Genomic DNA, 56,590 nt, shown 5'->3' with positions numbered 1-56,590 from the left:
AGAACCAACGTTCACCGGGCCCTCGAAGTCGGATCGAAGGAGGCGGATGGTGCCCTCCAAGCATTCATCGACATAGAGGAACGAACGAGTTTGTAGGCCGTCGCCCCAGATCTGGATCGTATCGCCAGACTTGGCGCTTGCGATCTTCCGGCACATCGCGGCAGGAGCCTTTTCTTTTCCGCCCTGCCAGGTGCCTTCGGGGCCAAAGATATTGTGGTAACGCGCGACGCGGCATTCCATGCCGTAGTTGCGGTTGTAAGCGAGGAAAAGACGCTCCGAGAAGAGCTTCTCCCAGCCATATTCACTATCAGGAGCGGCGGGGTAGGCGCTGCTTTCCACGCAGTTGGGATTGTCGGGATCTTCCTGGTTGTATGCGGGGTACATGCAGGCTGAAGAGGAGTAAAAGACCCGCTTGATCGTGCGTTTGTGGCAAGCATCCGCGACGTTCAGATTGATTGTCGCCGAATTGTGCATGATGTCCGCATCATGCTCGCCAGTGAAGATATAGCCGGCGCCGCCCATGTCGGCCGCCAGTTGATAAACCTCGTCAAACCGTCGGTCGACCACTTGGCGCACGTTAGACGGGTCACGGAGGTCGGCGATTACGAAGTCATCTGCCTCGGTTTCCGCGTGTTCGTGGAACTTCAAGTCAACGCCGCGAACCCAAAAGCCTTCGCGTTTAAGACGCTTAACGAGGTGGCCACCGATAAAGCCGCCTGCCCCAAGGACCAGTGCTGTTTTCATAACCCCTCGCATAGAACATCAACAAAAACACAGGAGGCAGTAGCCTGCCTTATGGGTGAATATCAAGTCTCAATGACATTGATAGGTTGGCCAGAGTTTGGCTGCGTGGTTAGTAGGCTATTCGAAGGTGCGCCACATCTTCAAAGTGCGCAATTCATGAAGCTTTGCGCTTTTTTATGATTAACGGGCCCGGCTTATGTGGGCGCTCGGTTGGATCGACCTTTCCTCTTCGACGCTACTCGTGGGGGCTGCATTCCTTGGTCGCAACACGGGCGCGCGGGCCTCAGTATGCGTTTTTCGCGAGAAGCAGGTGAGGCGCCGTCATCAGCATGATGCGCGCATCGGTGAGAAGTGACCAATTTTCGATATAGGCGATGTCGGCCTGGATGCGCGCGCTCATATCCTCGATGGTTTCCGTCTCGCCACGCAGGCCCTTAATCTGCGCTAATCCCGTGAGGCCTGGACGCGCTTGGAAGCGCTGATTGTAGCTTGGGATCAGTGCGCTGTAATATGCGTCATGCGCCTGCGCGTGTGGCCGAGGTCCTATTAGGGACATGTCGCCTTTCAGGACGTTGAAGAGTTGTGGCAGTTCATCGATGCTTGTTGTGCGAATTATGCGGCCGGTCTTGGTGATCCGATCGTCTCCGCGCCTAGCTTGAACGATGTTGCCGTTCTCTTCGCAGCGCATGGAGCGCAATTTGTAGATCGTGAAAGTACGGCCATTCAGCCCGCCGCGTGTTTGGCGAAACAGTGCGGGGCCGGGGGATTCCAGCTTTATAAGCAGCGCCCATAGCAACAGCATGGGCGCAAAGAATATCAGCAGTCCCAAAGCGACGACGATATCGAACGCGCGCTTGAACGGATCTGAGGCTACTCGGCGGATGTAGCCAGTAGGCGCACGGCATTGGGTCGAATTTGGATCTTCCGACATGCGCGTCGTATAGCCGATGGTCATCCGGAAATTTCCGTCCATTTTGCGTGGGGTGAATTTCATTGATGACTCGGTGGGGCTATGGCGCTTGCCCTTCTGCCGGTCGATATCCAACCTGCTAGCTCACTTCTGGCTCGCAGCACAGCGATATTTGAGCTTTGTCGAGCAAAAATCCGAGCGTGATCAAATCTCCATCGAGCGGAGCGCGCTGCCAAGCCGTTGGTCATGTTATGTGGTGCAGGGACGGTTAGGTAGGTGAACAGGCCTCAAATAAAGTCGAGATTTAAAGGCTCTAGTTTTCTAGATGTTGTCGGCGGCGTTGCTCCAGGCTGCGGCGCAAGTTCCGCAAGCACGTATCAATTAATCGTCGAACGACGACGAATTTATAAAGCGAGGCGCTCAGGCGTTCACAACTCATTCGCCGAGCCATTGGGAGACGGCCCGCCAAGCGTAAAAAAGCGCCCGCGACAAAGGCCGCGAGCGCGTTAGATCGCTTACCCGAACAAAGGCACCGGTCCTCGGCCGCCGCCATTCCACGTCGACCAGTTGGGGAAGACGTAGGGTAGGTCCGAAGCGGCCACGCCGTACCACTGGGCGATGGCGCCGATATATTCCTCGGTGGCGATGCTGGGGATCCAGCGGCCGTCCGTGGCGGCGTCTTCGGGGCCGCCGAAGGACATGTCCGGATAGCGGCCATGCACCTTGCGCGAGGCCAAGGCCGAGCCGAGCACCAGGTGGTTCGAACCCCAGGCGTGGTCGGTGCCGCCCTGGGCGTTGCCTTTGAACACCCGACCGAAGTCCGACATCGTGAACGCCGTGACGTTATTGGCCAGGCCCAGCGCCTTCATGGCGTTGTAGAAGCCCGCCAGCGCCATGGCGAGGTCGGCGTAGTTGGTGTTGTGCGTCGCCAACTGGCCGGTGTGGGTGTCGTATCCGCCTTGGCTGACGAAGAACGTCTGCTTGGCGTGACCCAGGGTGTTGCGGGCCTCGATCATCCGCGCCGCCCGCAGGAGCTGGCGAGAGATGTCGGACGTCAGGGCCGCATTGGTGGTCGGGTTGACGAAATATTTGTCGACCACCGAGGTGGTGGCGCTGACCACGGCGTTGGCCGCGACGGCCTGGGCGTAGGACGAGGACATGCCCTTGCTGGTCAGGTCGGTCATCACCCCGAACGTCGACGCGTCCGAGAAGGTGTCCAGCGCCAGCTGGCGCGCCTTGACCGCCGCGTCGGTGCTGGCGGCGTTGTAGCCGTAGCGGGAGATCGAGCCGGTCGAGGGCAGGACCAGCGGCGAGGTCCGGTCGCCGATCAGGGCCAAGCTCGAGCCGGCGACCGAGATCAGCGGTGGGACGTCGGTCTTGGCGGCCTTGTCGAGGATCCGGCCCATGAAGCCGTTGGTGTTGGTTTCGCGGGTGCGGCCGCCCATCCACTGGTTCTGCTGGTCCTCGTGGGACATCAGGTTCAGCGGGCGCAAGTCGGCGCGGCTCGTGTAGAGGCTCTTGGTCAGCGGCTGATAGAGCGTGCCGGTGTTGAGCACGACGCTGAGCGCGCCGTCGTCCCAGGCCGACTGCAGGGGCGCGAAGGCCGGGTGGAGACCGAACGGCGTGCCGCTGAGCGACATCAACGAACTTTGCTGCAGGGCGACGCCCGAGCCGCGTTGCGACGCATAGGTCGAATAGCGGCTGTCGGTCGGCACGACCATGTTCCAGGCGTCGTTGCCGCCGAACAGGAAGACGCCGACCATGGCGCGGTAGTTGGAGGTGTCGGCCAGGGCCGCCGAAGCGGCGAACTGACCGAGGGCGGCGGCGGCCGAAGCACCGGCGGCGAGCCGGCCGAGATCACGACGAGAAATGGACATGGCGGTTACCGGTCGACTTGGAATTGCGGGGAGGAGGTCACGATGTAGAGCGCGGTCCAGATGCGCTTGCGCGTCTGGATGGTCGGGTCGCTGTTCTTGACGCCGGCCATGGCCGAGGACAGCGCCTGGCGTTGGGCGGACGTCATCGTGCCGTTGAGGAAGATGAGGTTCAGGCTGTCGAGCAGCTTGGTCTCGTCGGCGGCCAAGGCTTCCCAGGCCGACCAGTTGAGCTCGGTGCCGACCGCACCGGGGATCGCTGTCTGCGGCTTGAAGTCGTAGCGGATCGGATCGCTGCCAAGGGTCCAGTCATAGGCCACGTTGTGACGGTTGATCACCGTCGCGGTGGTCATGACCTTGCTGACCGGGCTGACCTGACCGCTGCCCTGCGGCAGTGGGAAGTCGTAGGGATAGAAGTTGAAGACCGACGGCGCGCGGAACGGGCTCTGGCCCAGGTTGCCGTCGCGATAGTAGAAGGCCCAGCCGTCGGTCTTGAAGCCGAAGGCGCGGCCGATGCTGGTCAGGAACAGCACCGGCTCCTTGACCTTGCCCGGCGTCGCGGCGGAACCGCGAGCCTCGCTGTCGGTCAGGATCGCGCGCACCACGGCCTTGAGGTCGCCGCGCACGCCCGATCCGTTGTTGGCGAACACCGCCGAGACACGCCCGACATATTCGGGGGACGGGTTGGCCATCACCAGCTGCTGGATCAGGCGCTTGGAGATGAACGGGCCGGTGTTGGGGTGGTTGAAGACGGCGTCGACCACGGCGTCGACATTCTGCTGCTGGGTTGCCGTGGCAGGCACGGTGACGCCCAGGAAGGTCTTGCTGCCGGTGTCGAACCGGTTGCTGACCTGGATCATCGGCTTGGTGTAGTCCTTCTTGGCCCAGTCCGAGATCGTGCCGCCATCGAGACGGGCATAGGTCCAGCCCGTTAGGGCGCGAGCCACTTCCTTGACGTCGGTGTTGCTGTAGGTGGCGATCGCCGCGCCGTCGGAGCCCAGCTTGGGCGTGCCGTCGGCGTTCAGCATCGCGGTGCCGACCGAGAACAGCTGCATCAGCTCACGAGCGTAGTTCTCGTTGGGTGCGGTCTTGCCGCTGTCGGCCATGTCCAGGAAGTCGCCCATGAACGGGTTCATCGACACGGCCGCCAGGATGTCGCGATAGTTGCCAAAGGCGTTGCTGAGCAGGATCTGGTTGAACGTCGCCAGCCCCGCGGTCGAGTGGACCTCCATGTCCGAGGCCACGACGATCTGCGACAGGGCGAAGGCCACGCGTTGGCGCAACTGGTCGTCCTTGTGCAGCGCGTTGGAGTAGAAACGCATCGACACCGGCTGGACGCTGAAGTTCACGGCCCAGCAGGTGCTGAGTTCCGTGCCGGTCTTGCCGTCGCAATAGGTGGTGATCACCGGGCTGGTGGTCAGGTCGGCATAGGTGCTGCCGCTGGTGGCGAACTGCTCATCGATCCACGCCGCCGGTGTCTTCAGCGCCACGATGTGATCGATCAGCGCCTGGGTCGGGCCGAAGGTGGCCTGCTTGGCCAGGCGCGAGGCTTCGGCCGGCGTGATGTTGGCCACGGCCGGGGGCAGGGTCGGCGCCGTCGTGGTGTCGCCGCCATTGATGGAGGCCGGACTTTTGTCGCCGCTGCCGCTGCTGCCGCCGCCACCGCCGCAGGCCGCTAGGAAGAGCGCGGCGGTAAGGCTCGCCGCTGTCCCGAAATACTTGATACGCATACACAATTCCCCGATCACGCCTCCGCGGGAGGCGCGTTGAAGTTTCGAATGAAGGAGGGTGAAACCGTCGCTAGCGATCGATGAAGACGATCTCCCGGACGGAGCGAACGCCGTTCTGGCGGTGAAGTTGAACGAAGACGTCGAGGACGCCGCGCACGTGGTCGACCACGTCCTGACGTCGCAGATTGGCGCCGGCCTGCAGGGCCATCAGGGCCAGCTGATCGATCGCGCCCGCCGGATTGTCGGCGTGCACGGTCGTCATCGAGCCGGGATGGCCGCTGGAAACGGCCCGCAGGAAGCTGAACGCCTCGGCGCCGCGCAACTCGCCCAGGATGATCCGGTCGGGTCGCAGGCGCAGCGAGGCCTGGAGGAGGTCTTCGGCGGTCACCCGCGCCTCGCCCTGTTCGCCGCGAACGGCGACCAGGCCGACGGCGTTGGCGTGCGACAGGCGGATTTCCGGCGCGTCCTCGATCACGATAAGGCGTTGATCCGGAGGAACTTCCTTGAGAAGCGCATTCAGGAACGTGGTCTTGCCGGTCGAGGTGCCGCCGCTGATGACGATGTTCTTGCCGGCGCGAACCGCGGCGGAGAGGAACTGCTGAATGTCGCCGCGATCGAGCATGGCGCGAAGCGCCGCGTCGGGTCGCTCGCGCGTTATGGTCGCGCCGACGAAGGCGCCGGCCGCGGCGTAGTCCGCCAGGTTGAGGTCGGAGACCACATGCTTGCGGATGGCCATGGCCAAGTCGCCGCGCGTGGCGGGCGGGGCGACGATCTGCACGCGGGCGCCGTCGGGCAGGACGGCCGACAGCAGGGGATGTTCGCGGCTCACACCCTGGTGGGAAAGGCTGGCGATCTGGCGCGCTAGGCGCCAGAGGCTGGTCTCGTCCAGCGCGGGAACGGCGATGCTTTCCAGCCCGCCGCCCAGACGCTCGATCCAGAGTTCGCCGGGTTTGTTGACATAGAGGTCCGTGACGGCCGGCTCGGCCAGCCAAGGGGCCAGCGGAGCCAGATAGGCCTCGAGATAGGCTCCCAGGGAAACGTGCGCGGTCATGACCTGCCGTTCCGCACGCTGGAGAAGTCGAGATCGCGGGCCACGAAGATCGTCACCGGCGCACCCTGGGTGGTCTGGATGGTCGGCGCCGCGCCTTGGTCGGTCTTGACGACCGCGCCCGCCAGGCTCGCGGCCTCGGCGGCCGAGCCGATATAGATCTGTGACGTGCTGCGCGTGTTGCCGACCGCCGCCACGCCGGCATTGAGCACCGACATCAGGATCGAACCGCCGAAGCGGCTGAAGAAATGACGGTCGACCTTGCCCTCGAGGCCGCCCCGACCCAGCGGGTCGGCGGCGGGAGACGCAATCTGGATCGAGACGCCGTCGGGACGGATCACCCGGCTCCAGATCACAAACACCCGCGACGCGCCCATGGCGACGCCGGACTTGTACTGGCCGATCACCCGGCTGCCGCGCGGGATCAGCACCGTCGAGCCGTCGAAGCTCTTGATGTCGCGCGTGACCATGGCGCGGGCCAGGCCGGGCAGGTCGGAATTGATCGCCGTCTCCATGACCGCCGGGATCACCGCGCCCTGGGGCACAATGGCGTCCAGGTTGCGCATGGCCACGGCCCGGGCCGGCTCGGCTTCGCTCATCGCGATGCGATCGGCGAACTGCTCGTCGGCGCTCAAGCCGGGATCGGCTGCTTTGCCCATGGCCGTTGGCGCGACACCCTCGGCGCTGGTCCTGACTAGCGTCGCGGGGCGGTCCGCGCCGCCGAAGTCGACGACGAGGCTGGGGGCGTGGCGACGTTGTGACAGGTCGACCGGCGAAGCCGCGCTCGTCATCAGCGCCGAGGTCGATGTCGGCGCGCCGATCATCTGCGGGGCGGGCAGGCTGTTGTTCTCGGTGAACTGCGGCGCCGGCACCGCATAGAGCGGTCCGCTGGCGGGCAGGGGCTGGGTGGTGACTGGCGCGATGCGCGCGACCGCCGCCTGGGCGACGGGGCGCGGCTCGGCGTGAGCCGCCGTGCGGTTCGCCGACATCCACATGAAGAGGCCGACGCCCATCACGCCAAAGCCGGCGACGATCACCGCCGTGGGAACACCGGCGTTGGCGCGGGCGACGACGGGGCGGGCCACGGCGTCGGCGGTCGCGAGATCCTCGACGATCTGGGCGTCCTGGCGGGGGTCTTGGTTCTGGGCGCTCATCCGACCTTCTCCGAGCGGGCGTTGAAGGCGCCGTTGACGACGGTGACGGCGGCCTTGCCGCTGCGCAGGACGAAGCGGGGAGCCAGTTGGTCGACGACGAGGTAGCCGTCGCGAACCACGGCGTTGGCCAGGCCCTCGACGCCGTCGGCGCCGACCAGGAACACGGCCGGCAGATCGGCCTGTTGCGGCCAGGCGAAATAGGTCGCGGCGCCGTCGTCGAAGACCCGGGTCGGCTGGATCGCCGCCGGACCTTGCACGCTGTAGGCGCTGTTGCGGGCGACCGGCGCGGCGGGCGCCGGCGGCGGCGCGATCACGGCGACGGGAGCCGGCTGTGGAACCAGAAAGCGCACCACATAGGCCAGGTCACGGGTCGAGGCCTTGGGCGGGGCGACCACCAGTTCGAAGACATAGCGGCGGCGGTCGGTGACCACGGTCATGTTGGTGGCGGCCGTGCGGTCCAGCGGCTTGAGGAACAGCAGGTTGGCCTTCTTGTTCGGCGTTACCTGCCAGCCCAGCGCGTCGCCGATCGAGACGTTCTCGATCCGCTCGTCGGCGGCGAATTCCAGCATCGTCTGGATGCCGAAATAGCCGGTCAGACGCACGACCTGGTCTGGGTCATAGGCCATGGTGCGGATGCGCGGGTCCACGAGCCCGGGGCGCGGGGCTTCGGACGCCAGGGCCGGAACGGCCAGGGCGCTGCCGAGCGCCAGCGCCAGAAGCGCGGCTTGGGGGCGAAAAGCGGGGAAGGTCACTGGTCTCTCCGAGCGCCGGACGCGGTGCGGCGCGGCGCGGGGTTGCGGCGATAGCTGGTTCCAAGGGGGGCGGCGGCGAGCGTCGACGGCGCGCCGACGTCGCGGTTCGAGACAACGGTCAGCAGGCGAGGGCCGATGGGGCCGTTGCTGGAGGGGGCGGAGGCCTCGCGGCGATCCAGGGCGACGGCGGCGGCCGCGATCGTGGCCGCGCGGCTGCGGGGCTCGACCTCGGACGAGACGTAGCGCGCGGTGTCCTGCGTGGCGGCGACGTCGCGTAGCGGCGAACCGGCCAGGCCGCGCGGAAGCCGCAGGCCCGCGGCGATGACGCCCAGGGCGATAGTCGCCAGCACCATGACCATGCCGAAGACAGAGGTCAGGGTCAGCACGGCGATGGCCGGCCCGATGTCGAACTCGGCGAACTGCTGGAGCGTCCGCATCTCGGCCAGGGCCTTCAGCGGCGAGGCCAGAATGGCCAGTTCCAGCGACAGCGCCAGCGTGGCGACCATCGGCGTCAGGGCCAGGGCGATCATCGCCTTCAGCCAGCCTTCGACCAGGCCGCGGGTGGCTTCGAACAGCAGCAGGCCGGCGATCACGGGCGCGATGGCCAGCAGGATCGCCAGGACCACCTTGCTGGCCAGGACCAGGCCCAGGGTGGATAACAGCATGATCATGCCGCCGCCGTTGACCGCGAAGGCCGCGAAGCCCGGACCGCCCTGCAGCGTCGCCTCGCGAGAACCCGCTCGGCTGGCGAACTGGGCGGCCGACTTCTGCAGTTCGTCGAAGGCGCTCTGCAGGCCGGCATAAGGATCGCTGGCGCCCTGGCCCTGAAGTTGGCCCAGAAGCAGGCCGCCGATCTGGGCCGGAGCCTTGAACAGGGTGTCGTAGACCAGGGTCTGGAACAGCGACCAGTTGGTGGCCAGGGCCACGACCAGACCGATCTTCAGCACCGAAATCGTCACGTCGCCGATTTTCAGGCCGGCGCGGCCCAGCAACAGGCGATAGCCGATGAAGGCCACGTACAGCGTGAGCAACGAGGTCAGCAGGGCGCCGACCGGCGAGCCGGGCGCGGCCAGGCTGGCGTAGCCGACCTCGGCCAGGCCATGGACCTTGCAGTCGACGGCGCCGAGCAGGCCCTGGACCATGGCGGCATTGTCCGCGACGGGGCAGGCGAGCGTGGTCATGCCGCCAGCTCCAGCAGCTTGGTCATCCAGTTCTCGGGCTTGTCGCCAAGCTGTTCGCGCAGGATGTCCAGCTTGCGCACGGTCTTCTCGCGGCCCGAGAGCACGGTGAGCAGTTCCGGCGCGCCGGCCAGGTTGAGGCGGGCCACGACGCTGTCTGTCCCATGCTTGATCAGGAAGCAGCGCGCGGTGTCGGGCAGGCTCTTGACCAGTTCGAACTCATGCTGCGTCAGACCGAAGCCGTCGCAGTAGTCCTTGGCCTGGGCCTTGGGATTGGCCATGAAGATCTGCGTCGCGGCCTGCTCGATGATCGCGCTGGCGATGCGGCTTTCGAGGGCGTCTTGGGCGCTCTGGGTGGCGAAGCCGACCACGCCGTTGCGCTTGCGCAAGGTCTTTTCCCAGTCCTTGATCCGGGCCACGAAGACGTCGTCGTCCAGCGCCTTCCAGCCCTCGTCGATGACGATCAGGGTCGGATGGCCGTCCAGGCGCTGCTCCACGCGGTGAAACAGGTACATCATGGCCGGGGTCCGCAGCGACGGGTCGTCCAGCAGTTGGGTCATGTCGAAGCCGAGCGTGGCCTGGTCGAGATCCAGTCGGTCGGTTTCGTTGTCGAACAGCCAGGCGTGTGCGCCGGCGCCATGCCAGGGGGCCAGGCGCGCGGCGATGTCGGCGGCGTCGGGGCGACGCGCGCCCTTGAACAGTTCCGCGAAGAACCGCAGGCGACGAAGGCGCGGCGCCTGGTCGAAGTTGGCGTCGACGGCGTCCTTGATCCGCGCGGTGTCTTCCGCGCTCAGGGTCTCGCCCGGAACGGTGACCAGTCGGGCGGCCCAGTCGGTCAGGAAGCGCCGATTGGCGGCGTTGTCGGGCAGGGCCAGCGGATTGAAGCCGGTCATCTGGCCGGGACGCAGCGTCTCGTAGCGACCGCCGATGGCGCGCAGGAAGATTTCCGCGCCCCGGTCCTTGTCGAAGAAGACGATGCGCGGATTGTACTTGCGGGCCTGGGCCAGCAGGAAGTTCAGCACCACCGTCTTGCCCGAACCGGACGGGCCGATGATCGTGAAGTTGCCCAGGTCGCCCTTGTGGAAATTGAAGTGGTACGGCCCGGCCGAGGTCGTTTCCAGCAGGGTGAGCGCCGGACCCCAGTGGTTGCCCTCCGCCTGGCCGACCGGGAAGTTGTGACCGCTGGCGAAGCCGGCGAAATTGGCGGTCGAGATCAGAGACTTGCGGGCGATGTCCTTGAAGTTGCCGGGGAACTGCGCCCAGAAGGCCGGTTCCAGGTTGATGTCCTCGCGCACAGCGATGGCGCCCATTTCGGTGAAGGCCGACATCACCTCGGCCGTCGAGCGGTCGAGGTTTTCCAGGCTTTCGCCACGCACCAGCACCGACAGGTGATGCTCGCCGAAGGCGGCGCGGCCCGAGACCACATCGTCCTTGGCCCGCATCAGGTCGGCGCGCAGGCTGATCCCGTCGTCGTCGGCCGCCTTCATGCGGCGCAGGGCCAGGTTCATCCGCTCCAGGGTCGGCTGGCGGTCGATGAAGCCGAAGCTCTGGGTGACGACCATCTCGCAGGGCAGGCGCAGCAGGTCGTCGAGGATGCCGGCATTGGTCTGGGCCGGATAATCCTTGATCGAGACCATGGCCCCGAAACCGCGCGCCAGGGCGCCGGCGCGCGACTGTTCCAGCGTCTCCAGGCCGAAGCTGACGCGGCGATAGGGCAGGTATTCGCCGGCGTCGCCCTGCGGCGCCAGGACCGGCCGCATCTCGCCATTATAGAGGCAGGACAGGAATTCGAGAGGCTCGGAGCAGCGGCCCGTCGCGCCCTCATATTGGCCGAGCACGCGCGCGCCATAGGGAGCCAGAGCCGAGATCAGGCTGTCGCGGGCGTTGTCGAGTTCGCGCAGATCCTGGGCCAGGGTCGCAGCGGCCTCGGCCTTGCCGGCGCCCTTCAGGCTGCGCAGGAAGCCGTCGATGATGCCGCCATGACCTTGCAGGGGACGACGCACGATCGTCAGGAACAGGTCGTTGACGTAAAGCTTGCGCGCGGCGAGACGCTCGCTCCAGGCGTTGTCGAGGTCCTGGCTGAAACCGTCGCCGAATGCGCCCTGGGTCTGGGCGTCGACCTGGCGGCGGACGATGTGGTGGTAGATGGCGAACCGCGAGGTCGACAGGCCGCGCAGCATCACGTCGCGCACGGCCTTGCGGTAGTTGAGTTCTTCGCTGTCGGCCGTCTCGAACGGGAGGCCGGCCAGGTGGATGACCTGGATCAGCAGGCCGTCCCGGGTTTCGAGCGTGCGCTCGTCCAGATGGCGGCCATAGGGCAGGCGCTTGCCCGCCGAAGCTTCCTTACGCGCCGTCACGGCTGGTAGCTGTTGCATCGCCACACTCTGAAATTGGGAACTCGGGGACAGCGGCTGACCTTCGTCAGCCAGAGATCGAAGATGCGCGGCTCGCGCAGGCAGGCCGCGTAGCCGATCACGTGGATCACCAGCGCCGCGGCGATCGCCCAGAACGACTTGGTGATCAGGAAGAGCTCGGCGGTGACCACCCCGTTCAGCACGAAGTAGCTGTAGGTGACGCCCGCAAACATCTGCGGTCGCGTCAGCGCGCTGAACACCACGTCGCGATCCAGCGGGGCGGCCATGATCAGACCGCTCCGCCCGACGCCGCGCGGATGCCGCTGACGATGGTGGTGGCGCCGAACAGGATGAAGCAGCCCAGGATGACGGTCGCCCCGTAGCGCCAGTTCAGGCGGCCGGTCAGCATCATGAAGCCGACGGCGGCCACGGCCATCACCGCCACGACGGTGGCGACGTTGCCGAGCAGGGTGCCTTGCAGCCACTGCACACCGGCCAGCAGCGCGCCGGAGCCTTGCGGGTCGGCCTGTACGGCCTGGGCGTGAGCCTGGCTGGCGGCGACCGTCAGGACGGAGGCGAGGGCGGTCAGGCGGCGATCGATGAACTTACGCATCAGTAGGAAGCTCCAAGGGCGGGAAGAGCGGCGAGCGAGGCGCCGCCGGCGGCCATGCGGCCGAGGATGGAAGAGACGTAGGCTTGGGTTTCGGCGTAGGGCGGCACGCCGCCGTGCTTGAGCACGGCGCCGGGGCCGGCGTTGTAGGCGGCCAGGGCCAGGCGGACGTCGCCGCCGAAGCGGTTGAGCATCTGGCGCAGGTACATCGCGCCGCCCTTGACGTTCTGGGCCATGTCGGAGGGATCGACGCCGAGATCGCGCGCCGTGGAGGGCATCAGCTGCATCACGCCGACCGCGCCCTTCGACGAGCGGGCGGTGTGGTGGAACCGGCTTTCGCGCCAGGCGACGGCCTCGATCAGCTTCGGATCCAAGGCATAGTCGGCGGCGGCCGAGGTCAGGGCCAGGCGCACGTCCTGCGGCGCGGCGGCGACGATCGCCGCGGCGGGCGCCGACGCTTCCAGCGTGCGGGCGCCGTCGTTGGTGAACACGGCAGGGCCCTCGAACCGGGTCACCTGGCCTTCGTCACCGATCTCGAGCACCTGGGCGGCGACCGGCCCGCCGAACAGGCAGCAGGCAGCGATCGCCGCCAGCAGCGCCTGGCGGGCAGTTGTGAACGTCAAGGACGCCCCCTTGGGTCTTGGGTTCAAATCAGTATGGTTAACTGATGTGTATAGCCCCTAGGGCGCGCCCGTAATGCGGCAGGACATCGCAACTAAGCTCAATGGATATTGAGTCCTTTGCAGAAAACATTGAGGAATTTGCGGTGACGCTTCCGAAGCGTCGGAAAGTAGACTTAATTATATTGTTAACAACAAGTAAATGCGTGATTAAACGTTGAGCAGATTGGATAATTTTTGACCGTCAGAGGCGCGAGGGCCTTGCTGCGATGGGAGAGACCAACCGAAGCTTCCGGGAACGCAACCCGCGAGCCAGGGGTTAATCGGCTTCGCAAAAAGGAAACCCTATGAAAGCGACCTTAGCGATCGCCGCCTTCATGGCTGGCCTTGGCCTCTCGGACCGTTGGCCGGAAATCTGGATCGAGACCTGGGCCAAATCCAGCGCCGCGCTGATGGCTCAGCCCGTTGTTCAAACGGCGCCGCAAGCGTCCAGGATTTCAGCCGGCTAGTCCTCTTGCGAGTATAGTCAGCAATACTCGAAGCGGACTTTACAGTTCGGGCTGATCACCGCCCAGGCGTTCGACTTCCTCGGCCAGAGCGTCGACATCGAGCACTACCAGCGTGCGGCCGTTGCGGGCGACCAGACCTCGCGCCTCAAGCCGCTTGCATTCCCGGGTCACCGCTTCGCGCTGGGCGCCGACCAAGGCCGCGATTTCGGCATGGGTCGGCACAGGCGAGAGCGTCGCGCGGTTGTCGACCACGCCGGCGGCCACGGCCATCCGCAGGATTTCCATCTGGGTGCGGCAGGCGGCCGAAACCGCGTTCAGTTCGAAGACCCGCGCGCTGAGCGAGCGCACGATCGCCGCCATGTCCTCCATCAGGGCGCGGCCGAAGCCCAGCGAGCCGCCCATCAGCTCGTTCACCAGCCGGTCGGGCAGGCGTCCCATCTGGCCATTGGTCATGGCCATGATGTTGGCCGATCGTGGCAGCTTGTCGATCGCGGCGATCTCACCGAAATAGCTGCCCGGGCCCAGGCGGCGATAGCCGACTTCGCGACCCGAACGGGCGTACTGGTTCACCAGCAGAGAGCCCTCGACGACGATGTACATCGCGCCGCCGGTGTCGTGACGCTGAACCACGAGCTCGCCGCGCGAGACGTTGAACCACTCGATCCGGCTGATCAGGCTTTGCTGTTCGGCCTCGCCCATATAGCGGAAGAGGCGGCAGGCCTTCAGGGTTTTGCGGCGCAGATCCATGGACGAGGGCGCTGAGGGCGGCGCGACGCTTTCGGCGACATCGAGAATGTCCATACTCGCCGCTCCATGAGTCGCGAACGGGGGAGGTGAATGGAAACCTATAAGGCCTTTATCAGCTACAGTCATGGCGACAGCGCGCTGTCGAGCTGGCTGCACAGGGCCTTGGAGACCTATCGCCTCCCGGCGGAGCTCGCCGGGCCGGACAGGCGCGGTCGCGCGCTCGGCGCGATCTTCCGTGACCGGACCGAGCTTTCGGCCGGCTCGGACCTGACGCGCTCCATTCGCGACGCGCTCGACCACTCCGAATATCTGATCGTCCTGTGCTCCACCGCGTCCCGCGCCTCTCGCTGGGTCGAGGCCGAGGTGCGCTATTTCCTCGAAAAGCGCGATTTGCGCCACGTCCTGTGCGTCATCGTCGACGCGCCGGCGGGCGAGACCAGCATCCTGGCCTGTCTGCCGAAGGCCCTGGCCGAAGCGTATGGCGACGTTGGCGAGCCGCTGGCGGCGGACCTGCGGCCCGGCGGCGACGGCCGCCGCATGGCGCGACTGAAGATCGCCGCCGGCCTGCTGGGCGTGGGTCTGGATCGACTCGTCCAGCGCGAGGCGCGCCGGCGGATGCGCTGGATGACCGCCGTGACGGCCACGGCGGCCGTCATCAGCCTGTGCATGGCGGGTCTGGCCTGGGTCGCGATCGACGCGCGCCAGCTGGCCCAGGCCCGCAACGCCGAAGCCGAGGATCTGGTCGCCTATATGCTGGGCGACCTGCACGACAAGTTGGAGCCGGTCGGCCGGCTGGACGTGCTGGACGGCGTCGGTCGCAAGGTCCTGGAGCACTACGCCAAGGGCGGCGGACGGCGTCTGGACGACGCGGCGCTCGCCAAGCAGGCCAAGGCGCTGACCCTGATCGGCTCGATCCGCAACGAGCGCGGCGACCTGAAGGGCGCGCAGGAGGCCTTCTCGCGGGCCGCCACGACCTCCAAGGCGCTCACGGCGCGCAAGCCGAACGACACGGCGCGGCTCTTCGACGAGGCGCAGAACGTCTATTGGCTGGCCTATGTCGATTGGCGGCTGGGCCACGGCAAGTCCGCCGAGGCGGGCTTCAAGGAGTACTATCGCCTGGCCGAGTTGATGCAGCGGCTAGAGCCCGACAACCCGGACTGGCGTCTGGAGGGGGCCTATGCGCGCAGCAACCTCGGCACGCTTCTGCTCGAGCAGGGGCGCTTGAACGAGTCCTTGAAGGCTTTCGAGAGCGCGCGAGCGGGGTTCAAGGTCGCCAGCGAGCGAAATCCCCAGAGCGCCGAACGGCTGGGCGACCTGCTCGACTGCCAGAACTGGATCGCGGACGTCCTGGTCAAGCTGGGCCGCCTGAAGCAGAGCTACGAAGAGCGTCGGGTGTCGTCCACGCTGCTGCACGAGCATCGTCGGCGCGACCCCAACAACATGCCGCTCGTCGCGCAGGCCTTCGCCGCTGACGTCGCCTTGGCGCGGCGCGCCGCGGATATCGGCCATCAGGACGAGGCAATGTCGCTGATCATCCCGGCCCGCGCCGAGCTTTTCGCCCTCAGCCAGCGCGATCCGGCCAACGCCACCTGGGTGGAGTATGTCGCCGTTACCGATCTTAGCGTGGCGGATATCGCGCTCGACACGGGCGATCTGCCGCTGGCCAAGCGGTCACTGGCCGACGCCAGCGTGCGCATCCGTCAGCTGACGGCGCTCAACCCGTCGGTCTATCGCTGGCGATCAGATCTGGAGGGCCAACTGCGGCGCCAGTCCATTACGCTGGCCTTGCGGTCCGGCGACATCGCCGGTGGCCGACGCCAGGCTCGGCAGCTGGTCGCGATCAGCGGGGCCCCGGATTTGCAGTTCGACGAGGACGAGCGGGCCTTCCTTCTGGGCTTCGCCTATCTCGCGGCGGGTGAGCCCAAGCAGGCGGCGAAGATTCTCGCCGAACGCGAATCAACCCTTACGCCGTTGGGGCTGGACTATCTGGCGCGGGCCCTGGCCGGGACTGGCGAAACGGTGCGCGCCCAGCGAATTGTGGCCCGGTTGCGGGAAGAGGGTTATGCACGCTCAAGCTTCCTTGCATTTTGGACGCGTTCTCGCCTAGGTACAATTTCACCTCAGGGGGGAATTTAGATGGCCGAACCTTTGCCGCTCAACGAAGTCGATGTCGTCATCGGCTTGGACGACTCGTTCAATTTCCTGAACTTCGCAGACCCGAACAATCCGGTCCGCCTGCAGCTCGATGTCAATGTACGCACCCTGCTGACCTTCACGCTGGACAACAGCCTGCTGGGCGCCGGCTGGCGGTTCCAGGACGAGCCGATCATCATCCGCAACGACTACGGCGTGAACTTCTCCAGCTACATGTGGGCTCATCACGAGTTCGAGGGCGAGATCGTTCCGTATACGAGCTTCCGGGTGATCTTCGAATGCGCCCGCTTCGGCGAGTACGAGTACAGCCTGCTGATGCTGGACCGTCACAAGCAGAAGATCACCCTCGATCCGAAGATCAAGAACGGCACGGGCCTGCCCCCCGGCAAGGTCTGAGCCCATCGGCGCTCAGCCGAGAGCCGAAGACGATCTCGCCGCGCTGATCCAGCGCGGCGAGCACCTCCAAGCCTATGATGCGGCCGCGCGGCTGATCGAAGACGGCGACGGCTCGCTGGCCGTCGCCCACGCCGCCGTTCTGTCCCTGGCGCGCGCCGGCGCCACCGATCACGCCCGCCGTGAATATGTCAGGCTCGGCCTCGCTGACGCCCTCGACGACCATGGCGCCATGACGCTGGGCGCCCGACTTCTGAAAGACGTCGCGCTCTCCGCCGCCGGCCTTCGCCGCCGGGCTTTCGCGCGCGCCTCCGCCGAACGCTACCAGGCGGCCTGGTCGCGTCACGGCGATCTCTACAGCGCCGTCAATGTCGCCACGATGCGGTTGCTGGCGGGGGAAGGCGAAGCGGCGCGCGCCTTCGCCAGCCTCGCGCTGGATCTGCCGATACAGGCCGAGACCGGCGAGCTTGCCTATTACGACGGGGCGAGCCGGGCGGAGGCCCTGGTGCTTCTCGACCGCGTCGAGGCCGCCGGCGAACGCCTGCGCGAGGCGATCGGCAAGGCGCCGCTCAGTTTCGTCGCCCAGGCCTCCACGCTGCGTCAGCTGGAGACCATCCTGCGGGAAACCGGCGCGCCCACGGCGTGGCTCGACCCGCTTAGGCCTCCGGTCAGCGCCCACTTCACGGGCCATATGTTCGCCCTCGACGCGGTCGGATCGGATGCGGTGGAGACCATGCGGCAAGGCATGCGTCGCGCCATCGCCCAGGAGCGTGTCGGGTTCGGCTATGGCGCCCTGGCGGCCGGCGGCGACATTCTCTGGGCCGAGGCGTTGCTGGATGCTGGAGCCGAGCTTCACGTCGTGCTGCCCACGCCAGCGGACTCGTTCGTCGAGACCTCCGTTCGACCGTTCGGGGAAGACTGGGTGGGGCGGTTCGACGCCTGCCTGAGCCGCGCCCGATCCGTCCGGTTGGCTGGCCGCGACCCCTTTGCCGGCGACGACCAGGTGTTCGCCTATTCCAGCCGCTACGCCATCGGCTGCGCGGTGCTGAGAGCGCAGGGCCTGGCGACCGAGGCGGTGCAGCTGGCGCTATGGGACGGAAAGGGCGCGGAAGCCGAGGTCGGCGTCGGCGCGGACATCGCCTACTGGGCCGGCGGTGCGCGTCGTCAGTCGGTGACGCCCTTCGATGTCCCGCGTGGACCGCGTCCGACGTTCGTCACGGCCCCGGGGCGGCGGGCCATGAAGGCGATGCTGTTTCTCGACGTCCGGGGCTTCGGCGCTCTGCGCGACGACCAGGTGCCGGCGTTCTTCGACGCCATCATGAGCCGGATCGCCGGCGTGCTGGCCGGCCTCGCGACGCCGCCCGAGCACGTCGAAACCTGGGGCGACGGGGTGTTTCTGGTGTTCGCCGAACCCGCCGCCGCCGCCGAGGCCGCCATGGCGCTGCTCGAAGGCCATCGGCGGTTGAACCTTCCGTCCTTCGGCCTGCCGCGGGGGCTCGGCCTGCGCATCGGCGGCCACTACGGGCCGGTGCACTTGCGGGAAAATCCGATCTCGGGCGCACAGGCCGTGGTGGGCGCGCACGTGGTGATCGCGGCGCGCATCGAGCCCAACGCCGCGCCGGGATCCGCCCTGGTCAGCGAAGCCCTGGCGGGCGTGCTGGCCACCTTCCACGGCGATCGGTTCGGCTGCGGCTATGTGGGGCGGACCGCGCCGCGTCGGGACTTTCCGCCCACGCCAATCTTCCACCTTTCCCGCCGGTCATAGCCCCAGCCGAGACCGCAATTTCCTCGCCTGTGTAAATCGGCACATCCCACTGACCGAACAACGGTCAAGTTGCCCTCTGTTCTCGTCGATCCCGATCCCCAGTCGGGGCCGGCGAGGATCAATGCAGGCAGGGGGGGGAGGGTGTGACGGACTTCATCGACGCAAAGGACGTTCAGGCGCCCACCGCACCTGTGCCCCTGACGGTGACGTCCGTCGCATTCCCGCCGGCGCGCGCCGCGCGCCCGAAGCGCCCCAGCCTGATCGCGCGTCTGACGGCGAGGTTCAAATGACCTGGCTGAACGCGCGACGCGCCACACAAGCGACGTTGCTGGCGGCGATGATCCTGGTCGTTTCGGGCCTGGTCGTCGCGCTCTTCAGTGAGAGTGATCACCGGCTGCGTCAGGTCGAAGGGCTGCGCGCCAGCGCGGAAGTGCTGGCCAGGACGGTCTCGCCAGCCGTGTCGGCGGATGATCGACCGACGCTCCACAAGCAACTCCAGACCCTGGCGGCTGATCCCCGGATTGAACTGGCCGTCGTTTCCGACGCCTTCGGCCGGCCGATCGCGCGCTATGTCCGCAGCCCGACGGCGTCGGACAGCGGCGCGGTCGCCACGACCTCGGTCGTCAGCCAGGGGCGCGGTGTCGGCGTCGTGCGGGTCGAGGCCGTGAGCGAGCCTTTGTCCGGCGTGATCGGGCGACAGGTCGGAACGGCTTTGGTGACCCTGCTCGCCCTGGCGGGCCTTGGCGGCTTTCGATGGGCTCTGTCCCGGGCTCATCTCGAGGTCGCGGTGCGCGATGCGGCCTTGACCGATGTCGGCCTGAGGCTCGACGAGCAGATCCTGCGCCGCAAGGCGGTCGAGGACGCCCTGCATCAGAGCCAGAAGATGGAGGCCATCGGCCGGCTGACGGGCGGGATCGCGCACGACTTCAACAACCTGCTGCAGGCGGTGCACGGCAATCTGGAGATGATCCGCCGCAAGCCCGACGATCCGGACCGCGTCCGTCGCTGGGCCGAAAGCGGCTATGAGGCGGCGGCGCGGGGCGCGCGGCTGACGGCCCAAATGCTGGCCTTTTCGCGCGATCAGAAACTGCAGCTGGGTCCGCTGCGCGTCGCCGACATCACGCCGCGTTTGACGGAGTTGCTGACGCCGACGCTGGGACCCTCGATCGCGCTGGTCTTCGATCTGGCCGACGGCGAGATGCGGGTGAACGGCGACCTGCTGCAGCTTGAATTGGCCATGCTGAACCTGGCGATCAATGGCCGGGACGCCATGCCGGACGGCGGCGTGCTGACGATCTCCACCGCGCTCACGATGGTGACCGGCGATCCGGAACTGAAGCCCGGGGCCTATATCGCCCTGTCGGTTTCCGACAACGGCGCCGGCATGGCCGACGACGTCAAGGCGCGCGCGTTCGATCCGTTCTTCACCACCAAGGGCGTGGGCATGGGCTCCGGTCTGGGCCTTGCTCAGGTCTGCGCCATCGCCAAGCAATCCGGCGGCGTGGCGCGGATCGACAGCACGTTGGGGGGCGGCACGACCGTCACCTTGCTCCTGCCCAGAAGCCACGAGCCTCTCATCGTCGTCGAGCCCGCCATCAACGCCCGAGGGCGACGCGCGCGTCGGGCCGAGACCATTCTCGTGGTCGATGACGATCGCGGCGTGCGGTCGTTCATGCGCGAGGCGCTCGAAGCCATGGGCTACGTGGTCCGCGAAGCCTCGGACGGCGTGCTCGGACTGGAAGCCCTGGCCAGCGGCCCGGTCGACCTGATGCTGATCGACTTCGCCATGCCGGGCATGAACGGCGCCCAGGTCGCCCGACAGGCGCTGCAACAACGCCCCGACCTGTCGGTGCTGTTCGCCAGCGGTTACGCGGACACCCCCGCGCTGCGCGAGGCTGCGGGACGTTCCGCGTCCGTGATCCGCAAGCCGTTCGACATCGATCAACTCGGCGAAGCCGTGGGCCGCGCCCTGGCCAGCTAGCCGCAACGGTCCTCATCGCGATCGTGCAGTGGAAAGTTCGGAGCAAGGTCGCGCCGAACCGCGTTCTGCTGACACGATAGGGACCGCGCCGTGTGACCGTGCCGGGGCCGGGCGGTCTTCGCGAACCCGCCATTGAACGGCGCTATTGAAAGCTCGGACCGGAACACCCAAGCTTTCTGAACGTTGTGCTCGGCCGGGTTTCGCGACCCCAGGTCTTGGCCGCCAGGAGAGCCCATGAGCCCGGACGACCTTCACGTTCCCGAGACCGCCGGCGCGGTGTCCTGCCCCGAGCTGGAGCGCTACCGCATGGTGCGGAGCCGCACCGAGACCCTGGCCTCGCCGCTGTCCGACGAGGACCAGTCGGCGCAGTCCATGGCTGACGCCAGCCCGACCAAATGGCATCGCGCCCACACCACCTGGTTCTTCGAGACCTTCCTGCTGGTCCCCTATCTCGCCGGCTACAAGCTGTTCGACACCCGCTTCGGCTACCTGTTCAATTCCTACTACGAGGCGCTAGGCCCCCGGCAGCCGCGGCCCGCCCGGGGTTTGTTGACGCGTCCCTCCTGTGCGGACGTCGCCGCCTATCGCCACCATGTCGACGCGGCGATGAAGCGTCTCCTGACCGGATCGCCATCGGCCATTGTGCGCGAGCGCCTGGAGTTGGGTCTGGCGCACGAGGAGCAGCATCAGGAGCTGATCCTGATGGACATCCTGCATCTCTTCGCCCAGTCGCCCCTGGACCCAGCCTATCGGCCGCCGGTTTCGGAGCGCCGAGATCCAGCGGATCCGGAGCGCTTCGTGACGTTCGAGGGCGGTCTGGTCGAGATCGGGGCCGGGCAGGGCGGCTTCGCGTTCGACAACGAACGCCCGCGCCACAAGGTCCACCTGGAGCCCTATCGTCTCAGCGACCGGCTGGTGACGAACGGCGACTGGCTCGCCTTCATCGAGGCGGGCGGCTATGCGCGCCCGGAATTCTGGCTCTCGGACGGCTGGGCAACGGTCGTCGAGGAAGGCTGGGAGGCTCCGCTCTATTGGCGACGCGAGGAGGACGGCTGGTCGGTGATGACCCTGAATGGTCGTCGCCCGGTGGATCCCGCCGATCCCGTCGTCCATGTCAGCTATTACGAGGCCGCCGCCTATGCGGCCTGGGCGGGCAAGCGCCTGCCGTCCGAAGCCGAATGGGAAGCCGCCGCCCGCGCGCCGGGCGCTGGCGGCCTGCGCCAGCTGCAGGGCCATGTCTGGCAATGGACCACCAGCGCCTATTCGGCCTATCCGGGGTTCAAGCCCGGAGCAGGGGCCCTGGGCGAGTACAACGGCAAGTTCATGGTCAACCAAATGGTCCTGCGCGGCGGCTGTTCGGCCACGCCTCCGGGCCATGCGCGCTCGACCTATCGCAACTTCTTCCAGCCTTCCAAGCGCTGGGCCTTCTCGGGCCTGCGTCTGGCCGACGACGGCGCGCCGTCGGGCGAGGCGGCGCTCGCGGCGGACAGTTCGTTCCTGGCCGACGTCGTGGCCGGCCTTTCGGCCAAGCCCAAGACCTTGCCCAGCAAGTATTTCTACGACGCCGAAGGCTCGCGCCTGTTCGAGGCGATCTGCGACCTGCCGGAATACTATCTGACCCGCACCGAGACCGCCTTGCTGCGCGCGATCGCGCCGGAGATCGCCGCGCGCATTCCGGACGGCGCGGCGCTGGTCGAGTTCGGCAGCGGGGCCAGCACCAAGACGCGGATCCTCCTGGACGCCGCGCCGCAACTTTCCGCCTATGCGCCCATCGACATCAGCAAGAGCGCGCTGGACGAAGCGACCGCCGCGATCGAGGCCGACTATCCGGGTCTGAAGGTCGCGCCGCTGGTGGATGACTTCACCAAGGCGCTGCGGCTGCCGCAGGCCATAGCCGGCGTAAAGGCCGTAGGCTTCTTCCCGGGCTCGACCATCGGCAATTTCCCGCCGGCCGAGGCTGAGGACTTCCTGCGTCGCGCGGGAGAACTGCTGGGCGACGGCGCGACGATGGTGGTGGGCGCGGACGTGGCCAAGGGAGCCGACATCCTCATCCCGGCTTATGACGACGCGCAAGGCGTGACGGCGGCCTTCAATCTCAACGTCCTGGCGCGGATCAACCGTGAGCTCGGCGCGGACTTCGACCTGAAGGCCTTCAGCCATCGCGCGGTGTGGAATGATCGCGAGAGCCGGATCGAAATGCATCTGGTCAGCGATCAGGCCCAGACGGTGACCATCGGCGGGCGCGGTTTCGACTTCGCGGCCGGTGAGACGATCCACACCGAGAATTCCTACAAGTACCGGTCGGAGGCTTTCGAGGCGATCGCCCAGCGCGCTGGGTGGACGGTGTCGCGGCGGTGGGAGAGCGCCACGCCGGCCTTCGGGATCTACGTCCTCACGCGCTAGCGACAAGCTGGATGACGGACACGCGAACGCGCGCTGGACGGGGGAATCCAGCGCGCGGCGCGAAATTGTGTGGAGAGGCTTAGAGGCCGCCGTCTCCGCCGGGTCGGATCACGCGTGACGAGGAGCCGCCCTTGCGTCCGGCGTTTGCGGCGAGATCGCGATCCTTGGCGAAGCTTCGCTTCTCGCTAGGAACGCTGGCCCCGCCCTTCCGCGCGATCTCGCGGCGACGTTCGGGGTCCATGGCGGCGAAGCCGCGGCGGCCACGGGGCCGTTCGCTGTCGAGGTCCATATGGTGCTCCTAATCGAAACTTATCACGGTCGAGACGAGCTAGGCGTTGGCGTCATAGGGACGGTCGTCCCCAGGATCGATCGGTGGGGGATTGGCTGGCTCTTCCACCGGCGTCGCCCCGGGATCGTATTCGGGGGGCTGGGGCTCGGTCGGCGGAGGGGCCTCGGGATCGGTCATGGCGTCGTTTCCTGCGCGTTGGTGTAGGTAACCGGCGAAGTCGCGTTCGGTTCACCGCCCAACAGCAAGAAAAGCGTTCGTCCACACGGATATCGCTTCTCAAAGAGGATCAGAGCCTTGAGCAAAGCCGAGAAGACCCCAGTCGTCCGCAAGATCACCGCGTCGCATTGGCGGCTTTTCGCGGCCTGTTTAGTCGGAGTGACGACATGGGCTGTCGCGCGCTTTCTGGACGCGCCGAAGGCTTCGCACCTGCTGATCGGCTGGGATGTGGGCGCGATCGCCTATCTCGGCCTGACCTGGACGCTGTTCCTGCGGGCGGACGAGAAGAAGGTGCGGTCGATGGCGGCGCGGGAGGACGAGGGGCGATCGGTTCTGCTGATCATCGTCCTCGCGGCCATCGTCGCCAGCCTGTGGGCGGTGGTCGACGCCATGATCGCGGCGCGGACCTCAGGGAGCGCGGTGAAGACCTTCATCGCCAGCTGCGCGGGCGCGACCTTGGTCCTATCTTGGCTGGTGCTGCAATCGGTGTTCGTGCTGCACTACGCTCATCGCCATTTCGGCGAGGGCGAGGGCAAGGACGGCATCGGGTTTCCGGGCGAGCCGGCCAGCACCTACATGGACTTCGTCTACCTGGCCTTCAGCATCGGGGCGACGTTCCAGGTGTCGGACAATTCGGTGCTGACCTCGAAGCTGCGCAGGCTGGTCACCGCCCACGCGGCGACCGCCTACTTCTACAACACGGCGATCCTGGCGCTGGGGATCAACATCATCGCCAGCGTCGTGGGCGGCTAGGGACGGCCGGGCGGGGGCTTGCGGCCGCCGCCGGGTCCGCCTTCCGGGCGCTCGCGGCCCTGGCTGGGCGTGCGCGGCAGGTCTTCCAGGCGCAGCGCGCCGTCCTTGTCGGTGTCGAGCAGGGCGAAGCGGGCCTTGGCCGCTTTCAGCGCCTCCTCCTTGGAGATGCGGCGATTGAAGTCGGCGTCCGCGCCCATCACCGGCTGGGGTTCGGCCAGCAGGGAGTAGGGAGCCGCGCCCTGCAGTGCGACGCCGCCCATGCCGCCACGACCGCCGCCGCCCTTGCCGCGACCGCCGCCCGGTCCGCCCGGTCCGCCCTCGGGAGGCCCGCCGCGGCCGCCACCCATGCCGCCGCCATCGAAACCGCCGCCCAGCAGGATTTCGGGCGCGATCTTCTTCTCGTAGGTCGAGACCTCGAACCCGTCGATGACGCCGTCATGATCGACGTCCAGCACCGCGAAGAACCGCGCGGCGTCGTTGACGAACTCATCGCGCGACAGCGCGCCGTCGTGATTGGCGTCCGCGCCGGCGAACCAGGTCGCGACGGGGTAGGGCGCGTCGGCCGGCGCGCGGAATGGCTCGCCTGCCGGGCTGATGAACAACTGCATCCGAGGCCGCTGCGGGCCGCGCTCGCCCTCCTCGCCGGGAGGCCGGCCAAAGCCGCGTCCGCCCGGACCGCCGCCGGGACCGCCGGGGCCGCCGGGGCCATCGGGCGGCGCGTGGCCGCAGGCGGCGAGGGACAGGGCGGCCAAGGTCAGGACGGCCAGAGCGCGTGATGTCATGAGGAACTCCTTCCCCTCGCATCAAGCGCGGCCCGATTGCGCGCGGATGTCTGCGCAAGAGCGATGTCTTGCGCGCCTGCAACAAACCGGCGCCTGAGGATGCGCGACCCTAGATCGGCAGCCTGACGCAGGCCCGCAGGCCGCCTTCGGGACGATTGATTAAGACGACGTCGCCGCCATGGGCGCGCGCCAGGGAGCGCACGACGGCCAGGCCCAGGCCGATGCCGCCCGTCTCGCGGTTGCGTGACGGCTCGCCCCGGAAGAAGGGCTCGAACACCCGCTCCAGCTCGGCCAGCGGCACGCCGGGGCCGTCGTCGTCGATCTCGATCATCGCCATGTCGCCGTCCGCGAACACGCTGCCGCGCGCGACATGGCCGTACTTCAGAGCGTTCTCGACCAGATTGGCGACCAGGCGCTTGAGCGCGACGGGATCGCCCTCGATGACGACCTTCTCGGCCCGTTCGACCGTGGCCGCGCCGCCCGTTTCGGCGGCTTCGTCGATGACGCTTTCAAGCAGGGAGGCCAGCTCCAGCTTGGTGCGCTCGGCCGGCCGGGTGGTGTCGCGCACGAAGGCCAGGGCGGCGGAGATCATCGCCTCCATCTGGTCGATGTCGCTGGAGAGCTTGACCCGGACGTCGTCCGGCGTGGCCTCGATGCGGAAACGCAGGCGGGTCAGGGGGGTGCGCAGGTCGTGGGCGATCGCCCCGATCATCGCCGTGCGGTCCTCGACGTAGCGGCGCAGGCGCTCCTGCATCATGTTGAAGGCGCTGGCGGCGGCGACGACCTCGGTCGAGCCCGTCAGTTCCAGCGGCGTGGCGCGGGGATCGCGGCCCAGGCGTTCGGCGGCTTGGGCGAAAGCGGTGATCGGACCCGCCAGGCGACGGGCGAACAGCCAGGCCAGCGGCGAGACGGCCAGGATCGACAGGCCCAGGATCAGCAGGATGCGCTGCTGCCAGCTGTCGAGGCGGAAGGTGGGCTTGGGCTCGACCACCACCCAGCGGCCGTCGGACTGGCGAACGCCCAGTTCGAAGTCGCCGAAGATCAGCGGTTCGTCGCGCTGGGCGCGCAGGCGCTCGCCCGGAGGCGGCAGATCGCGCGTGAGGAACTGGTCGCGCGGGCCGCCGGGACCTCCCGGACCGCCGCCAGGGCCACCAGGACCGCCAGGGCGTCCCGGACCGTCCGGGCCGCGTCCGTCCAGCTTCTGGGCGTCGATCTGGCGCTTGGCGTCGGCCTTGCTGAGCCGGCGCACGAAGAAGCGCGGACCGTTGTCGGTAATGATCTCGATGCGGTCGGGCGCGACGTCGATGGCGCGGCCGATGCCGGCCTTGAAGTCCAGACGACGCGGGGAGTCCACCCCGCCCGAGCGCATCTTGGCCTTGTGCTTGATGACCAGCGGGCGGCCGTCGCGCGACTCCACCGTCTGCCCTGTCTTCAGGGCGCGGGTGATCTCCGACAGCCGGTAGAATTCCGGCGGCGGGGGCGGGAGGGTGAAGATAACCGCGATGGCGATCAGCTGCGCCGCCACCAGGGTCAGGATCACCAGACCCAGAGCCTGGACGAAAAGCGGCGCGCCGCGCTGGCCGCGCGTCATGGCGTGCGCACGACCTTGGCCGTGAACATGTAGCCCTCGCTGCGAATGGTGCGGATCAGCTCGCTGCCGCCGCCGTCGTCCAGCTTTCGCCGCAGGCGGCTGATCTGGACGTCGATGGCGCGGTCATAGGCGTCGCTGTCACGGCCGCGGGCCAGATCCAGCAGCTGGTCGCGGGTCAGCACCCGTTGCGGCCGCTCGACGAAGGCGCGCAGCAGCGAGAACTCGCCGCTGGACAGGTTGACCACCACCGACTGCGGCGAGCGCAGTTCGCGGCGGACCAGGTCCAGGCGCCAGCCGGCGAACTCGCAGGCCGCGCCCATGGCGTCGTCGCCGCCGCGCGGCTCTTGCCGGCGGCGCAGCACGGCGCGAATGCGGGCCAGCAGCTCGCGCGGGTTGCACGGCTTGGGCAGGTAGTCGTCGGCGCCGAGTTCGAGACCGACGATCCGGTCGGTCTCCTCGCCCATCGCCGACAGCATGATGATCGCCGGACCGTCCTGGGCCGACAGCCGTCGACAGATGGCCAGGCCGTCTTCGCCCGGCAGCATGATGTCGAGCACCACCAGGTCGACGGGGCCTCTGGCGAGGACCTGTTCCATGGTGCGCGCGTCCGAGGCGGTCTCGACCGTGTAGCCATGCCGTCCGAGGAAGTCGGACACGACATCGCGAATGCCGGGATCGTCGTCGACGATGAGGATGCGGGACGCCGCGCCGCGCGGGGCTTCCGGATCAGCGGCCGTAGGGCCGGGATGTGGGATGGTCTCCATGAGACGCTCCTGTCATGTTCCCGTGCCCTTCAGATTTCACGCTTGAAACCGTGGCGCAACCCAAGGGCTCGATTTGAGCCTCAATCAGCGCCCAAGGCCCTGGCTGGGCGGTATTCTTCGTTTCTCAGCGTTGCCGCGACATTTTGCGGCGCCCGTCTGATCATCCCGGTGAAGTGTTCTTTGGGATGACGAAATCGGCGCCCTTGATGTTCTGGGCTTCGATGGCGAGATCGCTGACATAGGGGTTGCTGCGCCGCTCGGCGGCGAAGCTCGACATCGGTCCGTGGCCGGGCACGAAACGGACGTCGCCGCCCAGGGGCCACAGCTTCTGGGTGATCGAGTCGAGCAGGTCCTGGTGATTGCCGCGCGGGAAGTCGGTGCGGCCGATCGACCCCTGGAACAGAACGTCGCCGACCTGGGCGAAGCGCGCCTCGCGGTGGAAGAACACCACGTGGCCGGGCGTGTGTCCGGGGCAGTGGAAGACCTCGAACTGGGTCTCGCCCAGGGTGACCACGTCGCCGTCGTCCAGCCAGCGGTCCGGCTCGAAGATGCGGGCCTCCGGAATGCCATAGCGCTCGCCGGTCATCTGGATCTGGTCGATCCAGAACTGGTCGTCCTTGTGCGGCCCCTCGATCGGAACGCCGGTCAGGCGCTTGAGCTCGGCCGCGCCGCCGGCGTGGTCCATGTGGCCGTGGGTGATCCAGATCTTCTCCAGGGTCAGACCCTGATCGGCCAGGGCCTTCATCAGGCGCGGCACCTCGCCGCCCGGATCGATGACGGCGGCCTTCTTGGTCTTGGCGCACCAGACGATCGTGCAGTTCTGCTGCAGCGGGGTGACCGGGGCGATCACGGCGCGGATCGGCGGCTCGGTGCTCATCGTCAGGCTCCAAAAGAAAACGGGCGGAAGCCGTGAAGCCTCCGCCCGTTCGAACTAAGCGTTATCCGCTCCGGTTCAAGCGCTATTGAGCGCCTGGCAGGCCGGTGGGCGGCGCGTCGTCGTCCAGTTCGTGGACTTCGCCGCGAAGACCCTTGCCCACGTGGCTCTTACGGAAGCCGTAGGCGAAATAGAACACCAGGCCGATGGCGGCCCAGATCGGCAGCAGCCACTTGGCCATCGGCGGCAGGAACATGAACAGCACCAGGCAGCCGATGATCGCCAGGGGCGCGACGACCCAGACGAACGGCGTCTTGAACGGACGCTTGCGGCCCGGATCCTTGATGCGCAGCATCATCACCGCGATCGCCACCATCAGGAACGCGAACAGCGTGCCCGAGTTGGAGATGTCAGCCAGCTTGCCGACCGGGAAGAAGGCCGCGGCCACCAGCACGATGCCGCCCGTGACCATGGTCACGATGTGGGGCGTCTTGTACTTGGGGTGAACCTTGCTCAGCACGCTGGGCAGCAGGCCGTCGCGCGACATCACGAAGAAGATCCGGGTCTGGCCGTAGATCATCATCAGGATGACCGAGGGCAGGGCCAGGCCGGCCGCTAGGCCGAGCAGGTTGCCGATGGCCGGGTGGCCGATTTCGCGCAGCACGTGAGCCAGGGCTTCCTTCGAGCAGACCAGTGGCATGCCGCCGGCGGCCGTCAGGTCCTTACAGCGCGCCGCCAGCTCGACCGAACCGGGCGACAGCACTTCGCCGGCCAGGCCGAACACCGGTTGGGCGCCGTACGAGCCGATCGCGCCGGCCGCGACCAGCAGGTAGAAGATGGTGCAGATGACCAGCGAACCGATCAGGCCGATCGGAACATTGACCTGAGGGTTGCGGGTCTCTTCCGCTGCGGTCGAGACCGCGTCGAAGCCGACATAGGCGAAGAAGATCGACGCGCCCGCGCCGATGATCCCTGCCGTGGCCAGGGGGGCGAAAGGGTGGAAGTTCTCCATCTTCATGACCGGCACGGCCAGGAAGATGAAGGCGCCCAGGGCGGTGATTTTGATGGCCACCAGCACGCCGTTGACGGTGGCGCTTTCCTTGGTGCCCAGAACCAGCAGCCAGGTGACCAGCAGGGAGATCAGCACGGCCGGCAGGTTGATGATCCCGCCCGCATAGGGGCCGGCCGTCAGCATGTCGGGAATGTCGATGTGCAGCAGGTGCTCGAGCAGACCGACCACATAGCCGGACCACCCCACAGCCACGGCGGAGGCCGCCACGGCGTATTCGAGGATGAGGGCCCAGCCGACCAGCCAGGCGAAGAACTCGCCCAGCACGGCGTAGGAATAGGTGTAGGCGGAGCCGGCGACGGGAACCATCGAGGCCAGTTCGGCGTAGCAGAGGGCGGCGACGGCGCAGACGGCGCCAGCGATGATGAACGAGACCATCATGCCGGGGCCGGCTTTCTGAGCCGCTTCGGCGGTCAGAACGAAGATGCCGGTGCCGATGATTCCGCCGATGCCGAGCAAGGTCAGCTGGACAGGTCCCAGGGACCGATGCAGCGACTTCTTCTCGGCGGTCGCTAGGATCGCATCGAGCGATTTAACGCGCCACATAGTTCCTCCTGGATACGCACGACTCCCCCCCGGGGAACCGCCCTTGGATAAATTTTGCGGACGGTGACCCGTTTATGAGCATGGGGTCAAGGCCAAGCCGCGAAGGGGCGTAAATGCTCTCCGCTTAGGCGCCGCGTCCAGCCGCCCTTGGCGCTGAAGGCCTCGACGGCTAAAGCCGAGGCGATGTTGCCCATTTTCGAGGCCCTACCGGCGCTGAAAGACGCCTTGAGCGCGCGCGAGGCCGCCGTGCTGGTCGCGCCGCCCGGCGCCGGCAAGACCACGGCCGTGCCCTTGGCCCTGCTCGACGAACCGTGGGTGGACGGACGAAAGCTGATCGTGCTGGAGCCGCGCCGCCTGGCCGCTCGCGCCGCCGCCGCGCGCATGGCCGCCACGCTGGGCGAAGCCGTCGGCGAGACGGTGGGTTTTCGTGTACGACTGCAGTCGAAGATCTCGGCCCGCACCCGCATCGAGGTGGTGACCGAGGGCGTCTTCACCCGGATGATTCTCGACGACCCGGGTCTCGACGGCGTCGCCGCCGTACTGTTCGACGAATTCCACGAGCGCAGTCTCGACGCCGACCTCGGTCTGGCCTTCGCGCGCGATGTCCAGGGCCTGCTGCGCGACGACCTCCGCCTGCTGGTGATGTCGGCCACACTCGACGGAGCTCGCGTCTCGGCCCTGCTGGGCGACGCGCCGGTGGTCGAGAGCCAGGGGCGGATGTTCCCGGTCGACACCCGCTATCTGGGACGCGACGACCGCCTGCGGCTGGAGGAGCGCGTCGGCCGCGCCGTCGAGCGGGCGCTCGCCGAGGAAACGGGCAGCCTGCTGGTCTTCCTGCCGGGTCAGGGCGAGATCCGCCGCGCAGAGAGCTGGCTGGCCGAGCGCCTGCGTCGGCCCGATGTCGACCTGGCGCCGCTGTATGGCGCGCTGGAGCCCGGCGCCCAGGACCGCGCCATCGCCTCCGCCGCGCCGGGCCGCCGCAAGGTGGTGCTGGCCACCTCGATCGCCGAGACCAGCCTGACCATCGAGGGCGTCCGCGTGGTGATCGACTGCGGCCTGGCTCGCGTCCCGCGTTACGATCCGGCCAGCGGCATCACACGCCTCGACACCGTCCGCGTCAGCCGCGCCGCCGCCGATCAGCGCCGGGGCCGCGCCGGCCGCGTCGAGCCCGGCGTCTGCTACCGCCTGTGGGACGAGCAGGAGACCCGCTCGCTGCCGGCCTTCGCCCGTCCGGAAATCCTGGAAGCCGATCTGTCGCGCCTGGCGCTGGATCTGGCCCGCTGGGGCGCGCGCGATGCGTCCGGGCTCTGTTTCCTCGACCCGCCGCCGGCCGCCGCCTTCGCCGAGGCGCGCGGACTGCTGCAACGCATCCAGGCGCTGGATGGGCAGGGCGACCTGACTGCGCACGGCAAGGCTCTGGCCGAAATGCCCTTGCCGCCGCGCATCGCCCACATGGTGGTCCGCGCCGCTGCGTCCGGCCAGGCTCGGCGTGGGGCCGAGGTCGCCGCCCTGCTGACCGAGCAGGGGCTGGGCGGCCGCGATGTCGATCTGCGCCGCCGCCTTGAGACCCTGGGCCGCGATCGCTCGCCCCGGGCCAAGGACGCCCAGGCCCTGGCCGACCGCTGGGCGCGGGCGGCGGGCAAGCCTTCCGGCGCGACGCCGCTCGACGAGGGGCTGATGTTGGCCGAGGCCTATCCCGAGCGGGTGGCCCGGGCCCGCGGCAAGCCGGGCGAATTCCAGCTGGCCGGCGGGCGCGGCGTCTATCTGGAACCCACCGACCCCCTGGCTCGCGAGACCTGGCTGGCGGTGGGCGAGCTGGGCGGCGGCGACAGCCGCGACCGCATCCTGCTGGCCGCCGCCGTCGACGAGGCCGCCCTGCGCGAGGCCTTCGCCGACCGCCTGACCGCCGAGGACCGCCTGGAGACCAGCTCCGGCGGCAAGGTGCGCGCCAAGCGGCTGCTTCGCCTGGGCAAGCTGGTGCTGGAGGAGCGGTTGATCGACAAGCCGGACCCGGCTCTGATCGCCAGCGCCTTGCTGGACCAGGTGCGGGCCGAGGGTCTGTCGGCGCTGCGGCTGGGCGACGGCGTGCAGGGCCTGCGCGATCGCGTCGCCTTCCTGCGCGCTTTGGACGGCGACGCCTGGCCCGATCTGTCGGACGCGGCCCTCCTGGATCGCCTCGACGACTGGCTGGAGCCGCTGCTGCACGGCCGCTCGTCGCTTTCGGCGCTGGACGAGAGCACGCTGGACGGCGCGATCCGTTCGCTGATCCCCTGGGACGCTCAGCAGAGGATCGACGCGGCCCTGCCGGCCCGCTTCAAGGCCCCGACCGGCACCACGGTCGCCATCGACTACGCCGCCGAGGCCGGTCCGCGCATCGACATCCGCGTGCAGGAGCTGTTCGGCCTGACCGAGCATCCCACCATCGCCGGCGGCAAGGTCCCGCTGGTGCTGTCGCTGCTGTCGCCCGGCCACAAGCCGATCCAGATCACCCGCGACCTGCCCGGCTTCTGGAAGGGTTCGTGGCGAGAGGTGAAGATCGAGATGAAAGGGCGCTATCCCCGCCACGTCTGGCCCGACGATCCGGCCAACACGGCGCCGACGACGCGGGCGAAACCACGCGGCACGTGAGCTTCCGGCGAAAGGGCTTGCCTTGCATCTGGAAGTTGCGCCAATCGAGTCACGGCCAAGCTTGTTGGCGCGTGTGAAGGAAGCAAGATGACCATTCGTCGGTTCGTGAAGTCCCTGGGTCTGGCCGCGATCCTCGCCTCGACGGCGTCGCTGGCGCACGCGGGCATCTACACCGACGACATGTCGAAGTGCCTGGTTCGGGCCACCACGCCGCAGGATCAGGCCGATCTCGTAATCTGGGTCTTCGTTGCGATGGGCGCCCATCCCTCCGTCAAGGGCTACGCCAACATCAGCGACGGCCAGCGGATCGAGGTGACCAAGAAGGTGTCCGGCCTGATGGAGCGTCTGCTGGTCAGCGATTGCCGCAAGGAAACGGTGCAAGCCATCAAGTACGAGGGCTCGTCGGCGATCGAGCAATCGTTCGGCGTGCTGGGGCAGGTGGCCATGCGCGGCCTGATGAGCGACCCGAACGTCGCCAAGAATTTCGCCGCGCTCGGCGAATATGTCGACCAATCCAAGTTCGAGACCTTGGCCAAGGAAGCCGGCCTGGCCGACGTCAGCAAGCCGGCCTCGAAATAGCCGGCGGGGCGCGGTCAGGGCAGGGCGGCCAAGCCGTCCTTGAAGCCCTTCAGGCTGACCGGCAGAGCCACGCCTTCGGCGGGCGTTTCCATCAGGGTGAAGGTCGCGGTCGCGCCTGCGCCCAGCTTGGCGACCAGGTCGTCTCCCAGTTCGACCTCGGCGATGCAGCCGCTCTGCAGGCACCGGACGAAGGCCGCCGAGCCGATGTCGACGCCGTCGATCTTCAGGCCGACCCCGCCGGGCAGCAGCACGCCCAGCGGCGCCACGACCCGCAGGATGCGCGCCTTGTCAGCGGTCCTCAGCACGACGACGGACAGGCCGATCGCCTGGGGGCCGTCGGCCACCACCGACTGAACCAGGGCGCAGGATGGCCGCGCGGGCGGCTGGCTGGGCTCGCATCGGGTTTGCCAGTCGCCGAAGGTCTTGCCCGCCGTCGTCGCGGCGAAAGCCGGCCCGGCGGCGGCCATCAGGCTCGCTGCGCCGACGAGGCCGGCGATGATCTTGTGTCTGGTCACGCAACAAGCCCCCGCCCGTCGAAGTCGGACGGATTGGAGGCGCGGACGTCGCCAGCGTCAAGCGCGCCTATTGGGCTCGGCTGAGCCAGTGCAGCACGTTGAGCAGGTATTGCTTGTTCTGGTCGGCTTGCGGGTAGCTGAAGCCCACCAGGCCGCCGCCGTTGGCGCGCTGGGCGGTGAACATCGCCGCCTCGCTGAAGAGCGCTATGCGACCCTTGCCGACCTCCATCGCCGCGCCGCGCAGATCGGCGTCGGTCGAGGGGCGGGAGGGCGTGGTTTCGTCGAATTTCCAGGGCTCCTTCGGAAGAAGGATCGACCAGCCCGGCCCCAGGCGCAGCAGCGGAACGGCGCCGGTCGGCGCGTGCAGGACCGTGCCGGTGAAGGCGTAGACCTTGTCCACCGGCTTGCCCTTGGCCCCGCCTTGGGCGATCGGGCCGTCGAGCAGCCGGCCATTGGTCTTGGAGAACAGCTCGGGCCCGCGCACCGCTTCGAACGCGAAGCTGTCCTCGAACTGGAAGCCGAAGCTGCGGGCCACGCCGTCGGCCGCGGCGCCGAAGGGCATGTGGTCGGCGATCAGCAGCAGGGAGCCGCCGGCCTCGACCCAGGCGTGGATCGCCGAGACCTCTTCCGGCGTGAAGGCGCTCAGCGCGTTGGCGATGACCAGCAGCTTCACGGCCTTCAAGGTGTCGGCGCTCGGCGCCGCGTCCAGCGAGGTCACGCGATAGCCGTCGTTGCGCGCCACCGCCGCCACCGGGGCGTAGCGGCCCGTGATCGTGTGGAAGTTCCTGTGGCTGGCGTCGATCGCGATCAGCGGGCCGGCGTCGGTCGCATAGGCGGGCGCGGCGACGCGGACATCGGCGTCGGGATCGGCGACCTGCTGGGCGAGGGCCGGCGTCGCCAACAGCGCCAGGACGATCGGAAACCAACGCATCGCATGCTCCAGGCTGTTTCGGGCTTCAACGCCGGTCGGCGGCTATTCCGTCACGGTGTAGATCATGATCCCGGTCGCCACGCTGAGGTTCAGGCTGTCGGCCCGGCCGCGCATGGGGATCTTGACGTTGACGTCGCAGGCGGCGGCCAATTCGGGCGGCAGGCCCTGCTGCTCGTTGCCCATCAGGATCAGCGACGGCTTCACATAGTCGGCGGACTTGTGGTCGACCGTGGCGGTCAGCAGAGTGCCGACCACGCTGCCGGGCCAGCCCTCGCGCCAGGCCAGGAATTCCGGGATGGTCGCCTTGGCGATCTTGACCGCGAAGATCGAGCCCATGGTCGCCCGCACGCCCTCGACGGAATAAGGGTCGACGCAGTCGCCGACCAGGATCACCCCGCCGCAGCCGGCCGCGTCGGCGGTGCGGATGACGGTGCCAAGGTTGCCGGGGTCGCGCACGGCCTGCATGGCCACCCAGCACGGCGCGCTTTCGGGCACGATGGCCGACAGCGGCGTGAACACCTGCTTGAAGACGCCGACCACCGCCTGCGGATTGTCGCGGCGCGAGACCTTCTCGAGGATTTCCCGATTGACCTCGATGACCTCGCCGCCGGCCTTCAGGCAGGCCTGCGAGGCCTTCTGCAGCATCGGGTGATCGGCGGCGTCGCGGCCGTACATGATGATCTTGGGCGCGTGGCCGCAGTCGATCGCCTCGATGACGATCTTCAAGCCCTCGGCCAGGAACAGGCCGCTCTCCTCACGCTCCTTGCGCATGTGCAGGGCGCGAACGGCCTTCACGGTGTTGTTCGACAGCGAGGTGACGGTCTTGGCGTTCATCGGCCTTGCTCCCCCGGCGTCTCTTGGGACGACCAGCGCGCAAAGAACGACAGGCCGATCTGGCGGTCGCCCTTTTCCTCGACCAGCGAAAGCTCGCCCCAGTCGATGACGCCGTCGCGACCGTCCAGCACCTGGGCCAGCAGGCCCGACATCGCCGCGCCCGAGACCCGGGCCGCATAGGCGTTCATCAGCAGGAACGAAGCCTCGTCCGACAGCAGTTGCGCGCAGTTGGCCGTCAGTTCGGTCAGGTCCTCGAACAGGCGCCAGACCTCGCCGTCGGCGCCGCGCCCGAACTTTGGCGGATCCAGGATGATCCCGTCATAGACATTGCCGCGACGCAGCTCGCGGGCGACGAACTTGCGGGCGTCCTCGACGATCCAGCGGATCGGCTTGTCCTCCAGCCCGGCGAAGGCGGCGTTCTCGCGCGCGAAGCCGACCGACTTCTTGGAGGCGTCGACATGGGTCACCGCCGCGCCGGCGGCGGCGCAGACGAGCGAGGCCACACCGGTGTAGCCGAACAGGTTCAGGATCTTGGGCTGGCGGCCGCGCGCCTTGATAAAGGCGCGAACCCGCTCGTCCTGCCAGGCCCAGTTGGCGGCCTGCTCGGGAAAGAAGGCCAGGTGGCGGAACGGCGTGAACTGGCCGTGGAATTTCGCCTCGCCCCAGCTCAGCGGGAACTTCTCGATCGACCTGCCCTTGAAGCGCCAACGACCGGCCTCGTCCTCGTCGGTGGGGTCGAACACCGCGTCGGCGCCCTCCCAGGCCGAAGCGGGCAGGCGCGGCGCCCAGAAGCACTGCGGCTCGGGACGCACGACCGCGTAGGGGCCGTAGCGTTCCAGCTTCTTGCCATTGCCGCTGTCCAGCAGGGCGTAGTGGCTCCAGCCGGTGGTGCGCATCACGATGGGGGCGGGGGCGATCGTCGGGCTCATCGCCTCGCCCATACGCTTTCAGGGCGCGCGCCGTCCAGTGCGCGGGATGTGCAGGGTCTTGTCCCAGCGGTGCGGCGCGAAGAAGAATTGCCATAGCGCGCGAGGCGAAGCGACCACCCACATCATCCAGTAGACGGTCATGCCCAGCAGATGCAGGGACCTCGGTTCGCCGCCGGACCGCATCACGCCCACCACGCCGGCGATCGCCGAAACGCTCCAGCACGCGCAGTAGAGGGTCACGTGAAGGATCGGGATCGACAGTTCGCCGTCCACGGTCCAGTCGGCGATCACGCTGGCGCCGGCCAGCAGCATGGCGGGCGCGTGCAGGTTCGAGGCGGCCACCGGCACGGCCAGCGTCAGGACCAGCGCCAGCACCGAGCGCGGCCGTCGGCCGATCGCGCCTCGACCATGGACGGCCAGGGTTTGAAGGTGACCCTTGATCCAGCGCGCCCGCTGCGGACCCCACTGTCGCAGTGTAGCGGGTGCGGTCTCAAGAGTGGGACGCTCCAGGGTGCCGAGGCGATAGCCGGCCGAGGCCAGCTTGAAGCCGATGTCGGCGTCCTCGGTGACGTTGTAGGGGTCCCAGCCGCCCACCGACCTCAGGACGTCTGCCTTGAAATGATTGCTGGTGCCGCCCAACGGGAAGGGCAGTCGCCACCTCTCATAGGCGGGCAGCAGCACCTCGAAATGGGTGGCGTATTCCAGCCGAAACTGTTCGGGAATGAAGGCCGTGAGGCGCGGCATCTCCACCCGGAGCGGCGCCTGCAGACAGGCCAGGCGAGGATCGCCCGACGCGAACCGGGCCGCCGCCTCGCGCAGCTGTCCGGGATCGGGCGCGTCTTCGGCGTCATAGATCACGATCAGATCGCCGCGCGCGCGGTCTAGGGCGGCGTTGCAGGCGCGGGGCTTGGTGCGTGGCTCGCCCGGCGCGACCACGAGAACCTGGATGAAGCTGGGAAGGTCCAGGGCATGGAACGCCGCCTGGGTGGCATGGTCGTCCGCCTCCAGCACGATCAGCGCCTGCAGGCGATCGCGCGGATAGTCCAGACGATCGAGATTGGCGACCAGTTCGGCGGCGACCTCCGCCTCGCGATACAGAGGGATGATGAGGCTGTAGCCGGGCAAGTCGTCATCCGGCACGGACGCCGCCAGATATCGTCGAGGCGGTGTCAGGACCGCGGCCAGCCTGACCGCGGCGCTGGCGCAGAAGGCCACAACGAACGCCCAGTACGCCGCCTGTAGCATCTGGAGCGGGTTTAGCAGGCCCGCCAACGCGATCAGGGCCACGGCCAAGCCCAGCGCGGCCCTTTGCCGAAGGCTCAGCATGACATGCGCGCCGCCGCTGTCCGGCAGGGACGCCGGGACGGCTTCAAGGCCATGGACTGGGCCGGCCGTCAGCGACGGCCGCGCCAGAGCGACATCCTCGCGCGCCATGATTGCCCCCCGACAGGTCAGCACGATCTTCGGGCGACGAATAACCTATACTCAACTATGAGATGTCAAACGGAAAAATGCGCGTTTCCCGTTTGAAGCGCAGTCCCTTGCGACGTCTGGGTGATTCCCGTTTAGTGTCGGAAATCGGGGAAACGCAGGGGAAAACAAAAGCCGTGACGACTCTCGCTTTGAAGAAGCCGCACAAGTCCGCTCGCAAGCCGAAGGGCGACGGGCACATGCGCCGGGGCGAGATCCTGGCGGCGGCCGAGAAGATCTTCATCGCCGAGGGCTATGCGGGTGCGACCATCCGCAAGATCGCCGACGCGGTGGGCGTGTCGTCTACGGCGCTCTACATGCACTTCCGCGACAAGGATCAGATTCTGCTCGAGATCAGCGACGGCGCTATCGAGCGCCTGCTGGCCCTCAATATCGATATCGGAGCCCGGCCGATTGATCCCGTCTCGCGCGTGCGGCTGATGCTGGAAGCCTACATGCGGTTCGCCCTCGAGAACCCCAACACCTACGAGCTGGTGTTCTGCGCCTCGGGCGCCAACATCTCGGTGGAGAAGCAGGCCGGCACGCTGGAACTGGGCGACCGCTGCTTCGAGAAGTTCAGCGAGCCCTTCCGCGAGATCGCCGCCGCCGGCCGTCTGCGCTCCGGCTCGGCCCAGAGCGCCGCCGAAGTGCTGTGGGCCGGGTGCCACGGCCTGGTGTCGCTGCTGATCACCAAGCCCAACCGCAACTGGTCGTCGTCCGACGAGCTGATGCGGGTGATGCTGGACGGCCTGCTCTACGGTCTGGTCACGGACTGATCCATGTCGTTTGCCGCCCGCGCGATCGGCGTCGTCGCGGCGGCGGTGGTCCTCGTCCAGCCGGCGGCGGCCGCGCCGCGCGTCATGTCGCTGGATTCCTGCGCCGACCAGTACGTGCTGGCCCTAGCTCCACGTGAGACCATCGTGGGTCTGTCTCACCGCGCCGGCGCGCCGGACTCCTACATGCGCAAGGCTTCTGTCGGTCTGCCGAAGCGTCGCGCCACCTTCGAGAGCCTGGTCGCCGCGCGGCCCGACGTGGTGGTGCGCCATTGGGGCGGCGACGCGCGGCTGGTCGCGGCGCTGGATCGCAAGGGCGTTCGCACTGTCCGCATTGATGACGCCGCCGACTTCGATGCGGTGCGGGCCAATGTGCGCCGCGTCGCCGAAGCGCTGGACCGCCGCGCGACGGGCGAGGCCCTGATCGCGCGAATGGACGGTCAGTTGAAGGCCTCGGCCGGCGCCTGGAAGGGGCAGGGCGCGCTCTATCTGACGCCCGGCGGCTACACGGCCGGCAGCGGCACCCTGATCGACCAGATGCTGAAGGCGGCCGGCCTGGCCAACGCCTCGACCGGACCGTTCTTCAGCGCCGTGCCGCTGGAGACCATGGTCATGACGCCGCCGCGCGCGGTGGTGCTGGGCTTCTTCGACCTGACCCGCGCCGGCTCCGATCGCTGGGGCCCGGGCCGTCACGCGGCGCTGAAGAAGGTGACGGCCGAGCGGGCCATCGCATCCTTGCCCGGAGCGGTGGTCGGCTGCCCGGCCTGGTTCGCGGCCGATGGCGCGGCGATGCTGGCCAAGGCGGCGCGATGAGCCTCTTACGTCTCTGTCTTCTGATGCTGGGCCTGCTGGTTCTGGCGGCCGTCTTCGCCGTGACGCTGGGCGAGACGCCCCTGGCCGCGAGCCAGTATGCCCAGGCCCTGACCCATCCGGACTCGCCGCCGGGCGAGGTGCTGTGGACTATCCGGGCTCCTCGCGTGGCCATGGCCACCCTGGTTGGCGCCGCGTTGGGGCTGGCCGGCGCGACCATGCAGGGTTTGCTGCGCAACCCGCTGGCCGATCCCGGCGTCCTGGGCGTGTCGGCGGTCTCGGGTCTGGGCGCGGCCTTGGCCATCGCCGGGGGGCTCGCCGCCGTGCCCGGGGCGATCGAGCTCAGCGCCCTGGCCGGCGCGCTGCTGGCGGGCGGCGCGGTGGTGGCCATCGCCATCCGCCTGCGCGAGCCCGAGGCGTTGATCCTGTTTGGCGTGGCCATCTCGGCCTTCGGCGGGGCCCTGACGGCCTTGGTCTTCAACCTGGCGCCGTCGCCGGTGGCCATCGCCGAGATCCTGGCCTGGCTGATGGGCTCTGTGGAGAACCGCGACTGGACCGACAGCCTGCGGGCGATCATTCCCATGGCGATCGGCGCCACGCTGTGCCTGAAGGCCGGGCAGGGCCTGCGCATGCTGACCCTGGGCGAGGAAGCGGCCAGGATGTCGGGCCTGCCGATGGCGCGCCTGCGGGCCTATGCCGTGGCCGGTGCGGCGCTGTTGACCGGCGCGGCGGTGGCGGGCGCGGGCGTGATCGGCTTCGTCGGTCTGGCCGCGCCGCACATGGTGCGCGCGCTGGTGAAGGACGATCCGCGCCGCATCCTATGGCCCTCGGCCCTGGCCGGAGCCCTGCTGCTGGTGCTGGCCGACCTGGCCGCGCGGCTGGTTCCGACCGACCAGGAGCTGAAGCTCGGCGTGGTCACCGCGCTGTTCGGCGCGCCGGCGTTCGCCCTGCTGATCTGGCGCGCGGCCCGGAGCTGGCGGTCATGAGCGCGGTCTGGACCATCGACGCCGTCAAGGCGCGGCAGGGCGGCAAGCTGGTGCTGGACGGCGCGAGCTTGGTCGCTTGTCCTGGCGAGCTGGTCGGCGTGGTCGGCCCCAACGGCGCCGGCAAGACCAGCCTGCTGCGCGCCGGTTTGGGCCTGCTGCCGTTGGCCGAAGGCCGCACGCTGCTCTCGGATAAGCCCCTGGAGACGCTGAAGGCCGCCGAGCGCGCCGCCCTGGTCGGTTACCTGCCGCAGGATCGCCGCGTGGCGTGGAACCTGCCCGCCGAGATGGTCGCCAGCCTTGGCGCGGTCGATCTGCCGGAGGCCGAGGCTCTGGTCGTTGCGCGCGAGCGGTTGGGCCGCGTCGGCGCGGCCGATCTGGCGACGCGCGGGGTGCTGGACATGTCGGGCGGCGAGCGCGCGAGGGTGCTGCTGGCGCGGCTGCTGGCGACTCGCGCGCCCTTGTTGGTCGCCGACGAGCCGATCGCCGGTCTGGATCCCGACGCCCAGCTGCTGACCCTGGAGCTGCTGCGCGCCGAGGCCGCCGCCGGCGCCGCCGTGATCGTCACCCTGCACGACCTCAGCCTGGCGGCGCGCTATTGCGACCGCGTGGCGGTGATCGACGGCGGTCGCGTCGTGGCCGAGGGCGCGCCCGCCTCGGCTCTGTCGCCCGACGTTCTGGCGCGGGTGTTCAGGCTGGACGGCGCTCTTGTGGAGACGCCAGCCGGGCCTGTGCTGTCAGCAAGAAGGATTTAGCCTCAAAGGTCTGTCATCCCGGCCGCAGCGAAGCGGAGAGCCGGGACCACCGGAAACGCCTGCGCTTGCCGTGGTCCCGGATAGCCTCTGCGAGGCTTCCGGGATGACAGACTTGCGTCAGGGCTGGGCGGTGGCAGTGTAGGCCTGAGCCACCGACGGGGTGTAGGTGTAGCCGCCGCGCTTGAGGTCCCGCGACAGGGTCAGGGGCGCCGTGCCGCCATTGAGGCGAGCGCGATAGACCATGGTCGTCTCCAGGGTCCGCATCACGTAGTTGCGGGTCTCGGAGAACGGGATGCACTCGATGAAGTCGAGCGGGTCGGTGGCCGCGCCGCGCGGGTCGCCGCACAGGGTGGCCCACTGGGCTGGCCGGCCGGGACCGGCGTTGTAGGCGGCGGCGGCCATGATGTAGGAGCCGCTGAAATTGTTGACCATGCTGCCCAGATAGGTCGAGCCCAGGCGCATGTTGTACGAGGCTTCGGACAGTCGCTCGACCGAATGGCTCTCGCCCAGTTGTCGGGCGACGATGGCGGCGGTGGGCGGCATCAGCTGCATCATGCCGCGCGCGCCGACGCCCGAGCGAGCGTTGGGGTCGAAATTGCTCTCCTGGCGCGAGATCGAATAGACGAAGGCCGTTTCGGCCGCGCCCGGACCCGGCGTGAAGTGGTGGTCGAGCAGTGGGTAGCCGCGCTCGGGCAGGATGAAGCCGCGCTGGGCCGCCGTGCGCACGGCGCGCATGGCCAGGTCCTGGTCGCCATAGCCGCGCGCCATGTCGACCAGCAGGGCCGACTCCTCGGCATTGGGCAGGTTGTCGTCGATGAACAGCACCAGCGAGCGGAACTGATCCTTGGCGCCGATGTCGGCCAGCATCCGCGCGGCCCGCACCAGTTCGCGGCCCATGAAGCGCGCCCGGTCGGCCTGGGTGATGTTGGGGTCGCGGTCGAGCTTGATCTCGGTCAGGCCCGCCTTCTCGGCCGAAAGCTGGCCATAGAAGGTGGTGATGTGCCGTGCACCTTCGGCATAGAAGGCCTGGGCGGCGATCGGATCGTTCTGGGCCTCGGCGGCGCGGCCCTGCCAATAGAGGGCGCGACCCTTGGTGATCGGCGAGGCCCCGATGGCGGCTATGGCGGCGAAGTGCCTGGCGGCCGCGTCGGGCTGCTTGAGCTTGGCCAGTGCGATCCAGCCGGCATAGAATTCGGCCTCGGCCGCATCGGCGCCGGCGCTCAGGCCGGTGTTGGCGGCGGCGGCGTAGGCGCCCTGGCTGTCGCCGGCCTTCAAGGCCGAGACCACGAGCCCGCGACGCTCCTTCCACACCGCGGCGGCGGCTTCGTCGGTCGGAGGCGGCGAGGGGAAGTAGCGGACCAGGCCCAGGGCCAGATTGTCCAGGCCCTTGCGACGCAGATAGGCCGCGCGCTCGAAGGACACGCCCGCCGAATACTGGTCGGCCGAGCTCAGGGCGGTGTAGAGGTCGTTGGCGTTGCCGGCGTTCTGGCGGAAGGCGATGCGCGCGCGGGCGGCGGCCTGCTGGTCCGCTGGCAGCAGGGTGACGAGATCGCGGGCGGCCGGGCCTTGCTGGCCGTACAGCAGGATGTCGGCGCGGCGGGCGTAGTCGTCGGCGGTCAGCATGGTTCCGAAGCGGGAGGCCATGGAGCGCTGGGCGTCGGCCTCGAACACCTTGTCGCGCCAAGTGCGGCGGATCAGGTCGACGGCGAGCTGGTTCTGGCCGTTGGCCTGGTAGGCCGAGGCCAGGGCCATGGCGCCCTCTGCGGTGGCGGGCTGGCCGCCGCTGAACCAGGCGATGGTCTGGGCGGGCGAGAGGCCCGAAACGGACAGCTGCTTTTCGGCGGCGGTCTCGCGGCGGCCGGCGCGGGGCCAGCCGGCGAGGTCGCGACGAGCCGAATCGAGTTCGAAGAAGCTCATGGCTTCAGCCGAGCTGTCGACCAGGGCCCAGAGGGCGATCTTCCTGGCGAGGGGGTCCTGCAGGCTCTGCATGGCCATGCGCGTCCGGCCGACATCGCCGCTCTTGGCGGCCGAGAGCGCCATGCGCAGGTTCTCGGCCTCGACGTCCGAGACGGTCCCGGGAATCGCGGTCGGCGGGGTGGTGACCAGCGAGGCGCTGGACGAATAGGAAGGCTGGTACGGCACAGGCCCGTTCGTCTGGGCGTCCGCGACGCCGAAGACCAGCGCGACGCCCGCGCTTCCGAGCATGATCCGACGCAACACTGAAGCCAAAACGCGGTCTCCTAAATCCACCACCGAATCAAACCGATGGGCCTTGTTACCCATCAGGCGCGAAGACACCTAAGGAACGGTTGTGGCGGCCTTGGGGCTTGACCCCCGAGCCCAGGCCCATCAAACCGCTGCCTGCTCCGACGGACCGGTTGCGGGACGGCGGTGCGGCGACATACATATGTCCGCCCCAATCGTCCGGCCGCAACCTTCGCGGCGTCCTTCTCACGGCAAATTGCAAGTTATGGTCCATTCTCCGTTCAAGGGCGTCATTCCGGCCCTCGTCACGCCCTTCCGCGACGGCGCGGTGGACGAAGCGGCGTTCGTCGCCCTCGTCGAGCGCCAGATCGCCGGCGGCGTGCACGGTGTCGTGCCCGTCGGCACCACGGGCGAAACCTCCACCCTGAGCCACGACGAGCACAAGCGCGTGGTCGAGCTCTGCGTGCAGACCGTCAAAGGCCGCGTGCCGGTGATCGCCGGCGCGGGCTCCAACTCGACCGACGAGGCCATCGAGCTGGCCCAGCACGCCAAGGCCGTCGGCGCCGACGCCGCCCTGGTGGTGACGCCCTATTATAATCGTCCGAGCCAGGAAGGCCTGTATCGCCACTACGAGGCGATCAACAACGCCGTGCAGTTGCCGGTGCTGGTCTACAATGTGCCCGGCCGCACCGGCGTGGACCTGTCCAACGACACGCTCGTGCGCCTGTCCAAGCTGCCCAACATCGTCGGCATCAAGGACGCCACCGGCGACCTGACCCGCGCCAGCCTGCAACGCATCCAGTGCGGCCCGGACTGGGTGATGCTGTCGGGCGACGATCCCACGGCGCTGGGCTACATGGCCCATGGGGGTCACGGCGTGATCTCGGTGACCAGCAACGTCGCCCCGGAAGCCTGCTCGGCGTTCATCAACGCCTGCCTGCAGGGCGCCTGGGAAACCGCGCTCTACGGCCAGGACCGCCTGGTGAAGCTGCACAAGGCCCTGTTCCTCGACGCCTCGCCGTCGCCGACCAAGTTCGCCATGGCTCACTTGGGCCTGTGCGCCGAGGACGTGCGCCTGCCGATCGCGCCGTGCAGCGACGCGGTGAAGCCGGCGATCCTGGAGGCCATGCGCGAGGCGGGTCTGGTCTGATGACCAAGCCGATCGCCGAGAACCGGCGCGCCCGGTACGACTACTTCATCGAGGAAACCTTCGAGGCCGGCATCATGCTGACCGGCACCGAGGTGAAGTCGCTGCGTGTCGGCCGGGCCAATATCGCCGAGTCCTACGCGTCGGTCGAAGGCCGTACGATCAAGCTGATCAACGCCGACATTCCGCCCTATGGCCACGCCAATCGCTTCAACCACGAGCCGCGCCGCCACCGCACGCTGCTGCTGCACAAGAAGCAGATCGAGAAGCTGATCGGCGCGGTCCAGCGCGACGGCCGGACCATGATCCCGCTGAAGCTCTATTGGAACGACAAGGGTCTGGCCAAGCTCGAGATCGGCCTGGCCAAGGGCAAGAAGAACCACGACAAGCGCGAGACCGAAGCGGCCCGCGACTGGGCCCGCGACAAGGCGCGCCTGATGAAGGGCGATCGCGGCGACTAGGGCTTCTGCCCAAGGATCGCCAGGCCCAGCGCCATGCCCAGGGCGAAGGCCGCGACGGCCAGCAACATGACCGCCTTGAGCGTGCGAGGCGGGCGATGACCGGCCTCAGCCACCGGCGCGCCGCCGCATATGCTTGTTGAAGAAGGCCAGGGCGTTCGGGGCCAGAACCCAGGTCCGGCCGACGACGCCGAAGGCGGGGCGCAGGTCTTCGGCCAGAACGTGTTCGCGGTGCAGTTTCAGGGCGAGGACCAATTCGCGCCGCAGTGCGTCGGACGCCGGATGACGGCCCCTGCGGTGGGCCACGAGGTCGGCGACGCGATCGCGACCGGCGGCTCCGCCCAACTCGACCAGCGCCTCGGCGATCTCGCCGATCAACGGCGAGGTCAGGCCCTGGCGCCGCAGTCGGGTTTCTCGCGCGAGGGCCAGATCGTCGATCATGGCGATCAGCAGGAGCGGGCGGGCGTCTGGCTGACCCGCGAGCGAACGCCGGCTTCGAAGAGGTCGGCGCAGATCGCCAAGGCCGTCTTGTAGGCCGTTTCCTCGCTATCGAAGCGGCCGGTGATCTTGCCCGCTTCGGCGACCAGCCAGCCCGTCGGGGCGGCGATCACCTCGATGTCCTGATAGCCCTTGGAGATGTCGCTGTTCATGACGGGACCGCCGCGCTTGAGGTTCAGGTCAAGCGTGAACGGAATCGAACGCCACTTGAATCCGGTATTAACCTTAGTCCGCGTCCTGTCGTTTCCATTGTTAAGGATTGCAAACTCTTCCGCAGCGCGAGTGAGCACTGCCGGACGGTCAGCCGTTGGTCAGGGCCAGCAGGGCGAACGTCGCCAGCCAGTGTTCGCCCATATAGTCGCCCGCGACGTGCGGCACGGCGGCGGCCAGGTGGGAGAGGGCGGCGTTGACGGCCTTCGGCTTGGCGGGATCGATCTCGGGCATCGCCCCGGCCAGGGTGCGCCAGCACCAGGCGCGCGACAGGTTCAGGCCGTCCAGGTGCGCGATCTTGCCGTCCGAGCGGTCGCTGACCTTGGCGGGGGTGAACAGCGTCGCCGGTTGCTTGTTGGCCAGGTCCGGCAGGAAGCGCACGAACCAGACGTCGAAGGTGTCTTTGGGCAACAGGCGGCGCATGGCCTCTGCCTCGATCAGGGCCGGCGACAGGAACTCGTCGCCCGACGGCTCCCAGGCCTGGCAGGCCGCGTCCTGGCCGTACCAGATCACCGCCTTGGTCAGCAGCAGCTGCCGGAACGCCGCGTCGCCCGTCATGTCCGCGTACTCGGCGGCCAGCGCCAGGGCGAAGGCGGTGTTGGTGTGCACGCCGGCCCGGATCGGATAGTCGGCCTTGGGCAGGAAGGCCTCGAACCGCTCGACGAAGGCCCGCGCCAGGGGCGCGTGACGGGCGGCCCACGGGCGGTCGGGGTGCCGCATCAGCTCCGCCTGCAGCATCAGCGCCCAGGCCCAGCCGTAAGGACGCTCGAAGCCTCGGCTTTCCGGACGGGCCAGATAGGCGACCTCGGCGGCGACCTTGTCCTCGGTGAAGGCGTCGTCGAACAGCGCGATGATCTGGACGGCCTCGTCCATCTCCCGACGGGCGCGCAGCAGCGTGGCCAGGGTCCAGTAGCCGTGGACGCAGGAGTGCCAGTCGAAACTGCCGAAGAAGATCGGATGCAGGTCGCGCGGCGTGCGCGCGTCCGCGTCGCTCCCCATTACGTGGTCGAGCTTGTTGGGATATTCGCGGTCGATGTGGCCCAGGGCGATCTTGGCGAACCGCGACGCCGTCGATTTGGCCAGACTTGGCGGGGCAGGTCTGGGGGCGCTAAGCCCGGAAGGCGAGGGCATTCATCAGGACCATGTTGATGACCAGCATGAGGACGGCGGTCGGCGCCTGGGCGCGGATCACGCCGTACCGGTCCTTCAATTGCAACAAGGCCGCCGGCACAAGGTTGAAGTTGGCGGCCAGGGGCGTCAGCAAGGTGCCGCAGAAGCCCGACAGCATGCCGATGGCGCAGACCACGGCCGGATCTCCGCCGAACCGGCCGATGACTAGGGGCAGAGCGATGCCGGCGGTCATCACGGGGAAGGCGGCGAAGGCGTTGCCCATCAGGATCGTGAAGCCGGCCATGCCCAGGCAGTAGGCGGCGACCACGGCGAAGCGGCTGTCCGCTGGAGTCCACTGCACCGCGATCTCGCCGATGGTCTTGCCGACGCCGGCCAGGGCGAACACCGCGCCCAGCGCCGCCAGCATCTGCGGCAGCAGGGCGGCCCAGCCGACCAGGTCCATCAGGCGTCGACCCTCCTGCAGCGGCGCGATGGCCGGTTGCTTGAACATCACCTGAGCCAGGATGGCCGCGACGATGGCGGCCAAGGCTAGCGCGATCAGGGTGGCGTTCTTGGCCTCGACCAAGGGCGCGCCGTGGATCGTCATGGCCTTGAAGGCGAAGGCGCCGATCAGCGTGATCAGCGGAATGACCAGGGCCGGAACGAACAGCTTCGCGCCAAGCCGTTGCGCCATCTCTCGACGCGCGTCCGGTGTCGTGGTGGCGGGCTGGCCGACGCCCAGGCGCCCGGTCCCGGCCAGCAGCGCCAGGGCCAGCACAAGGAACCCGTTGCCCAGATCACCCAGGAAATCCCCGGCCAGGAAGCTGAGCGCCACCAAGGCCCAGAAGGCGGCGTTGCCCCAGCGCTTGGTGTTGGCCTTGTCGCCGGCGCTCAACGCCGCGAAGGCCGCGAACATCAGACCGGCGATGACATAGACGAGCGGCAGGCCGATCATGCCTCGGCTCCGGCGCGGCTCTTGGCCATCTTGCGGTCGAACAGCAGCAGCCGCGCGCCATGGACCAGGAAGGCGGCGACGGCGCTGGGGATGGCCCAGACCGACAGGTGCAGCGGCTCCACCGTGATGCCGCTCTGGTCCAGGAAACCGACGATCAGCAGGATCGAGCCGATCGCCATGAAGATGTCCTCGCCGAAGAACAGACCGACATTGTCTGTGGCCGCCGACATCGCCTTGATCCGCTCGCGGTCGGCGTCTTCCAGCGGGCCCGTGATCTCCGCGGCGGCCTCGGCCATCGGCGCGACCAGGGGGCGAACGGTCTGGGCCTGGCCGGCGACGTGGGTCAGGCCCAAGGCGGCGGTCAGCTGGCGCAAGACCAGATAGGTCAGCAGGATCTTGCCGGCGCTGGCCGCCTTCAGGCTCTGGATCGTCATCCGCGCGCGATCCTGCAGGCCGCAACGCTCCAGCACGCCGATGGCCGGCAGCACCAGCCAGGCGATGGTCACATAGCGGTTGGTGTTGAAGGCCTTGCCGAACGCGGCCAGCACCTCCAGCGGCCCCAGGCCCGCGGCCAAACCCGCCGTCAGGGCGGCCGCGACCACGACCAGCAGCGGGTTGAAGCGCAGGGCGAAGCCCACGACGATCACCGCCACGCCCAGAAGGGTCAGCATGCTTGAGGTCTCCCGCCCGATTCCTCCAGACCGTCGGGCGTGCGGCGAGCGCTGGCAACCCTTCCGGTAACGAATTCGCGCACTTGACGCTGGGCGCCCTCGGCGCGACGCTCAACTCAACAATGATAACCTATTAGGAGGAGCTCCCATGGCCGACGGCGCAACGTCCATCGCCACGTCCCTGAAGGGCAAGGTCAGCGAAGCCGAGTGGAAGGCCCGGGTCGAACTGGCCGCGCTCTACCGCCTCGTCGCCCTGCACGGGTGGGACGACATGATCTTCACGCACATCTCGGCCCGCATTCCCGGTCCCGAGCACCACTTCCTGATCAACCCCTACGGCATGTTCTTCGGCGAGATGACCGCCTCCTGCCTGGTGAAGGTGGATCTGGACGGAAACGTCATCGACAAGACGCCCTATTTCATCAATCCGGCGGGCTTCACGATCCACTCGGCCGTCCACGCCGCGCGCGAAGACGCCCATTACGTCATGCACCTGCACACCGATCAGGGCGTCGCGGTCTCGACCCACAGTGAAGGCCTGCTGCCCTTGGCCCAGCAGGCTCTAATCGTCTTGCCTCAACTCGCCTATCACGACTATGAAGGCATCGCGCTCAATCTTGACGAGCGGGAACGGCTGGTCGCCGATCTCGGAGACAAGAAGCTGATGATGCTGCGCAACCACGGAACCTTGTCGGCGGGGGCGACGGCGGCGGAATGTTGGATGAGCATGTTCTTCCTGGAGCGGGCCTGCGCCCAGCAGGTGATGGCGCTTTCGGCCGGCCGCGAAAATGTGATGATGGCGCCCGAGCACGCGCAGGCCGAGGTGCGCAGCCAGGTGGGCGGCGGCATGGGCATGATCGCGGGACTGGCCTGGCCGGGCTGCCTGCGTCTTCTGGATCGGGAGTCGCCCGGCTACGACGACTGACGTCCCGTCCGCGTCGAGAAACCGCCGTCGCGACCCTGGCGATCGCGGCGGCTTTCTTTTGCCTGACGGCCGGCGCGGCGCGGGCCGGGGCTTGGCCGATGGAAGCCGGAGACACCCAGGCGATCGCCAAATACGAGCGGCAGGCCGCTAGCCAGGGCTTCGATCCCGACGGCGAGCTCGTCCGCATCGACGGGCGGGAGGAAGAGGCGGCGTCGGTCTTCCTGGAGCACGGGCTGACCCGGCGCCTGACCCTGCAAGGCAAGGCCTCGCTGATCCGCGGCCACGATCGTTTCGTCCGCTATCAGGGCAGGGGTCCCGTCGAGCTCGGCGTTCGCTATGCGGTCTTCAAGAGCGACCGCACGGTGGCGGCGATCTATGTCGGCGCAGCCGACGCGGGCGAGGGCCGCAACGCCAGCTATGCGGCGCCGGGGCAGGGTGGCGTCGACACCGAGGCGAGACTTCTTTTGGGGCGCTCTGCGCGCTTCCGGAACACCGAGCTGTTCGTCGACCTTCAGGTCGCGCGTCTGCGACGTCCGGACCTCGCCGACGAGCACCGCTTCGACGCGACGCTGGGTCTGAAACCGACCCGATCCTGGCTGCTGATGACACAAATCTATGCAGGAGAGACCGTTTCGCGACCGGCCCATTCCGGCTGGATCAAGGCCGAACTGTCCGTCGTCAGATCATTCGGAGCCTGGAGCGCGCAGGCCGGATGGCGGCAAACCTTGAGCGGGCGCGAGGTCGCCAGGGATCGTGGCGCGGTGATCGGGATCTGGCGCGGATTCTGACTGTTGCAGGCTTGAAATGCTCCGTCATCCTGCTGTCACTGGACGCGGGTTTAGCCTCACTGCATATGTCCCGCACTTTAGTTCCCTCCGCCGACTCCGCTCGGCGACTGGAGTCGCTTCGTTGATCCGCAGGCATTTCTTTCTCGTCGGGGCGCTGGTCGCCGTCTTGCTCATGCTTGTCGTCGGGGGCTGGAAGCTCGCGTTCGGTGAAAAGGCCGGCGGCGCGGCTGGCGGTCCGGGCGGCGCGCCCGGTGGCGGAGCCGGCGGACGGGGCGGTCGCGCCACGGCCGTTTCGCAGGTCGCGGTGGCCGATCGCTCGTTCACCGACCGTGTCGAGGTGCTGGGCGTGGCCAAGGGCCGGCAGTCGGTGACCATCACCTCCAACACCGCCGAGATGATCACGGCCGTCCATTTCAACGACGGCCAGGCGGTGTCGCGCGGCCAGGTGCTGGTCGAGCTGAAGGCCGACAGCGAGAACGCCGACATCACCGAAGCCAAGGCCAAGCTGGCCCAGGCCGAGCGCGAATATGCGCGGTGGAAGACCCTCGCGGACAAGGGCATCGCCGCCCGCGCGACGGCCGAGCAATATCTGGCCGGCGTCGAAACCGCGCGCGCGGTGGTCGCCTCGGCCCAGGCCCAGAAGCTGGACCGTGTGATCCGTGCGCCGTTCGCCGGCCGCGTCGGAATCTCGGACGTCGCGCCGGGCATGCTGATCAGCCCCGGCACCGCCATCGTCAGCCTCGACGACGTCTCGGTGATCCGCGTCGACTTCTCGGTGCCCGACCGCTACCTCGCCACCCTGCGCGAGGGCCTGCCGATCGTGGCCAAGCCCGACTCCCTGCCGGGCGAGACCTTCCGTGGGCACATCGCCCAGATCGATACGCGCATCGACGCCGCGACCCGCGCGGTCAAGGCCCGCGCCGAGTTCCCCAATCCCGGCGGCCGCCTTAAGCCGGGCATGCTGGTCAAGGTCGGCATCGACCAGGGCGAGCACGTTTCGCCGGCGGTGCCCGAAGCCGCGATCCAGTTCGAAGGCACGCAGGCCTCGGTGTTCCTGATCGCCAAGGGCCCCAAGGGCCAGGTGGCCAAGCGCGTCGATGTCGAGACCGGCATCAGCGACGGCGGCTTCGTCGAGATCCGTTCGGGCGTGAAGCCCGGCGACAAGATCGTCGCCGACGGCCTCAACCGCGTGCAGGACGGCGCTCCGGTGGGCGGCGGCGGCAAGGGCGAGGGCAAGGGTCCCGGCAAGGGCGGCAAGCCCGGCGCCGGCGGCGCTGACCGCAAGGCCGGCTGATGCTTTCCGATCTTTCAGTTCGCCGCCCGGTATTCGCCGCCGTCGCCGCCATCATCCTGTGCGTCATCGGCCTGGCGGCCTTCGCCACCCTGCCGATCCGCGAACTCCCGAGCGTCGATCCCCCCGTGGTGTCGGTGTCGACCACCTATCGCGGCGCCTCGGCCGAAGTCATCGAAGAGCGCATCACCCAGGTGATCGAGCGCCAGGTGGCCGGCATCCAGGGCATTGATCGCGTCAACAGTTCGTCGCGTGACGGCCGTTCGCAGATCACCATCACCTTCAATCTCGACCGCGACCTCGACGCGGCCGCCAACGACGTGCGCGACGCCGTCAGCCGCGTGACGAGCAATCTGCCCGACCAGGCCGATCCGCCTCAGATCGCCAAGGCCAACGCCGACGCCTCGCCGATCATCATTCTCAACCTGACCTCGACCACGCTCAATCCGCTGGAGCTGGCCGACTACGCCGACCGTTATCTGGTCGAGCGGATGTCGACGATCGACGGCGTCGCCCAGGCCAACCTGTTCGGCGCCAAGATCTACGCCATGCGCATCTGGCTGGACGCCAACGCGCTGGCCGCCCGCGGCGTGACGGTCGACGACGTCGAGTCCGCGCTGAACGCCCAGAACCTGGAGCTGCCGGCCGGCTCGCTGGAAAGCGTCGCCAAGGACTTCACCATCCGGGTCAGCCGCAGCTACGCCAAGCCGGAAGACTTCGCCAAGCTGCCGATCCGCGCCGCCGACTCGAGCGGCTTCGTGGTCCGGCTGGGCGACGTGGCCCGGATCGAGGAAGGCGCCGACGACCGTCGCAAGATGTTCCGCGGCAACGGCCAGGACCAGGTCGGCATCGGCCTGACCCGTCAGTCGCAGGCCAACGACGTCGCCATCTCCAAGGCGGTCCGCAAGGAGGTGGAGGTCATCAACAAGACCCTGCCGCCGGGCACCAAGATGGTCGTGGCCGTCGACAACTCGGTCTTCACGGCCGAGGCGATCCATGAGGTCTGGATCACCATGGGCATGTCGATCGCCCTGGTGGCGCTGGTCAACCTGCTGTTCCTGGGCAGTTGGCGTTCGGCGCTGATCCCGTCGCTGGTGGCGCCGATCTGCATCCTGTCGACCTTCATCGTCCTGGCCCCGCTGGGCTTCTCGCTGAACCTGCTGACCCTGCTGGCCCTGGTGCTGGCCGTCGGCCTGGTGGTCGACGACGCCATCGTCGTGGTCGAGAACATCCAGCGACGCGTCGACGACGGCGAGCCGGCCAATGTCGCGGCCATTCGCGGCACGCGTCAGGTGTTCTTCGCGGTCGTGGCCACCACCATCGTGCTCATCTCGGTGTTCGCGCCTCTGATGTTCCTGCCCGGCTATATCGGCCGGCTGTTCGTCGAACTGGCCGTGACCATCGCGGCGGCGGTCGGCTTCTCGGCCCTGCTGGCGCTCAGCCTGTCGCCGATGATGGCCTCCAAGCTGCTCAAGCCCGCCCACAACGAGGGCTGGCTGGCGCGCCGGGTGGACGGGGTGATGAACGCCCTGACCAACTCGTATCGCCATTCTCTGGAGGGACTGCTGAGCCTGCGCACCGCCAGTTTCGCCACCGGCGGCCTAGTGCTGCTGCTGGCGGCCTTCGCCGGCCTGCTGTTTGCGACCCTGCCCAAGGAACTGGTGCCGGCCGAGGACCGGGGCCGCGTGGACATCAACATCTCGGCCCCCGAAGGCGCGGGCTATGACTACACCTCCAAGATCGGCCTGCAGATCGAGAAGGCCATGGCCAAGTATCGCGAGGAAGGGGTCGCCGAACGCACGATCCTGACCGTGCCGCGCTTCGGCCAGACCCAGGCCAACTCCGGCAACGGCGTCGTGGTGCTCAAGCCCTGGGGCGAGCGCGAGAAGACCGCCGACGGCGTGGCCGCCGAGCTCAACAAGGACCTGTCGAAGATCACCGGCGTCCGCGCCGTGGCGGCCGTCCGCGGCGCCTTCCAGCGCGGCGGCGGCGGTGGCGGGGGGGGCGGCACCAACGTCGACCTGATCGCCATGGGCAACGACTACGCCCAGCTCGCCGACTGGCTGAAGCCGATCCTCGCCGCCTCGCAGGACAACCCGGGCTTCTCGCGTCCGCGCATCGACTACGAGCCGACGGCCCCGCGCCTGTCGGTGCAGATCGACCGGGACAAGGCCGCGACCCTGGGCGTCTCGGCCCAGTCGATCGGTCGGGCGCTGGAAACGATGTTCGGCTCGCGCAAGGCCACGACCTACATCAAGAACGGCCAGGAGTATGACGTCATCCTGCAGACCGATCTGGAGCAGCGTCGCAGCATCGAGGACCTGAACCGCCTTCAGGTGCGGACGATCTCCGGGACCCTGGTGCCGCTGTCGACCGTGGTCACCACCGAGCTGCGAGGCGACACCCCCGACCGGCCGCGCGTCGACCGCCTGCGCTCCGTCACCCTGACGGCCCAGCTGTCGCCGGGCTTCACGGTCCAGGACGCCGTCAGCTTCTGGCAGAAGCAGGCCGCCGATCATCAGGCTCCGGGCGTCTCCATCAAGTGGGGCGGGCAGGCCAAGGACTATCTGGAAGGCTCCGGCGGCATCACCATCGCCTTCGGCTTGGCTCTCCTGCTAGTGTTCCTGGTGCTGGCCGCGCAGTTCGAAAGCTGGATCCACCCGGCCGTCATCATGCTGACCGTGCCCCTGGCGGCGCTGGGCGGCCTGTTCGGTCTGCTGATCACCGGCTCGACCATCAACACCTACAGCCAGATCGGCCTGATCATCCTGGTCGGCATCGCCACCAAGAACGGCATCCTGATCGTCGAGTTCGCCAACCAGCTGCGCGACGAGGGCCTGAAGGTCCGGGAAGCGGTGATCGAGGCGGCGGCCCTGCGCCTGCGTCCGATCATCATGACCTCGATCTCGGCCGCCATGGGCGCCCTGCCGCTGATGCTGTGGGCGGGGGCTGGGGCGGGCAGCCGCAAGACGATCGGGGCGGTGATCTTCACCGGCGCGATCTTCGCGACCCTGCTGACCCTGTTCGTCGTTCCGGTTTTCTATAACCTCCTGGCGAGGTTTACGAAGTCTCCGGAGTGGACGGCGCGCCAGATCGAAGACTATGAAGCCCGTGAAGCAAGCGGGGAGGGGCAAACCTCACCCGGATAATCTGGGTGAGGAAGCATGTCTGACGGCTCACTGACGGCGAAGCGGCAGGAAATCGCGCTGCTGCGCCGTATCGAGGAACGCATTCTCTGGTTGGCGTCGTGGACCATCCACAACGCCAACCACCTGCGTGAAAGCCGGGACGGATTGAAGGTCGGCGGCCACCAGGCCTCCTGCGCCTCGATGACCACCCTGATGACGGCGCTGTACATGAAGGCGCTGCGGCCCAAGGACCGGGTGGCGGTCAAGCCGCACGCCAGCCCCGTCTTCCACGCCATCCAGCACCTGTTCGGCCGTCAGAGCCTGGAGAACCTTCAGAAGTTCCGCTCGCTGGGCGGGGCCCAGTCCTACCCCTCGCGCACCAAGGACGTCGACGACGTCGACTTCTCGACCGGCTCGGTGGGGCTGGGCGTGGCCATGACCGCCTTCGCCTCCCTGGCCCAGGACTATCTGGCGGCGCGCGGCGCGGTGAAGCCGCAGGACATGGGCCGGATGATCTCGCTGCTGGGCGACGCCGAGCTGGACGAGGGCAACATCTACGAAGCCCTGATCGAGGCCTGCAAGCACGACGTCCGCAACACCTGGTGGATCGTCGACTACAACCGCCAGAGCCTGGACGCGACCACCCAGGACCGCATGTTCACCCGCTATGGCGAGATCTTCGAGGCCGCCGGCTGGAAGGTCGAGACCCTCAAGTGGTCCAAGCGCCAGCGCGAGGCCTTCGCCCGCCCCGGCGGCGCGGCGCTGAAGGCCTGGATCGAGACCGCCCCCAACGACCTCTATGCGGCCCTGAGCTACCAGGGCGGCGCGGCCTGGCGTGAGCGGCTGTCGGCCGACCTTGCCGAGGACGCCGCCGCGCTGAAGCTGATCGCCTCCTACAAGGATGTCGACCTGGCCGAGCTGATGACCGAGCTGGGCGGCCACTGCCTGGAGACCCTGCTGGAGGCCTTCGAGACCGCCGGCCACGACGATGCGCCGCGCTTCTTCATCGCCTACACCGTCAAGGGCCTGCGCCTGCCGTTCCAAGGTCACAAGGACAATCACGCCGGCCTGATGACCCCGACCCAGATCGCCGAGCTGCGCGATCGTTTGGGTGTCGTCGAAGGCGAAGAGTGGGACCCGCTGTCGGGCCTGTCGGCCGCCGAGCGCACGGCGTTGAAGGGCCTGATCGCCCGCGCGCCCTTCGCCGCCGACGTCGACCGCCGGCCCGTCGCGCCCATCGTCGCGACCCCGGCGGCCGATGAGCTGCTGGAAGCCGTCGCCGGCGGCGGCGAACAGTCGACCCAGGCCGCCTTCGGCAAAGTGATGTTCGAGATCGCCCGCCGCACCGACGAGTTCGCCGGGCGGGTCGTGACGACCTCGCCGGACGTGACGGTCTCCACAAACCTCGGCGGCTTCGTGAACCGGCGCGGGGTGTTTCACCGCCGCGCGCACGAGGACGTCTTCAAGCGCCGCCGCATTCCCTCCGCCCAGGTCTGGTCCAAGGTCGAGACCGGCCAGCATGTCGAGCTGGGCATCGCCGAGAACAACCTGTTCATCGTCCTGGCCGCCCTGGGCCTGACCGCGCCGCTGTTCGGCGAGCGCCTGTTCCCGGTCGGCACGCTCTACGACCCGTTCATCGCCCGCGGCCTCGATGCCCTTAACTACGCCTGCTACCAGGACGCCCGGTTCCTGCTGGTCGCAACCCCCTCAGGCCTGACACTCGCCCCAGAAGGCGGCGCGCACCAGTCGATCAACGCGCCGGTGATCGGCATGGCCCAGCCGGGCCTGGACACCTACGAGCCGGCCTTCGCCGACGAGACGGCGGTGCTGATGGCGCACGCCTTCCAGCGCATCCAGGCCACCGACGGCGCCTCGACCTATCTGCGGCTGTCGACGCGGGTGATCGACCAGCCTGAGCGCGCCGACGAGGCCTGGCGGCGCGGCGTGGTCGAGGGGGCCTACTGGCTGAGGCCGCCCGCGCCAGGCGCGCGGCTGGCCGTGGTCTACAGCGGGGCCCTGGCGCCCGAGGCCCTGGCCGCGTTCGAGGCGCTGTCGGAAGACATGCCGGAGGCCGGCCTGCTGGCGGTGACCTCCGCCGACGTCCTGCACCGCGACTGGACGGCTTCCGGCCGCTCGCGCTGGACCGGGGAGGGCGCGCGTGTCTCGACGATCGAGACCCTGCTGGCG

The 56,590-nt window shown here is 68.2% G+C and carries 50 protein-coding genes (2 of these 50 cut by a window edge); 19 read left to right on the top strand and 31 right to left on the bottom strand.

Annotated elements, in window-relative coordinates; translation table 11 throughout:
- From AC1RUS_RS09335 to AC1RUS_RS09275, 13 genes are all read right to left on the bottom strand, one after another.
- Positions 1-744, bottom strand: the 5' portion of a protein-coding gene (locus AC1RUS_RS09335) for an NAD-dependent epimerase/dehydratase family protein (protein WP_492915256.1). The gene continues 225 nt to the left of window position 1, outside the view; only the first 744 of its 969 coding nucleotides appear in the window; the start codon lies at positions 742-744; its stop codon lies off the left edge, out of view.
- 283 nt (positions 745-1,027) lie between these two features.
- Positions 1,028-1,675 carry an exopolysaccharide biosynthesis polyprenyl glycosylphosphotransferase gene (locus tag AC1RUS_RS09330; RefSeq protein ID WP_492915328.1) on the bottom strand — a complete coding sequence of 216 codons (648 nt, stop codon included), beginning with the start codon at positions 1,673-1,675 and terminating at the stop codon, positions 1,028-1,030.
- A gap of 494 nt (positions 1,676-2,169) precedes the next feature.
- Positions 2,170-3,531 (bottom strand): DUF1501 domain-containing protein, encoded by a 1,362-nt coding sequence (locus AC1RUS_RS09325; protein WP_492915254.1) that lies wholly within the window; start codon positions 3,529-3,531, stop codon positions 2,170-2,172.
- Positions 3,532-3,536: 5 nt separating this feature from the next.
- Positions 3,537-5,258, bottom strand: a complete 1,722-nt coding sequence (locus tag AC1RUS_RS09320; RefSeq protein WP_492915252.1) for a DUF1800 domain-containing protein — start codon at positions 5,256-5,258, stop codon at positions 3,537-3,539.
- Between the two features lie 70 nt (positions 5,259-5,328).
- Positions 5,329-6,309 (bottom strand): P-type DNA transfer ATPase VirB11, encoded by a 981-nt coding sequence (virB11, locus tag AC1RUS_RS09315; protein WP_492915250.1) that lies wholly within the window; start codon positions 6,307-6,309, stop codon positions 5,329-5,331.
- Positions 6,306-7,460, bottom strand: a complete 1,155-nt coding sequence (locus AC1RUS_RS09310) for a TrbI/VirB10 family protein (protein WP_492915248.1) — start codon at positions 7,458-7,460, stop codon at positions 6,306-6,308. Before AC1RUS_RS09310 ends, virB11 begins: the two co-directional genes overlap by 4 nt.
- The gene (locus tag AC1RUS_RS09305; RefSeq protein ID WP_492915246.1) at positions 7,457-8,212 is read right to left on the bottom strand and encodes a TrbG/VirB9 family P-type conjugative transfer protein; all 756 of its coding nucleotides are present in this window, start codon (positions 8,210-8,212) and stop codon (positions 7,457-7,459) included. Before AC1RUS_RS09305 ends, AC1RUS_RS09310 begins: the two co-directional genes overlap by 4 nt.
- Positions 8,209-9,393 carry a TrbL/VirB6 family protein gene (locus tag AC1RUS_RS09300; protein ID WP_492915244.1) on the bottom strand — a complete coding sequence of 395 codons (1,185 nt, stop codon included), beginning with the start codon at positions 9,391-9,393 and terminating at the stop codon, positions 8,209-8,211. The genes AC1RUS_RS09305 and AC1RUS_RS09300 overlap by 4 nt, the downstream gene beginning before the upstream one ends.
- Positions 9,390-11,765, bottom strand: a complete 2,376-nt coding sequence (locus tag AC1RUS_RS09295) for a VirB4 family type IV secretion/conjugal transfer ATPase (protein ID WP_492915242.1) — start codon at positions 11,763-11,765, stop codon at positions 9,390-9,392. Before AC1RUS_RS09295 ends, AC1RUS_RS09300 begins: the two co-directional genes overlap by 4 nt.
- A complete protein-coding gene (locus AC1RUS_RS09290; RefSeq protein WP_492915240.1) occupies positions 11,744-12,031 on the bottom strand; it encodes a VirB3 family type IV secretion system protein in 288 nt (95 codons plus the stop codon). Before AC1RUS_RS09290 ends, AC1RUS_RS09295 begins: the two co-directional genes overlap by 22 nt.
- Positions 12,032-12,033: 2 nt before the next feature.
- Positions 12,034-12,357 carry a TrbC/VirB2 family type IV secretion system protein gene (locus tag AC1RUS_RS09285; RefSeq protein WP_492915238.1) on the bottom strand — a complete coding sequence of 108 codons (324 nt, stop codon included), beginning with the start codon at positions 12,355-12,357 and terminating at the stop codon, positions 12,034-12,036.
- Positions 12,357-12,977, bottom strand: a complete 621-nt coding sequence (locus AC1RUS_RS09280) for a lytic transglycosylase domain-containing protein (protein WP_492915236.1) — start codon at positions 12,975-12,977, stop codon at positions 12,357-12,359. The genes AC1RUS_RS09285 and AC1RUS_RS09280 overlap by 1 nt, the downstream gene beginning before the upstream one ends.
- Positions 12,978-13,522: 545 nt before the next feature.
- On the bottom strand, positions 13,523-14,284 hold the full coding sequence (locus tag AC1RUS_RS09275; protein WP_492915234.1) for a Crp/Fnr family transcriptional regulator: 762 nt from the start codon (positions 14,282-14,284) through the stop codon (positions 13,523-13,525).
- A gap of 36 nt (positions 14,285-14,320) precedes the next feature.
- Between AC1RUS_RS09275 and AC1RUS_RS09270 the strand changes: the two genes are divergently transcribed.
- The 5 genes from AC1RUS_RS09270 to egtB all read left to right on the top strand — a co-directional run bounded on the left by AC1RUS_RS09270 (position 14,321) and on the right by egtB (position 22,926).
- Entirely contained in the window at positions 14,321-16,366 is a 2,046-nt protein-coding gene (locus tag AC1RUS_RS09270) for a TIR domain-containing protein (protein WP_492915232.1), read from the top strand.
- A complete protein-coding gene (locus tag AC1RUS_RS09265) occupies positions 16,367-16,780 on the top strand; it encodes a hypothetical protein (RefSeq protein ID WP_492915230.1) in 414 nt (137 codons plus the stop codon).
- 229 nt (positions 16,781-17,009) lie between these two features.
- Positions 17,010-18,542 carry an adenylate/guanylate cyclase domain-containing protein gene (locus AC1RUS_RS09260; RefSeq protein WP_492915228.1) on the top strand — a complete coding sequence of 511 codons (1,533 nt, stop codon included), beginning with the start codon at positions 17,010-17,012 and terminating at the stop codon, positions 18,540-18,542.
- A gap of 286 nt (positions 18,543-18,828) precedes the next feature.
- The gene (locus AC1RUS_RS09255) at positions 18,829-20,523 is read left to right on the top strand and encodes a response regulator (RefSeq protein ID WP_492915226.1); all 1,695 of its coding nucleotides are present in this window, start codon (positions 18,829-18,831) and stop codon (positions 20,521-20,523) included.
- Between the two features lie 234 nt (positions 20,524-20,757).
- Positions 20,758-22,926 carry an ergothioneine biosynthesis protein EgtB gene (gene egtB, locus AC1RUS_RS09250; RefSeq protein ID WP_492915224.1) on the top strand — a complete coding sequence of 723 codons (2,169 nt, stop codon included), beginning with the start codon at positions 20,758-20,760 and terminating at the stop codon, positions 22,924-22,926.
- 79 nt (positions 22,927-23,005) lie between these two features.
- Here egtB and AC1RUS_RS09245 read toward each other — a convergent pair whose 3' ends face one another.
- Positions 23,006-23,215 carry a con-10 family general stress protein gene (locus tag AC1RUS_RS09245; protein WP_035043956.1) on the bottom strand — a complete coding sequence of 70 codons (210 nt, stop codon included), beginning with the start codon at positions 23,213-23,215 and terminating at the stop codon, positions 23,006-23,008.
- A 39-nt stretch (positions 23,216-23,254) separates the two neighbouring features.
- Positions 23,255-23,392: a hypothetical protein gene (locus tag AC1RUS_RS09240; protein ID WP_492915222.1), complete on the bottom strand. Its 138-nt coding sequence runs from the start codon at positions 23,390-23,392 to the stop codon at positions 23,255-23,257.
- 117 nt (positions 23,393-23,509) lie between these two features.
- On the opposite strand from AC1RUS_RS09240, the gene AC1RUS_RS09235 reads away from it, so the two are divergent.
- Positions 23,510-24,184 (top strand): DUF1345 domain-containing protein, encoded by a 675-nt coding sequence (locus AC1RUS_RS09235; RefSeq protein WP_492915220.1) that lies wholly within the window; start codon positions 23,510-23,512, stop codon positions 24,182-24,184.
- On the opposite strand, the gene AC1RUS_RS09230 is transcribed toward AC1RUS_RS09235, so the two are convergent.
- The 5 genes from AC1RUS_RS09230 to AC1RUS_RS09210 form a co-directional block, all read right to left on the bottom strand.
- Positions 24,181-24,966 carry a hypothetical protein gene (locus AC1RUS_RS09230; RefSeq protein ID WP_492915218.1) on the bottom strand — a complete coding sequence of 262 codons (786 nt, stop codon included), beginning with the start codon at positions 24,964-24,966 and terminating at the stop codon, positions 24,181-24,183. The genes AC1RUS_RS09235 and AC1RUS_RS09230 overlap by 4 nt on opposite strands.
- A gap of 109 nt (positions 24,967-25,075) precedes the next feature.
- Positions 25,076-26,557 (bottom strand): ATP-binding protein, encoded by a 1,482-nt coding sequence (locus tag AC1RUS_RS09225; RefSeq protein ID WP_492915216.1) that lies wholly within the window; start codon positions 26,555-26,557, stop codon positions 25,076-25,078.
- Positions 26,554-27,321, bottom strand: coding sequence for a response regulator (locus tag AC1RUS_RS09220; protein ID WP_492915214.1), 768 nt, complete (start codon positions 27,319-27,321; stop codon positions 26,554-26,556). The genes AC1RUS_RS09225 and AC1RUS_RS09220 overlap by 4 nt, the downstream gene beginning before the upstream one ends.
- 160 nt (positions 27,322-27,481) lie before the next feature.
- The gene (locus AC1RUS_RS09215; protein WP_492915212.1) at positions 27,482-28,198 is read right to left on the bottom strand and encodes an MBL fold metallo-hydrolase; all 717 of its coding nucleotides are present in this window, start codon (positions 28,196-28,198) and stop codon (positions 27,482-27,484) included.
- Positions 28,199-28,280: 82 nt separating this feature from the next.
- A complete protein-coding gene (locus AC1RUS_RS09210) occupies positions 28,281-29,810 on the bottom strand; it encodes an amino acid permease (RefSeq protein WP_492915210.1) in 1,530 nt (509 codons plus the stop codon).
- Positions 29,811-29,993: 183 nt separating this feature from the next.
- On the opposite strand from AC1RUS_RS09210, the gene hrpB reads away from it, so the two are divergent.
- Together hrpB and AC1RUS_RS09200 are read left to right on the top strand one after the other, a co-directional pair.
- Positions 29,994-32,438 (top strand): ATP-dependent helicase HrpB, encoded by a 2,445-nt coding sequence (gene hrpB / locus AC1RUS_RS09205; RefSeq protein WP_492915208.1) that lies wholly within the window; start codon positions 29,994-29,996, stop codon positions 32,436-32,438.
- Between the two features lie 87 nt (positions 32,439-32,525).
- Positions 32,526-33,017 (top strand): hypothetical protein, encoded by a 492-nt coding sequence (locus AC1RUS_RS09200; protein WP_492915206.1) that lies wholly within the window; start codon positions 32,526-32,528, stop codon positions 33,015-33,017.
- 14 nt (positions 33,018-33,031) lie between these two features.
- Here AC1RUS_RS09200 and AC1RUS_RS09195 read toward each other — a convergent pair whose 3' ends face one another.
- The 5 genes from AC1RUS_RS09195 to AC1RUS_RS09175 form a co-directional block, all read right to left on the bottom strand.
- Entirely contained in the window at positions 33,032-33,532 is a 501-nt protein-coding gene (locus AC1RUS_RS09195; RefSeq protein WP_492915204.1) for an invasion associated locus B family protein, read from the bottom strand.
- Between the two features lie 67 nt (positions 33,533-33,599).
- On the bottom strand, positions 33,600-34,463 hold the full coding sequence (locus AC1RUS_RS09190) for a DUF4350 domain-containing protein (protein ID WP_492915202.1): 864 nt from the start codon (positions 34,461-34,463) through the stop codon (positions 33,600-33,602).
- Positions 34,464-34,505: 42 nt separating this feature from the next.
- Positions 34,506-35,297: a TrmH family RNA methyltransferase gene (locus tag AC1RUS_RS09185; RefSeq protein ID WP_492915200.1), complete on the bottom strand. Its 792-nt coding sequence runs from the start codon at positions 35,295-35,297 to the stop codon at positions 34,506-34,508.
- Positions 35,294-36,226, bottom strand: a complete 933-nt coding sequence (locus tag AC1RUS_RS09180) for an RsmD family RNA methyltransferase (protein WP_492915198.1) — start codon at positions 36,224-36,226, stop codon at positions 35,294-35,296. Before AC1RUS_RS09180 ends, AC1RUS_RS09185 begins: the two co-directional genes overlap by 4 nt.
- 18 nt (positions 36,227-36,244) lie before the next feature.
- Positions 36,245-37,660 carry a glycosyltransferase gene (locus AC1RUS_RS09175; protein ID WP_492915196.1) on the bottom strand — a complete coding sequence of 472 codons (1,416 nt, stop codon included), beginning with the start codon at positions 37,658-37,660 and terminating at the stop codon, positions 36,245-36,247.
- 236 nt (positions 37,661-37,896) lie between these two features.
- Between AC1RUS_RS09175 and AC1RUS_RS09170 the strand changes: the two genes are divergently transcribed.
- Genes AC1RUS_RS09170 through AC1RUS_RS09155 form a run of 4 tightly spaced genes read left to right on the top strand, consistent with a single transcriptional unit; the run spans position 37,897 to position 41,017 of the window.
- Positions 37,897-38,472, top strand: coding sequence for a TetR/AcrR family transcriptional regulator (locus tag AC1RUS_RS09170; protein WP_492915326.1), 576 nt, complete (start codon positions 37,897-37,899; stop codon positions 38,470-38,472).
- A 3-nt stretch (positions 38,473-38,475) separates the two neighbouring features.
- Positions 38,476-39,282 (top strand): ABC transporter substrate-binding protein, encoded by an 807-nt coding sequence (locus AC1RUS_RS09165; RefSeq protein WP_492915194.1) that lies wholly within the window; start codon positions 38,476-38,478, stop codon positions 39,280-39,282.
- Positions 39,225-40,265 carry a FecCD family ABC transporter permease gene (locus tag AC1RUS_RS09160; RefSeq protein ID WP_492915324.1) on the top strand — a complete coding sequence of 347 codons (1,041 nt, stop codon included), beginning with the start codon at positions 39,225-39,227 and terminating at the stop codon, positions 40,263-40,265. The genes AC1RUS_RS09165 and AC1RUS_RS09160 overlap by 58 nt, the downstream gene beginning before the upstream one ends.
- Entirely contained in the window at positions 40,262-41,017 is a 756-nt protein-coding gene (locus AC1RUS_RS09155) for an ABC transporter ATP-binding protein (protein ID WP_492915192.1), read from the top strand. Before AC1RUS_RS09160 ends, AC1RUS_RS09155 begins: the two co-directional genes overlap by 4 nt.
- Positions 41,018-41,134: 117 nt before the next feature.
- Here AC1RUS_RS09155 and AC1RUS_RS09150 read toward each other — a convergent pair whose 3' ends face one another.
- Positions 41,135-43,246 carry a lytic transglycosylase domain-containing protein gene (locus AC1RUS_RS09150; RefSeq protein ID WP_492915190.1) on the bottom strand — a complete coding sequence of 704 codons (2,112 nt, stop codon included), beginning with the start codon at positions 43,244-43,246 and terminating at the stop codon, positions 41,135-41,137.
- 241 nt (positions 43,247-43,487) lie between these two features.
- Between AC1RUS_RS09150 and dapA the strand changes: the two genes are divergently transcribed.
- Together dapA and smpB are read left to right on the top strand one after the other, a co-directional pair.
- Complete coding sequence (gene dapA / locus AC1RUS_RS09145; protein ID WP_492915187.1) at positions 43,488-44,372, top strand: 4-hydroxy-tetrahydrodipicolinate synthase; 885 nt, start codon at positions 43,488-43,490, stop codon at positions 44,370-44,372.
- Positions 44,372-44,830 carry an SsrA-binding protein SmpB gene (smpB, locus tag AC1RUS_RS09140; RefSeq protein ID WP_492915184.1) on the top strand — a complete coding sequence of 153 codons (459 nt, stop codon included), beginning with the start codon at positions 44,372-44,374 and terminating at the stop codon, positions 44,828-44,830. The genes dapA and smpB overlap by 1 nt, the downstream gene beginning before the upstream one ends.
- A 105-nt stretch (positions 44,831-44,935) precedes the next feature.
- Here smpB and AC1RUS_RS09135 read toward each other — a convergent pair whose 3' ends face one another.
- The 5 genes from AC1RUS_RS09135 to AC1RUS_RS09115 form a co-directional block, all read right to left on the bottom strand.
- A complete protein-coding gene (locus AC1RUS_RS09135; RefSeq protein ID WP_492915181.1) occupies positions 44,936-45,268 on the bottom strand; it encodes a hypothetical protein in 333 nt (110 codons plus the stop codon).
- A 5-nt stretch (positions 45,269-45,273) separates the two neighbouring features.
- On the bottom strand, positions 45,274-45,477 hold the full coding sequence (locus tag AC1RUS_RS09130) for a hypothetical protein (protein WP_492915179.1): 204 nt from the start codon (positions 45,475-45,477) through the stop codon (positions 45,274-45,276).
- 148 nt (positions 45,478-45,625) lie between these two features.
- On the bottom strand, positions 45,626-46,666 hold the full coding sequence (locus AC1RUS_RS09125; protein WP_492915178.1) for a DUF2891 domain-containing protein: 1,041 nt from the start codon (positions 46,664-46,666) through the stop codon (positions 45,626-45,628).
- The gene (locus AC1RUS_RS09120; protein WP_492915176.1) at positions 46,644-47,600 is read right to left on the bottom strand and encodes a DUF979 domain-containing protein; all 957 of its coding nucleotides are present in this window, start codon (positions 47,598-47,600) and stop codon (positions 46,644-46,646) included. Before AC1RUS_RS09120 ends, AC1RUS_RS09125 begins: the two co-directional genes overlap by 23 nt.
- Positions 47,597-48,271, bottom strand: coding sequence for a DUF969 domain-containing protein (locus AC1RUS_RS09115; RefSeq protein ID WP_492915174.1), 675 nt, complete (start codon positions 48,269-48,271; stop codon positions 47,597-47,599). The genes AC1RUS_RS09120 and AC1RUS_RS09115 overlap by 4 nt, the downstream gene beginning before the upstream one ends.
- Before the next feature lie 148 nt (positions 48,272-48,419).
- On the opposite strand from AC1RUS_RS09115, the gene AC1RUS_RS09110 reads away from it, so the two are divergent.
- The 5 genes from AC1RUS_RS09110 to AC1RUS_RS09090 all read left to right on the top strand — a co-directional run.
- A complete protein-coding gene (locus tag AC1RUS_RS09110; protein WP_492915172.1) occupies positions 48,420-49,196 on the top strand; it encodes a class II aldolase/adducin family protein in 777 nt (258 codons plus the stop codon).
- Between the two features lie 98 nt (positions 49,197-49,294).
- Positions 49,295-49,984, top strand: a complete 690-nt coding sequence (locus tag AC1RUS_RS09105) for a hypothetical protein (RefSeq protein WP_492915170.1) — start codon at positions 49,295-49,297, stop codon at positions 49,982-49,984.
- Between the two features lie 121 nt (positions 49,985-50,105).
- Positions 50,106-51,278, top strand: a complete 1,173-nt coding sequence (locus tag AC1RUS_RS09100) for an efflux RND transporter periplasmic adaptor subunit (protein WP_492915168.1) — start codon at positions 50,106-50,108, stop codon at positions 51,276-51,278.
- A complete protein-coding gene (locus tag AC1RUS_RS09095; protein ID WP_492915166.1) occupies positions 51,278-54,424 on the top strand; it encodes an efflux RND transporter permease subunit in 3,147 nt (1,048 codons plus the stop codon). Before AC1RUS_RS09100 ends, AC1RUS_RS09095 begins: the two co-directional genes overlap by 1 nt.
- Before the next feature lie 15 nt (positions 54,425-54,439).
- Positions 54,440-56,590: the 5' portion of a thiamine pyrophosphate-binding protein gene (locus tag AC1RUS_RS09090; protein WP_492915164.1), read on the top strand. Its footprint extends 204 nt past the window's final position; the window shows 2,151 of its 2,355 coding nt (coding positions 1-2,151); its start codon is at positions 54,440-54,442; its stop codon lies off the right edge, out of view.

It is taken from the genome of Caulobacter sp. GW821-FHT10F06, from assembly GCF_058809215.1.
The sequence above is the reverse complement of the archived record's forward strand: the minus strand, read 5'-3'. Positions and strand labels throughout refer to the sequence as shown.

Bases quoted from the DNA above. Each gene is read 5' to 3' on its own strand.
- AC1RUS_RS09330 (WP_492915328.1), bottom strand. From the start codon at position 1,675: ATGTCGGAAGATCCAAATTCGACCCAATGCCGTGCGCCTACTGGCTAC.
- AC1RUS_RS09325 (WP_492915254.1), bottom strand. From the start codon at position 3,531: ATGTCCATTTCTCGTCGTGATCTCGGCCGGCTCGCCGCCGGTGCTTCG.
- AC1RUS_RS09320 (WP_492915252.1), bottom strand. From the start codon at position 5,258: ATGCGTATCAAGTATTTCGGGACAGCGGCGAGCCTTACCGCCGCGCTC.
- virB11 (WP_492915250.1), bottom strand. From the start codon at position 6,309: ATGACCGCGCACGTTTCCCTGGGAGCCTATCTCGAGGCCTATCTGGCT.
- AC1RUS_RS09310 (WP_492915248.1), bottom strand. From the start codon at position 7,460: ATGAGCGCCCAGAACCAAGACCCCCGCCAGGACGCCCAGATCGTCGAG.
- AC1RUS_RS09300 (WP_492915244.1), bottom strand. From the start codon at position 9,393: ATGACCACGCTCGCCTGCCCCGTCGCGGACAATGCCGCCATGGTCCAG.
- AC1RUS_RS09295 (WP_492915242.1), bottom strand. From the start codon at position 11,765: ATGCAACAGCTACCAGCCGTGACGGCGCGTAAGGAAGCTTCGGCGGGC.
- AC1RUS_RS09290 (WP_492915240.1), bottom strand. From the start codon at position 12,031: ATGGCCGCCCCGCTGGATCGCGACGTGGTGTTCAGCGCGCTGACGCGA.
- AC1RUS_RS09285 (WP_492915238.1), bottom strand. From the start codon at position 12,357: ATGCGTAAGTTCATCGATCGCCGCCTGACCGCCCTCGCCTCCGTCCTG.
- AC1RUS_RS09275 (WP_492915234.1), bottom strand. From the start codon at position 14,284: ATGGACATTCTCGATGTCGCCGAAAGCGTCGCGCCGCCCTCAGCGCCC.
- AC1RUS_RS09270 (WP_492915232.1), top strand. From the start codon at position 14,321: ATGGAAACCTATAAGGCCTTTATCAGCTACAGTCATGGCGACAGCGCG.
- AC1RUS_RS09265 (WP_492915230.1), top strand. From the start codon at position 16,367: ATGGCCGAACCTTTGCCGCTCAACGAAGTCGATGTCGTCATCGGCTTG.
- AC1RUS_RS09260 (WP_492915228.1), top strand. From the start codon at position 17,010: ATGACGCTGGGCGCCCGACTTCTGAAAGACGTCGCGCTCTCCGCCGCC.
- AC1RUS_RS09255 (WP_492915226.1), top strand. From the start codon at position 18,829: ATGACCTGGCTGAACGCGCGACGCGCCACACAAGCGACGTTGCTGGCG.
- egtB (WP_492915224.1), top strand. From the start codon at position 20,758: ATGAGCCCGGACGACCTTCACGTTCCCGAGACCGCCGGCGCGGTGTCC.
- AC1RUS_RS09245 (WP_035043956.1), bottom strand. From the start codon at position 23,215: ATGGACCTCGACAGCGAACGGCCCCGTGGCCGCCGCGGCTTCGCCGCC.
- AC1RUS_RS09240 (WP_492915222.1), bottom strand. From the start codon at position 23,392: ATGACCGATCCCGAGGCCCCTCCGCCGACCGAGCCCCAGCCCCCCGAA.
- AC1RUS_RS09230 (WP_492915218.1), bottom strand. From the start codon at position 24,966: ATGACATCACGCGCTCTGGCCGTCCTGACCTTGGCCGCCCTGTCCCTC.
- AC1RUS_RS09225 (WP_492915216.1), bottom strand. From the start codon at position 26,557: ATGACGCGCGGCCAGCGCGGCGCGCCGCTTTTCGTCCAGGCTCTGGGT.
- AC1RUS_RS09220 (WP_492915214.1), bottom strand. From the start codon at position 27,321: ATGGAGACCATCCCACATCCCGGCCCTACGGCCGCTGATCCGGAAGCC.
- AC1RUS_RS09215 (WP_492915212.1), bottom strand. From the start codon at position 28,198: ATGAGCACCGAGCCGCCGATCCGCGCCGTGATCGCCCCGGTCACCCCG.
- AC1RUS_RS09210 (WP_492915210.1), bottom strand. From the start codon at position 29,810: ATGTGGCGCGTTAAATCGCTCGATGCGATCCTAGCGACCGCCGAGAAG.
- hrpB (WP_492915208.1), top strand. From the start codon at position 29,994: ATGTTGCCCATTTTCGAGGCCCTACCGGCGCTGAAAGACGCCTTGAGC.
- AC1RUS_RS09200 (WP_492915206.1), top strand. From the start codon at position 32,526: ATGACCATTCGTCGGTTCGTGAAGTCCCTGGGTCTGGCCGCGATCCTC.
- AC1RUS_RS09190 (WP_492915202.1), bottom strand. From the start codon at position 34,463: ATGCGTTGGTTTCCGATCGTCCTGGCGCTGTTGGCGACGCCGGCCCTC.
- AC1RUS_RS09185 (WP_492915200.1), bottom strand. From the start codon at position 35,297: ATGAACGCCAAGACCGTCACCTCGCTGTCGAACAACACCGTGAAGGCC.
- AC1RUS_RS09180 (WP_492915198.1), bottom strand. From the start codon at position 36,226: ATGAGCCCGACGATCGCCCCCGCCCCCATCGTGATGCGCACCACCGGC.
- AC1RUS_RS09175 (WP_492915196.1), bottom strand. From the start codon at position 37,660: ATGGCGCGCGAGGATGTCGCTCTGGCGCGGCCGTCGCTGACGGCCGGC.
- AC1RUS_RS09170 (WP_492915326.1), top strand. From the start codon at position 37,897: ATGCGCCGGGGCGAGATCCTGGCGGCGGCCGAGAAGATCTTCATCGCC.
- AC1RUS_RS09165 (WP_492915194.1), top strand. From the start codon at position 38,476: ATGTCGTTTGCCGCCCGCGCGATCGGCGTCGTCGCGGCGGCGGTGGTC.
- AC1RUS_RS09155 (WP_492915192.1), top strand. From the start codon at position 40,262: ATGAGCGCGGTCTGGACCATCGACGCCGTCAAGGCGCGGCAGGGCGGC.
- dapA (WP_492915187.1), top strand. From the start codon at position 43,488: ATGGTCCATTCTCCGTTCAAGGGCGTCATTCCGGCCCTCGTCACGCCC.
- smpB (WP_492915184.1), top strand. From the start codon at position 44,372: ATGACCAAGCCGATCGCCGAGAACCGGCGCGCCCGGTACGACTACTTC.
- AC1RUS_RS09135 (WP_492915181.1), bottom strand. From the start codon at position 45,268: ATGATCGACGATCTGGCCCTCGCGCGAGAAACCCGACTGCGGCGCCAG.
- AC1RUS_RS09130 (WP_492915179.1), bottom strand. From the start codon at position 45,477: ATGAACAGCGACATCTCCAAGGGCTATCAGGACATCGAGGTGATCGCC.
- AC1RUS_RS09125 (WP_492915178.1), bottom strand. From the start codon at position 46,666: ATGCCCTCGCCTTCCGGGCTTAGCGCCCCCAGACCTGCCCCGCCAAGT.
- AC1RUS_RS09120 (WP_492915176.1), bottom strand. From the start codon at position 47,600: ATGATCGGCCTGCCGCTCGTCTATGTCATCGCCGGTCTGATGTTCGCG.
- AC1RUS_RS09115 (WP_492915174.1), bottom strand. From the start codon at position 48,271: ATGCTGACCCTTCTGGGCGTGGCGGTGATCGTCGTGGGCTTCGCCCTG.
- AC1RUS_RS09110 (WP_492915172.1), top strand. From the start codon at position 48,420: ATGGCCGACGGCGCAACGTCCATCGCCACGTCCCTGAAGGGCAAGGTC.
- AC1RUS_RS09105 (WP_492915170.1), top strand. From the start codon at position 49,295: ATGGAAGCCGGAGACACCCAGGCGATCGCCAAATACGAGCGGCAGGCC.
- AC1RUS_RS09095 (WP_492915166.1), top strand. From the start codon at position 51,278: ATGCTTTCCGATCTTTCAGTTCGCCGCCCGGTATTCGCCGCCGTCGCC.